General features: G+C 73.1%; 47 protein-coding genes and 1 rRNA gene (1 of these 48 only partly in view). 24 read left to right on the top strand and 24 right to left on the bottom strand.

What is annotated here, in order from left to right:
• Positions 1-123: 123 nt before the first annotated feature.
• Both rrf and ABZ719_RS06150 read left to right on the top strand, forming a co-directional pair.
• Positions 124-240, top strand: a 5S ribosomal RNA gene (gene rrf / locus ABZ719_RS06155).
• A gap of 69 nt (positions 241-309) precedes the next feature.
• On the top strand, positions 310-888 hold the full coding sequence (locus tag ABZ719_RS06150; RefSeq protein ID WP_366724012.1) for a GNAT family N-acetyltransferase: 579 nt from the start codon (positions 310-312) through the stop codon (positions 886-888).
• Positions 889-897: 9 nt separating this feature from the next.
• Here ABZ719_RS06150 and ABZ719_RS06145 read toward each other — a convergent pair whose 3' ends face one another.
• From ABZ719_RS06145 to ABZ719_RS06120, 6 genes are all read right to left on the bottom strand, one after another.
• Positions 898-2,526, bottom strand: a complete 1,629-nt coding sequence (locus ABZ719_RS06145; RefSeq protein ID WP_366724011.1) for a type VI secretion protein — start codon at positions 2,524-2,526, stop codon at positions 898-900.
• Between the two features lie 14 nt (positions 2,527-2,540).
• Complete coding sequence (locus ABZ719_RS06140) at positions 2,541-3,968, bottom strand: ATP-binding protein (protein ID WP_366724010.1); 1,428 nt, start codon at positions 3,966-3,968, stop codon at positions 2,541-2,543.
• Between the two features lie 14 nt (positions 3,969-3,982).
• Positions 3,983-5,542 carry an SCO6880 family protein gene (locus ABZ719_RS06135; RefSeq protein ID WP_366724009.1) on the bottom strand — a complete coding sequence of 520 codons (1,560 nt, stop codon included), beginning with the start codon at positions 5,540-5,542 and terminating at the stop codon, positions 3,983-3,985.
• Positions 5,539-6,891 (bottom strand): hypothetical protein, encoded by a 1,353-nt coding sequence (locus tag ABZ719_RS06130; protein WP_366724008.1) that lies wholly within the window; start codon positions 6,889-6,891, stop codon positions 5,539-5,541. The genes ABZ719_RS06135 and ABZ719_RS06130 overlap by 4 nt, the downstream gene beginning before the upstream one ends.
• Positions 6,881-7,726, bottom strand: a complete 846-nt coding sequence (locus tag ABZ719_RS06125; RefSeq protein ID WP_366724007.1) for a hypothetical protein — start codon at positions 7,724-7,726, stop codon at positions 6,881-6,883. Before ABZ719_RS06125 ends, ABZ719_RS06130 begins: the two co-directional genes overlap by 11 nt.
• A gap of 255 nt (positions 7,727-7,981) precedes the next feature.
• The gene (locus tag ABZ719_RS06120; RefSeq protein ID WP_014673544.1) at positions 7,982-8,290 is read right to left on the bottom strand and encodes a hypothetical protein; all 309 of its coding nucleotides are present in this window, start codon (positions 8,288-8,290) and stop codon (positions 7,982-7,984) included.
• Positions 8,291-8,824: 534 nt separating this feature from the next.
• Between ABZ719_RS06120 and ABZ719_RS06115 the strand changes: the two genes are divergently transcribed.
• The 3 genes from ABZ719_RS06115 (at position 8,825) to ABZ719_RS06105 (ending at position 11,729) form a co-directional block, all read left to right on the top strand.
• Positions 8,825-9,553, top strand: a complete 729-nt coding sequence (locus ABZ719_RS06115; protein ID WP_366724032.1) for a trypsin-like peptidase domain-containing protein — start codon at positions 8,825-8,827, stop codon at positions 9,551-9,553.
• Between the two features lie 211 nt (positions 9,554-9,764).
• Complete coding sequence (locus tag ABZ719_RS06110) at positions 9,765-10,772, top strand: bifunctional lytic transglycosylase/C40 family peptidase (protein WP_366724006.1); 1,008 nt, start codon at positions 9,765-9,767, stop codon at positions 10,770-10,772.
• A 252-nt stretch (positions 10,773-11,024) separates the two neighbouring features.
• Positions 11,025-11,729, top strand: coding sequence for a phosphatase PAP2 family protein (locus ABZ719_RS06105; protein WP_366724005.1), 705 nt, complete (start codon positions 11,025-11,027; stop codon positions 11,727-11,729).
• A 168-nt stretch (positions 11,730-11,897) separates the two neighbouring features.
• Here ABZ719_RS06105 and ABZ719_RS06100 read toward each other — a convergent pair whose 3' ends face one another.
• Positions 11,898-13,487, bottom strand: a complete 1,590-nt coding sequence (locus tag ABZ719_RS06100) for an FAD-dependent oxidoreductase (protein ID WP_366724004.1) — start codon at positions 13,485-13,487, stop codon at positions 11,898-11,900.
• Between the two features lie 579 nt (positions 13,488-14,066).
• Here ABZ719_RS06100 and pstS point away from each other — a divergent pair.
• The 4 genes from pstS to pstB all read left to right on the top strand — a co-directional run bounded on the left by pstS (position 14,067) and on the right by pstB (position 18,228).
• Positions 14,067-15,194: a phosphate ABC transporter substrate-binding protein PstS gene (pstS, locus tag ABZ719_RS06095; RefSeq protein ID WP_366724003.1), complete on the top strand. Its 1,128-nt coding sequence runs from the start codon at positions 14,067-14,069 to the stop codon at positions 15,192-15,194.
• Between the two features lie 103 nt (positions 15,195-15,297).
• Positions 15,298-16,311, top strand: coding sequence for a phosphate ABC transporter permease subunit PstC (gene pstC / locus ABZ719_RS06090; protein WP_366724002.1), 1,014 nt, complete (start codon positions 15,298-15,300; stop codon positions 16,309-16,311).
• Complete coding sequence (gene pstA, locus ABZ719_RS06085; protein ID WP_366724001.1) at positions 16,308-17,360, top strand: phosphate ABC transporter permease PstA; 1,053 nt, start codon at positions 16,308-16,310, stop codon at positions 17,358-17,360. The genes pstC and pstA overlap by 4 nt, the downstream gene beginning before the upstream one ends.
• Positions 17,361-17,451: 91 nt before the next feature.
• Positions 17,452-18,228, top strand: a complete 777-nt coding sequence (pstB, locus tag ABZ719_RS06080) for a phosphate ABC transporter ATP-binding protein PstB (RefSeq protein WP_366724000.1) — start codon at positions 17,452-17,454, stop codon at positions 18,226-18,228.
• A gap of 112 nt (positions 18,229-18,340) precedes the next feature.
• On the opposite strand, the gene ABZ719_RS06075 is transcribed toward pstB, so the two are convergent.
• Together ABZ719_RS06075 and ABZ719_RS06070 are read right to left on the bottom strand one after the other, a co-directional pair.
• On the bottom strand, positions 18,341-19,339 hold the full coding sequence (locus ABZ719_RS06075; protein WP_037857212.1) for an inorganic phosphate transporter: 999 nt from the start codon (positions 19,337-19,339) through the stop codon (positions 18,341-18,343).
• Positions 19,340-19,346: 7 nt separating this feature from the next.
• Positions 19,347-19,967: a DUF47 family protein gene (locus ABZ719_RS06070; protein WP_026252685.1), complete on the bottom strand. Its 621-nt coding sequence runs from the start codon at positions 19,965-19,967 to the stop codon at positions 19,347-19,349.
• Positions 19,968-20,196: 229 nt separating this feature from the next.
• Here ABZ719_RS06070 and ABZ719_RS06065 point away from each other — a divergent pair, with 229 nt between their 5' ends.
• The gene (locus ABZ719_RS06065) at positions 20,197-20,571 is read left to right on the top strand and encodes a metal-sensitive transcriptional regulator (RefSeq protein ID WP_366723999.1); all 375 of its coding nucleotides are present in this window, start codon (positions 20,197-20,199) and stop codon (positions 20,569-20,571) included.
• Positions 20,572-20,598: 27 nt separating this feature from the next.
• Here the strand turns inward: ABZ719_RS06065 and ABZ719_RS06060 are convergent, their stop codons facing one another.
• Together ABZ719_RS06060 and ABZ719_RS06055 are read right to left on the bottom strand one after the other, a co-directional pair.
• On the bottom strand, positions 20,599-20,769 hold the full coding sequence (locus ABZ719_RS06060; RefSeq protein ID WP_366724033.1) for a hypothetical protein: 171 nt from the start codon (positions 20,767-20,769) through the stop codon (positions 20,599-20,601).
• A gap of 136 nt (positions 20,770-20,905) precedes the next feature.
• Positions 20,906-21,739: a hypothetical protein gene (locus tag ABZ719_RS06055; RefSeq protein WP_366723998.1), complete on the bottom strand. Its 834-nt coding sequence runs from the start codon at positions 21,737-21,739 to the stop codon at positions 20,906-20,908.
• A gap of 141 nt (positions 21,740-21,880) precedes the next feature.
• Here ABZ719_RS06055 and ABZ719_RS06050 point away from each other — a divergent pair, with 141 nt between their 5' ends.
• On the top strand, positions 21,881-22,039 hold the full coding sequence (locus tag ABZ719_RS06050) for a hypothetical protein (RefSeq protein ID WP_199811612.1): 159 nt from the start codon (positions 21,881-21,883) through the stop codon (positions 22,037-22,039).
• Positions 22,040-22,411: 372 nt separating this feature from the next.
• Here the strand turns inward: ABZ719_RS06050 and ABZ719_RS06045 are convergent, their stop codons facing one another.
• From ABZ719_RS06045 to ABZ719_RS06020, 6 genes are all read right to left on the bottom strand, one after another.
• Positions 22,412-23,560, bottom strand: a complete 1,149-nt coding sequence (locus ABZ719_RS06045; protein ID WP_366723997.1) for a CHAD domain-containing protein — start codon at positions 23,558-23,560, stop codon at positions 22,412-22,414.
• Positions 23,541-25,784 carry an RNA degradosome polyphosphate kinase gene (locus ABZ719_RS06040; protein WP_366723996.1) on the bottom strand — a complete coding sequence of 748 codons (2,244 nt, stop codon included), beginning with the start codon at positions 25,782-25,784 and terminating at the stop codon, positions 23,541-23,543. Before ABZ719_RS06040 ends, ABZ719_RS06045 begins: the two co-directional genes overlap by 20 nt.
• Positions 25,785-26,050: 266 nt before the next feature.
• Positions 26,051-26,878 carry a hypothetical protein gene (locus tag ABZ719_RS06035; protein ID WP_366723995.1) on the bottom strand — a complete coding sequence of 276 codons (828 nt, stop codon included), beginning with the start codon at positions 26,876-26,878 and terminating at the stop codon, positions 26,051-26,053.
• Positions 26,875-27,909, bottom strand: coding sequence for an ABC transporter permease (locus tag ABZ719_RS06030; protein ID WP_366723994.1), 1,035 nt, complete (start codon positions 27,907-27,909; stop codon positions 26,875-26,877). The genes ABZ719_RS06035 and ABZ719_RS06030 overlap by 4 nt, the downstream gene beginning before the upstream one ends.
• On the bottom strand, positions 27,906-28,835 hold the full coding sequence (locus ABZ719_RS06025) for an ABC transporter ATP-binding protein (RefSeq protein WP_366723993.1): 930 nt from the start codon (positions 28,833-28,835) through the stop codon (positions 27,906-27,908). The genes ABZ719_RS06030 and ABZ719_RS06025 overlap by 4 nt, the downstream gene beginning before the upstream one ends.
• Positions 28,832-29,242, bottom strand: a complete 411-nt coding sequence (locus ABZ719_RS06020) for a GntR family transcriptional regulator (protein ID WP_366723992.1) — start codon at positions 29,240-29,242, stop codon at positions 28,832-28,834. The genes ABZ719_RS06025 and ABZ719_RS06020 overlap by 4 nt, the downstream gene beginning before the upstream one ends.
• A gap of 154 nt (positions 29,243-29,396) precedes the next feature.
• Here ABZ719_RS06020 and ABZ719_RS06015 point away from each other — a divergent pair, with 154 nt between their 5' ends.
• From ABZ719_RS06015 to ABZ719_RS05995, 5 genes are all read left to right on the top strand, one after another.
• Positions 29,397-29,948, top strand: coding sequence for an RNA polymerase sigma factor (locus ABZ719_RS06015; RefSeq protein ID WP_366723991.1), 552 nt, complete (start codon positions 29,397-29,399; stop codon positions 29,946-29,948).
• The gene (locus ABZ719_RS06010) at positions 29,945-30,832 is read left to right on the top strand and encodes a zf-HC2 domain-containing protein (protein ID WP_366723990.1); all 888 of its coding nucleotides are present in this window, start codon (positions 29,945-29,947) and stop codon (positions 30,830-30,832) included. Before ABZ719_RS06015 ends, ABZ719_RS06010 begins: the two co-directional genes overlap by 4 nt.
• Positions 30,833-30,968: 136 nt before the next feature.
• The gene (locus tag ABZ719_RS06005) at positions 30,969-31,832 is read left to right on the top strand and encodes an ABC transporter ATP-binding protein (protein ID WP_366723989.1); all 864 of its coding nucleotides are present in this window, start codon (positions 30,969-30,971) and stop codon (positions 31,830-31,832) included.
• A complete protein-coding gene (locus ABZ719_RS06000) occupies positions 31,829-33,412 on the top strand; it encodes an ABC transporter permease (protein ID WP_366723988.1) in 1,584 nt (527 codons plus the stop codon). Before ABZ719_RS06005 ends, ABZ719_RS06000 begins: the two co-directional genes overlap by 4 nt.
• The gene (locus tag ABZ719_RS05995) at positions 33,409-34,167 is read left to right on the top strand and encodes an ABC transporter (RefSeq protein ID WP_366724031.1); all 759 of its coding nucleotides are present in this window, start codon (positions 33,409-33,411) and stop codon (positions 34,165-34,167) included. Before ABZ719_RS06000 ends, ABZ719_RS05995 begins: the two co-directional genes overlap by 4 nt.
• Here the strand turns inward: ABZ719_RS05995 and mshD are convergent.
• From mshD to ABZ719_RS05960, 7 genes are all read right to left on the bottom strand, one after another.
• Positions 34,145-35,065 carry a mycothiol synthase gene (gene mshD, locus ABZ719_RS05990; protein WP_366723987.1) on the bottom strand — a complete coding sequence of 307 codons (921 nt, stop codon included), beginning with the start codon at positions 35,063-35,065 and terminating at the stop codon, positions 34,145-34,147. The two genes, ABZ719_RS05995 and mshD, sit on opposite strands and share 23 nt — an antisense overlap.
• Positions 35,066-35,204: 139 nt before the next feature.
• Entirely contained in the window at positions 35,205-36,659 is a 1,455-nt protein-coding gene (locus ABZ719_RS05985; RefSeq protein WP_366723986.1) for a HAMP domain-containing sensor histidine kinase, read from the bottom strand.
• The gene (locus tag ABZ719_RS05980; RefSeq protein WP_366723985.1) at positions 36,656-37,411 is read right to left on the bottom strand and encodes a response regulator transcription factor; all 756 of its coding nucleotides are present in this window, start codon (positions 37,409-37,411) and stop codon (positions 36,656-36,658) included. Before ABZ719_RS05980 ends, ABZ719_RS05985 begins: the two co-directional genes overlap by 4 nt.
• A 130-nt stretch (positions 37,412-37,541) precedes the next feature.
• Positions 37,542-37,742, bottom strand: a complete 201-nt coding sequence (locus ABZ719_RS05975) for a hypothetical protein (protein WP_366723984.1) — start codon at positions 37,740-37,742, stop codon at positions 37,542-37,544.
• A gap of 150 nt (positions 37,743-37,892) precedes the next feature.
• Positions 37,893-39,074, bottom strand: a complete 1,182-nt coding sequence (locus ABZ719_RS05970; protein WP_366723983.1) for a trypsin-like peptidase domain-containing protein — start codon at positions 39,072-39,074, stop codon at positions 37,893-37,895.
• Positions 39,075-39,286: 212 nt separating this feature from the next.
• The gene (locus tag ABZ719_RS05965; protein WP_078884063.1) at positions 39,287-40,309 is read right to left on the bottom strand and encodes a LacI family DNA-binding transcriptional regulator; all 1,023 of its coding nucleotides are present in this window, start codon (positions 40,307-40,309) and stop codon (positions 39,287-39,289) included.
• A 326-nt stretch (positions 40,310-40,635) separates the two neighbouring features.
• A complete protein-coding gene (locus ABZ719_RS05960; RefSeq protein WP_366723982.1) occupies positions 40,636-41,436 on the bottom strand; it encodes a response regulator transcription factor in 801 nt (266 codons plus the stop codon).
• A 300-nt stretch (positions 41,437-41,736) separates the two neighbouring features.
• On the opposite strand from ABZ719_RS05960, the gene ABZ719_RS05955 reads away from it, so the two are divergent.
• The 8 genes from ABZ719_RS05955 to ABZ719_RS05920 form a co-directional block, all read left to right on the top strand.
• The gene (locus tag ABZ719_RS05955) at positions 41,737-42,738 is read left to right on the top strand and encodes an alpha/beta hydrolase (RefSeq protein WP_366723981.1); all 1,002 of its coding nucleotides are present in this window, start codon (positions 41,737-41,739) and stop codon (positions 42,736-42,738) included.
• A 33-nt stretch (positions 42,739-42,771) separates the two neighbouring features.
• Positions 42,772-43,026, top strand: coding sequence for a MoaD/ThiS family protein (locus ABZ719_RS05950; protein WP_366723980.1), 255 nt, complete (start codon positions 42,772-42,774; stop codon positions 43,024-43,026).
• Between the two features lie 2 nt (positions 43,027-43,028).
• A complete protein-coding gene (locus ABZ719_RS05945; RefSeq protein WP_366723979.1) occupies positions 43,029-44,387 on the top strand; it encodes a hypothetical protein in 1,359 nt (452 codons plus the stop codon).
• A 117-nt stretch (positions 44,388-44,504) separates the two neighbouring features.
• Positions 44,505-45,224, top strand: a complete 720-nt coding sequence (locus tag ABZ719_RS05940) for a DUF2993 domain-containing protein (RefSeq protein ID WP_366723978.1) — start codon at positions 44,505-44,507, stop codon at positions 45,222-45,224.
• Between the two features lie 240 nt (positions 45,225-45,464).
• Positions 45,465-45,545 (top strand): Ms5788A family Cys-rich leader peptide, encoded by an 81-nt coding sequence (locus ABZ719_RS05935; protein ID WP_351055874.1) that lies wholly within the window; start codon positions 45,465-45,467, stop codon positions 45,543-45,545.
• A 130-nt stretch (positions 45,546-45,675) separates the two neighbouring features.
• Entirely contained in the window at positions 45,676-46,521 is an 846-nt protein-coding gene (locus ABZ719_RS05930; RefSeq protein WP_366723977.1) for a sulfurtransferase, read from the top strand.
• A gap of 50 nt (positions 46,522-46,571) precedes the next feature.
• Positions 46,572-46,859 (top strand): DUF1416 domain-containing protein, encoded by a 288-nt coding sequence (locus ABZ719_RS05925; RefSeq protein ID WP_366723976.1) that lies wholly within the window; start codon positions 46,572-46,574, stop codon positions 46,857-46,859.
• Positions 46,860-46,969: 110 nt separating this feature from the next.
• Positions 46,970-47,154, top strand: partial view of a DUF3099 domain-containing protein gene (locus tag ABZ719_RS05920; RefSeq protein WP_360967486.1) — the 5' portion only. It continues 73 nt past the right edge of the window; 185 of the gene's 258 nt are visible here — the first part of the coding sequence; its start codon is at positions 46,970-46,972; its stop codon lies beyond the right edge, outside the window.

The raw sequence follows: 47,154 nt of genomic DNA, 5'->3' as shown, positions 1-47,154 counted from the left end.
GGTGACCGGTACTAATAGGCCGAGGGCTTGTCCTCAGTTGCTCGCGTCCACTGTGTTGGTTCTGAAACCACGAACAACCCCATGCCTGGTCACGGCGTGGTGCGGTTGACAGTTTCATAGTGTTTCGGTGGTCATAGCGTGAGGGAAACGCCCGGTTACATTCCGAACCCGGAAGCTAAGCCTTACAGCGCCGATGGTACTGCAGGGGGGACCCTGTGGGAGAGTAGGACACCGCCGAACAATCATTCAGAAAAGGCCCACACCGAAATGGTGTGGGCCTTTTCTTTTGTCTGCATTACCGTAGCCCTCATGAGCAGCCCCGACAGCGTCGCGAAGCACGACGAGAAGTACCTGGTCCGCGCCATACGCGCCGACGAGTGGCCGGCCGTGAAGGCGTTGCGGCTGGAGGCCCTCCAGGACCCGGTCGCCCACCTGGCCTTCCTCGAGACGTATGCGGACGCCGCCGCCCGGCCCGACTCCTTCTGGCAGGACCGGGCCGCCGGGGCCGCCGAAGGGTCCACCGAAGTACGGCAGTTCATCGCCGAGGGCCCGGACGGGGAGTGGGTCGGGACCGTCACCCTGCTCATGGAGGAAGCCGGTACGACCGACTGGGCCGGATTCCCCATCGAGCAGCGGCAGGGGCATGTCGTCGGCGTGTACGTGCGACCCGAGCACCGGGGGTGCGGGCTGACGGAGGTGCTGTTCGACGAGGCCCTGCGATGGGCTTGGGAGGCCGGCGCGGAGCGGGTGCGGCTCATCGTCCACGAGGACAACGGCCGGGCTCAGCGTTTCTACCGCCGGGTCGGCTTCCTGCCGAGCGGCCGGACCGTGCCCCTGGCCTCCGCCCCCGGGTCGGACGAACTGGAGTATGTCCTCGCACGCCCGTGACGGCGACGGTCAGGCCGGGAGGTCGTCGTGCGGCCAGCGGGCGCGGGCCTGTTCCCGGGACCGGAGCAGCGCCAGCGTCGGCAGGCCCCGGTCCGCTCCCCCGGCCAGCAGCTCGGGGAGCTGGGGCAGCGGGGCCACGGCCGCCACGTCCTCGAGGACGAGGGTGAGTGGTGGGTCGAGCCGACCGGAGGATGACCGTTCGGCCATGCGCCGGCCGCGCTCGACCACGCTTGCGGCGAGTGCCGTCAGGAGGGGCATAGCGCCCGGGTGGGTGCGGGGATCCTCGATGGATTCCCCGACCACGTAAAGCGTTCCCCCTTCATCCACGAAGGAATCCAAGGCGACCGCATCATTTCGGTGAGGAGTGCAGGCCTCCCGGATGTTCACCGTGAAGAGGGAGGCCAGCGCGCGGGCCGTCAGTTCCTGTGCGATGTCCCGGCGTTCGGGGTGCGCGGTGAGCGCGGCCTCCAGTTCGCCCGCGGAGCCCGGCGCCGCCTTGGGGTTGGTCCGCAGGGTCCGTACGGCCTCCTGGAGCTGGGTGCCCTGCGACCAGCGGTGGACGTGCCGGATCGTGCGGCCGTCGATCGCCGCGGCGTGCAGGTAGCTGCGCAGGAGCGTCTGCGCGGTGTCGTTCACCGCCTGGTCGATCTTGGCGGCGGGGCGGACGGGAGCGAGCAGGGCGGCGGCTCGTGCCACCGCCGTGTCCTTGTCCGCGCAGCCCGCGACGGGGGACCAGTGCAGCCGGGCCGGTGTGTCGCACAGGTGCCCGGGATCGTAGAGGTGGACGGGGCCCAGCTTCGACCGGGCGTCCTTGGTGTCCTGCCAGAGGGCGGGCTCGGAGGTGACGACGAGCACGGGACCGGCGGCGTCGAGGACCGCCTGGGCGGCGGTCGTGCGGCGGCTCTCCCTCGGGGCGACGACGAGCGTGGGCCGTGGGCTGCCCGCGCCCGGCAGCGGCTCCTGGGGGCCCGCCAGGGCCGTGACGGGACCTGGGGGGGCCGCCAGGGCGGCCGGGGAGTCCGCCTCGGGCACGTGCTGCGGTGCCTGGGACGGTGGCGTGGCGGCGGGCTGCTGCCACGCCGTCCCGGAGGGCGTGCGCTGGCCGGGTACCTCGTGAGAGCCCGGTACTTCCTGGGGCATGGGGACTGCCGACCCGGCCGGGGTCCCGGGGGCGGCGGGGAGCTGGGGAGAGACGGGCACGTCGTGGTGGGGCGCTGCGGGTGCGGCCTGCGGGTGCGCGGCGCGGGCCGCCGCGGCCGCCTCCCGCCGCCTGGCCCGGCCCGCGCGCCACCTCGCCGTCGTCCCCATGACGAACACGGTCAGTACGAACAGCACCATCAGCTGGCCGATGAACAGGCCCCAGAACAGCCCGTAACCGGAGAGGCCGGCCGGCTCGGTGCCGGGCCAGGCGCCCGGCATGTCGTGCGGTTCGGTGATGAGATGACGCATCGCCACGGGCGTACGGGTGAAGGTGACGCCGGACGGCCAGGAACCGTGCGCGAACAGACCGGCCAGACCGGTCGCCGTCCACACCAGCACGGTCATGCCGAGGAGGAAGGCGAGCAGGCCGATCAGCAGGCCGTCCGGGATGCCGCCCTGCCCCCGGGCCCTTCCCCGGTCGCGGTCGTCGGGTCGCACCGTGCCCGCCTCCCCTAGGCCACCGTCGACTCGGAGGAACCGCCCAGGTCCGGGACGTGCTGTTCGGCGAAGGCGGCCGCCCGCTGTTCGGCCTCGAGTTCGGCGGCGCGCAGGGCGTCGTCGGTGGCGAGGTGGTCGTGGGAGGACTCGGTCATCGCGCGGTCGGTGAAGACCAGGGGGCGTTCGGTCTCGGTGATGAGGTGTTTGACGACCTGGACGTTGCCGTTGACGTCCCACACGGCGATGCCCGGGGTGAGGGTGGGGATGATCTCCACCGCCCACCGGGGCAGGCCGAGGACACGTCCCGTCGCCCTCGCTTCGTCGGCCTTCTGGGCGTAGATCGTCCTGGTGGAGGCCATCTTCAGGATCGCGGCGGCCTCCTTCGCCGCCGCGCCGTCGACCACGTCCGACAGGTGGTGCACGACGGCGACGAAGGAGAGGCCGAGCCGGCGCCCGAACTTCAGCAGGCGCTGGAACAGCTGTGCGACGAACGGGCTGTTGATGATGTGCCAGGCCTCTTCGACCAGGAAGATGCGCTTCTTGCGGTCGGGGCGGATCCAGGTGTGCTCCAGCCACACGCCGACGATCGCCATGAGGATGGGCATGGCGATGGAGTTGCGGTCGATGTGGGACAGGTCGAAGACGATCAGGGGAGCGTCCAGGTCGATGCCCACGGTCGTCGGCCCGTCGAACATGCCGCGCAGGTCGCCGTCGACCAGGCGGTCCAGGACCAGGGCGACGTCCAGGCCCCAGGCGCGGACGTCGTCTATGGCGACGTTCATCGCCTCGGCCGACTCCGGCTCGGGGTGGCGCAGCTGTTCGACGATGTCGGACAGGACCGGCTGGCGCTGGACGATCGTCTCGTTGACGTAGGCGTGCGCGACCTTGAGCGCGAAGCCGGAGCGCTCGTCCAGGCCGTGGCCCATGGCGACCTCGATGATGGTGCGCAACAGGGCGAGCTGGCCGGTCGTCGTGATCGACGGGTCCAGGGGGTTGAGGCGGATGCCGTGGTTGAGGGCGGCCGTCGGGTCGAGGCGGATGGGAGTTATCCCCAGCTCCTCGGCGATCAGGTTCCATTCGCCGACGCCGTCCTCGCCCTGGGCGTCCAGGACGACGACCTGGCGGTCGCGGAAGCGGAGCTGGCGCAGGACGTACGTCTTCTCCAGGGCCGACTTGCCGTTGCCCGACTCGCCGAGGACCAGCCAGTGCGGGGCGGGGAGCTGCTGGCCGTACAGCTGGAAGGGGTCGTAGATGTAGCCCTTCCCGGAGTACACCTCGCGGCCGATGATGACGCCCGAGTCGCCGAGGCCGGGCGCGGCCGTGGGCAGGTAGACCGCCTGGGCCTGGCCCGTGGAGGTGCGCACCGGGAGCCGGGTCGTCTCGACCTTCCCGAACAGGAAGGACGTGAAGGCGTCCGTGAGTGCGGTCAGCGGGTCCCGCATCAGAGCATCAGCCCCTACCGTCGGATTCCGGTGGCGAACGGGAGCGTGTTCACGAAGGCGCGGTGGTGCTCGCGGTCGCACCACTCCAGTTTCAGGTACGACTTTCCGGCCGAGGCGCGGATGGTGCGCTTGTCGCGGGCCAGGGCCTCGGGGGTGCGGGAGGAGACGGTGATGTAGCCGACGAGGTTGACGCCGGCGGCGCCGCTGGCGAGGTCCTCGCCACGCTGGTCGAGGCGGTGGTGGGCCTGGACGTCGCGGGGGTCCACGGTGCGGTTCATCTTGGCGGCGCGGCTGGCCTCGGCGACGTCGTTGGTCTTCTCGGTCAGCATGCGTTCGATGGCGACCTCGGTGGGTTCGAGGTCCATGGTGACGGCGACGGTGCGGATGACGTCCGGGGTGTGGACGAGGAGCGGGGCCAGGAAGTTGACGCCGACCGGGGTCATCGGCCACTCCTTGACCCAGGCGGTGGCGTGGCACCACGGTTCGCGGGTGGCGGACTCGCGGGTCTTGGCCTGGAGGAACGTCGGCTCCATGGCGTCCAGCTCGGCCGGCCAGGCGTTGCGCTGGGTCATCGCCTGGATGTGGTCGATCGGGTGGTCCGGGTCGTACATGGAGTGGATCAGCGAGGCGAGCCGGCCCTGGCCGAGCGGCTGCCGTACGCGGATGTCGGCCTCCTGGAGTCGGGAGCAGATGTCGGTCAGCTCGCGGGCCATGACGACGGCGAGCCCGGCGTCCCGGTCGAGCTTGCGGCCGGACCGGGGGCGGGCGGCGCGGGCCATCGCGTGCGCCTCGGCGGCCAGTTCGCGGGTGAAGTGCATGCAGGCGACGAGGTAGGCGCGGTGCTGCTCGCTGCTGGTGGACACCATGGACTGGAGCTGGTCGTAGGACTGCTGGAGCCACTGCGGTGCGCGGGTGTCCCCGCGCTGGGCGACGTCCTTGGCGTGGGCGTCGGGGTCCGCGGGCAGCGTGCGGGCGAGCATCTGCAGGCGGGTGACGAAGCCGTCGCCGTTGGCCACGTGTTTGAGCAGGGTGCCGAACCGGTCGACCAGGGCCTCCTGGTCCTCGGAGTCGCGCAGGCCGACGCCGGGTCCCTCGATCTCGATGGCGGCGGTGACGGTCTTGCGGTCGGCGTGCAGCAGGACGGCGATCTCGTCCGGCCCGAACGGCGCGGCCAGCCAGGTGATCCGGCCGATGCCGGGCGGCGGGCCGATCTCGATCTCGCGGCCGTCGGCGCGGGTGCCGGCCTCCATGACGCCGGAACGGTAGACGGCGCCGCGCTTGACGGTGCGCTTGAAGCTGCGGTTGATCTCGAACCACTTGTAGAACGTCCGGTGCCGGTAGGGCACGTAGACGGCGGCCAGGGCCAGCAGCGGGAAGCCGGCCAGCAGGACGATGCGCAGGGACAGCACGGGGACGAGGAGGCCGCACATCATGCCGATGGCGGCGCCGGCGATGATCAGCGCGATCTCGCCGGTCTCGCGGTTGCGGCCGACGATGGCGTTCGGCCGGGCCCGGCCGATGAGATATGTACGGCGGGGCGTGACCGTGGGGGACACGTGGGACTCGGTCGTCAACGCCCTTCACCTCCCGTGCGGTTGGTACTGCTGTTGCGGGTGCTGCTGGCGTGGGGGGTGTTCACCGGGCTGGGTGCCCGGGGAGCGGGGGCGGCGGAGGGGACGGATCCGCCGCTGTCCGCGGCGCGCGCGCTGTGCGCGGCGACGCCGCCGGAGGCGGGGTTGGCGGGGCGGGGGGCGGAGGTGCCGCCGCCTGCCCCGCCGTTGCTGTCGGCCCGGGTGCTGTGGGTCTTGATGCCCTGGGCGACCAGGGTCGCCGGGGAGCTGATGACGGCCGCGGCCTTGCCCTCGGCGCCCTGCATGATGCGGTTGTTGCGGCCGGCGGCGATCTCGTCGCCGAAGCCGGGCACGAAGCGGTAGATCATGGCGCTGGCGAAGATCGCGAGCAGGATGATGGCGAGGCCGGAGACGACGGCGGCGAGCGCGTCGGGGCCGTCGTCCGAGGAGAGCGCGCTGGCGAGGCCGAGCACGATCACGATCACCGGCTTGACCAGGATCACGGAGATCATGATGCCCGCCCAGCGGCGGACGTGGCCCCACAGGTTCTTGTCGACCAGCCCGGAGTAGACGACGACGCCGAGCAGGGCTCCGACGTAGAGCAGGATCGCCCGGAGGAAGAGCTCCAGGTAGAGCACGCCGGCGGCGAGGATCGAGACGAGCGACACCAGGATCAGCATGATCGGGCCGCCGCCGATGTCCGTGCCCTTGTCCAGCGCGCCGGCGAACGTCCCGAAGAACGTGCCGGTCTGGTCGCCGGTGGCCTTGGCGAGGACGTCGCTGACGCTGTCGGTCGCGGAGACGACCGTGTAGAGGATCAGCGGGGTGAAGGCGGAGGCGAGCACCGTCAGCCAGAGGAAGCCGACGGCCTCCGAGAGCGCGGTGGACAGCGGCACGCCGCGCACGGCCCGCTTGGCGACCGCCAGCAGCCACAGCAGGAGGGTGAGGATCGCCGAGGCGGCGAAGACGATGGCGTACTGCTGGAGGAACTTCTGGTTGGTGAAGTCGACCGTGGCGGTCTCCTGCACCGCCTTGCTGAGCTGCTTGACGGTCCAGGAGGCGGCGTCGGCACAGCCCTTGGCGAGGGAGGAGAGGGGGTCGAGGGTGGAGGTGGGGTCGGTGGAGATCCCATTGGACTTCGATGAACCGTTGCCCTGCTCGCAGTGTTCCCTGGCAGGTCCGGCGCTGATCAGGCCGCAGACGGTGTTGCCCGATGAGGGAGATGTCGACGGCGACGCGGGTGCGCCGGGTGACGGCGGAGCGGCGAAGACGTTCGTGGCCAGCAGCACCAGGCCGGTCTGTACGGCGGTGACGGCCGCCGCCACCTTCAGGAAGCGGTGGTTAGCGCGCATACGTGAAGCCTCCGTACTCCTCGACGGCCTTGGTCATGTCGTCGGCGGTGGAGGCCCGCTGGTCGCGCCCGACCGGGACGGGGCCGTCCTTCTGCTGGAAGTCGGTGATCTTCCAGTCGTTGTCGACCCAGGTGAGCTGGTAGGTGGTGGTGTACCAGCTCTCGCTCACGGGATTGGTCGACGCCTGTCCGGACAGGCCGAAGAGCGAGGTGTACCAGACCTCGACACTCGCTCTGTCGCCGCTCAACGAGGTGATCTTGGTGCCCACCGGGACGACCCGGGAGACGAAGGTCTGGCCGGCGGGCGCGGCGCCGTTCTTGTCGAGGCCGATGCTGCTGAGGAACTTCGCGTTCGTGTATGCCTCGTCCAGGTCGGCCTGGCGGCGGGCCGCGGCGTCGGGGGCGTAGACCGTGTTCACGATCCGGTGCCGGGTCTCGGTGGTGAACATCTCCGCGGAGCCGAGGGCCACCGAGTAGTTCGCCGCCGCGCTCTGTGCCCCCTGTTGGTCGTGGGCGAAGCCGGAGGGGAGGCCCGCGGTTCTGGTGGTCACGGGCTGTTTGCCGGTCGGGGCGGTGGCCGCCGCCTTCGCTCCGCCGCTCTTGCCGGGGGAGTCCGCGGCGGAGGAACCGCCGCCGCCGCGGTTGGCGAAGGCGATGGCGGCGATCAGGAGGACGACCACGGCGACCACCGTGACCAGGCCCCGTGAGGACGAGCGGCCGCCGCGCCGGGCGCCGCCGTAGGGGTCGGGGAGCCGGGTGCGGGTCTGCCCGCCGCCGTACGCGTCGGTGCCGGAGCGCGCCGGGTCGCCGTGTCCGTGCTCGTCTCCCAGACTCATGCCCGGTACGCCCCCTCGACGTTGACCTCGGTCTCGTGGCGGAACGCGTGGAAGTACGACGGTAGCCGTGCTGGTTCCCGCGTGGGCGCGGTGTGGTGACTCGACATCAGGGAAACGCAACCTCGGCCGGTGGGCACGGTGGACGGGTGGGGGCAGCGGGGGCACCGGCCGCGCCTGTGGGGGCGGGCCGGCGGCGGGGAGGGGGCACCGTGCGCGGTGTGCGCGGGGGTGCGCCGGTCACATGGGTCGCACGGTCTACACCGCCATGCCGTACACGATGGTGAACAGCGTGCCGAGGGAGCCGATGATGAAGACTCCGGTGAGGCCGGCGATGATCAGGCCCTTGCCCTGTTCCGCGCTGAAGGTGTCGCGCAGGGCGGTCGCGCCGATCCGCTGCTTGGCCGCGCCCCACACGGCGATGCCGAGGCAGAGCAGGATGGCCACCGCCATCACGACCTCGATCATCACCTTCGCCTCGTTGCCCAGGCTGCCGAAGGGGCCCCAGTCCGGAGCGATCCCGCCGATGATGGTGTTGATGTCTCCCTTGTCGGCCGCAAAGAGCATGTAAGTCACCGCCCCTGGTGGGTAGTTCCACGACCCCCGCGGGCACGCGGAGGTCAGGCCTCATTGTCCCTGACAATGCCGCCCGCGGATGTCGACTTGGCGCCATTGGCTGGCGGGTTTCGTACGTTTGGTTACTCTGTGTATCACAGCAGGTCACGCCGGGCAATGAGGTCGGACCGGAACCTGTGGTGCGGTTCCGTCGTTGTCACTTTTCGGCCCCGGTACGGTTCCTGACGGCCAGTCGGGTGACTGGCCGGTTCGATGGTCTCACGCCGCGCGGGGATTCCTCCTCCGCGGACGCGCGCGTGCGCGGAGGGGCGGGCGATGGACCGGCGAGGGGATAAGCCGGGCGATGCGGGGCACAGTGTGCGGTGAACGGGGGTTTCACAGGAAAATCTCAGTGAAGTCGGGATCCCTTTCTCACCTTCTTGGGACACAGTGGCCTTGATGATGCGCATCCCAGGTACCCCGAGCCCCGCACGTCACGGACGCCCGCGTGCCCGCGCCCGGCACCAGGCGTTGTTCGTCGGCCTGATGCTGATCGCCGTGACCTCTGCCTCCGTGGCGGCCGCCGACGACGGCCCCGGACCACTGGGGGTGACCGCTGTCGCCTCCGTGACCCCGCTGAGCGCGCGGGTCGGCGCGCTGTTCGGCGCCGACAAGGCGGACCGGCTCAGCGGCAATCACTTCTGCTCCGCGTCGGTGGTGCACAGCGCCCGGCGCAATCTCATCCTCACCGCGGCCCACTGCCTGGCCGACGACACGGACGTCGTCTTCGTGCCGGGGTACCGGGACGGCAAGGCCCCGTACGGGACGTGGACGGTCAAGAAGCGCTTCCTGCCCGACGGATGGTCCAGGAGCGAGGACGAGGACAGCGACCTGGCCTTCGCCGTGGTCGTCCCGCGGGACGGCACGGACGGCGGCGACGGGAAGGACATCGAGGACGTCGTCGGCGGCAACCGCTTCGTGGCGGGGGCGGCGACCGGGGCGACCGCCGTGACGGTCACCGGGTACCCCGACTCCCGGGAACAGCCCATCAGCTGCACCAACAGACCCAGCCCGCACAGCCGTACCCAGCAGCGCATCGACTGCCCGGAGTTCACCAGCGGCACCAGCGGCAGCCCGTGGATCAACGGGGACCGGGAGGTCGTCGGGGTGCTCGGCGGCCACGAGATGGGCGGATCCACGCCGGACACGTCGTACAGCGTCGCCTTCCGGGCCGAGGCTGCCGAGTTGTACAAGGACGCCGCCGCGGAGCCGTGAAGGGCGCGCCGCGGCCCGTGGCCGCTGGGGCGGCCCAGGTAGCGGGCGGGGGCCGCGGCCGCGAAGAGCGGTGGTCCGACGGGGAGGCCGCGGTCCGAGAAGGATGGTCCGTGGTCTGTTTTCGGCCTGATTCCGGCGCGTGTGATCACCCCGGAGGCGCGGGGTGCGACCCTAAACTGTCCGAGGTGGACTGCCGGGCGGCGAGGGGTGGTTGACGGTGCGCAGGGCATGGGTCGTGGGGATCGCCGCCATCGGTTCCGGGCTCGCCTTCGTGCTGCTGCTCGTCGTCGGCGTGTACCTGGTCGCCGGGAACCTGGCGGGCGGCGTCGGCAGGGGCGCCGTCGGGCTCGCCAAGGGCGCCGTGCCGGCCGCCTACAGCACGCTCGTGCAGAAGTGGGGCAACCTCTGCCCGGCGATCGACCCGGCGCTGCTGGCCGCCCAGTTGTACCAGGAGAGCGGCTTCAACCCGAACGCGCGGAGCGCGGCGGCGGCCGAGGGGATAGCGCAGTTCATCCCGGGCACCTGGGCCACCCACGGCGTCGACGGCAACGGCGACGGCAAGCGGGACGTCTGGGACCCGAACGACGCGATCCCGTCGGCCGCGTCCTACGACTGCGAACTCGCCGAGTACGTCCGCAGCGTGCCCGGTGACGCCACGCACAACATGCTCGCCGCCTACAACGCGGGCGCGGACGCCGTGATCAGGTACGGGGGCGTACCGCCGTACGCCGAGACGCAGAACTACGTGAAGACGATCACGACGCTGGCGCAGAGCTTCGCCGCGCCCGTCACCCGGCTCGATCCGTCCAAGCAGGCGGCCGGGGCCATCTCCTACGCGCAGAGCAAGCTCGGCACGCCCTATCTGTGGGGTGGCGAGGGCACCGCTGAGCAGGGCGGGCGGTTCGACTGCTCGGGCCTGACGCAGGCCGCGTACCGCAGTGTGGGGATCACCCTGCCGCGCGTCGCCAACGACCAGTACAACGCCGGGCCGCACCCGCAGCGGGACGAACTGCTCCCGGGCGACCTGGTGTTCTTCTCGCACGACCCCAACGATTCGCGGGCCATCCACCACGTGGGCATCTACGTCGGCGGCGGCTACATGATCGACGCGCCGTACACCGGGGCCGTGATCCGGTTCGACCCGATCGACGGGTCGGACTACTTCGGCGCGACCCGGGTCACCGAAGATGGCGCGAAAGCGCTCCCCGCCCGGGCCTGAACTGAGCGTGAACCTGCCCCCTGAGCTGCGGTGATGAGTCTCTCTTCGGTAACGTCTGCGTGATCTTTCGGTGGAGTGTGGAACGTATGAAACGGGGCCGTGCGTTCCTGTTGACGTAGCCAAGCGGACGTCGGACGGAGCGCGCGTCGTGCACGCGTGCCGGCAGCGGAAGCGGACCTACGACCACGGGGGTGGCAGGAGCGGCGCACGCAGGGTGCGTCCGGAACGACACGACGAAGGGGCCGCAGCACGATGGCTGGACTCGCCGAATCCGGGTCGAACCCCGACGTCGACCTGCTCTACGACATCAACGGCCTGGCCAAGGACGCGCCGCACTGGTTCGACCGGCTCATGGAGTTCGTCGGTGAGTACGGGCTGCTGCTCGCCATGGTGCTGCTGGTGGTGTGGTGCTGGTGGTCCGTGCGGCGGCGCGGCGGGGAGGACGCCGCCTCGTCCGTGGCCGCGCTGGTCTGGGCGCCGCTGGCGGCCGGCGTCGCGGTCCTGGTGAACGTGCCGATCCGGGGGTTCGTGGAGCGGCGCAGGCCCTTCCTGGACCACCAGGGCCTGGACGTCCTGGTGCCCGGGAAGACCGACTTCTCCTTCGTGAGCGACCATGCGACGCTCACCATGGCGGTGGCGGCCGCGCTGTTCGTGGCCGACCGGCGGTTCGGGCTCGCGGGGATCGGGCTGGCGCTGCTGGAGGGCTTCAGCCGGGTGTACATGGGGGTGCACTACCCGACCGACGTGGTCGGCGGGTTCGCGCTGGGCACGGCGGTCGCGCTGCTGCTGTCGCCGGTGGCGACGGCGCTGCTCACGCCCGTGCTCCGGGCGGTCGAGGGGACACGCTGGGGCGGCTGGCTGGTCCGTGACCGGCGGGCCGCCGGGGTGAGCCGGGTGCTGTCGGGCGCGCGGGGCGAGGAGCGGGCCTCGGCCGAGGAGCGCGACCTGGCGGCCTGAGCGCGCCGCGGCCGCGGGACCGCCGGTCCGGGACGGGAGTCCGGGCGCCGGCGGCCGCGGGCAGGCCCGGAGCCGGAAGCCGGGCGCCGGTGTCGGAGGGCCCGGAGCCGAGGTCCGGGCGCCGGTGGTCGCCGGCAGGGGACAGAGCGGCCGGCGGGTGTCCGTGGGCTACACGCCCTGGGGGTAGGAGAAGAACCGCTCCGGGTCGTACTGCTGCTTCACCTTCGCCAGGCGGCCGGCCGCGTCGCCGTAGTAGGCCGTGCGCCAGTCCGTCAGGGTGGCGTCCGTGTAGTTCTGGTACGCCGCTCCGGACGCGTACGGGCGCAGGGCGGCGTGGGCCGTGCCGAGCCAGGACCGGGCCGCCGTGCCCGTCGTGCCGGGGGTCCAGGAGGCGATGTACTGGGCGAGCATGCGTGAGCGGCGGTGGACGAAGGCGGTCGCGGTGGGGGAGACCCGGTTGACGGCGCCGCCGAGCGCGGTGAACGCGATGCTGCCGGCGCCGCCGCGCACCGCCCGCAGCTGGGCCAGCAGCGTCTGGACGCCGTCCGGGGAGAGCGAGCGGTCGAAGAAGTCCGAGCGGGCCGCGTAGGTCTCGCGGCCGAGCGCGCCCTGCGGGGAGCGGCCCGGCGTGGCACCGGGCAGGTGGCACTGGGGTTCCGCCGGGAACGACGAGCAGCCCGCGTAGGCCTCCATCGCCCCTTCGTAGGAGTGGCGTTTGAGGGAGACACTCGACGCGCGGGCGCCGGTCCGTGCGGCCAGCCGGTCCACCGCGTTCTGCAACTCGCCGTAGGTGCCCAGGGAGAAGGCGGCCACGGAGACCCTGGGGGTGCCGCCGGGGGAGTTCTCCAGGTGCAGGGAGGACCAGATCTCGTCGGGCTGGTCCGGGCCCCACTCCTGCCAGGCGGCCACCACCGCCGCCGCCCGCGCCCACGGCCAGGTCAGGTAGGCCGAGACCGCCTGGGGCGCGGGGCGGGTGCGGAAGCGCAGCTCGGTGACGACGCCGAAGTTGCCGTTGCCGGCGCCGCGCAGCGCCCAGAACAGGTCCGCGTTCTCGGTGGCGTTCGCCGTGAGCAGGCGGCCGTCGGCGGTGACGAGGGTGGCCTGGGTCAGACTGTCGCAGGTGAGGCCGTAGGCGCGGGAGACGACGCCGTGACCGCCGCCGAGGACCAGGCCGGAGACGCCGACGGTCGGGCAGGAACCCGCGGGTATGGTCACGCCCTTCGCGGCGAGCGCGCGGTAGACGTCGATGAGTTTGGCGCCCGCGCCGACCACCGCGGAGGTGTCGCTCGCCCGGACCGCGGCGAGAGCCGACACGTCGACGATCAGGCGGCCGTCGCCGGAGGACCAGCCGGCGTAGGAGTGGCCGCCGTTGCGGACGGCCACGCGCAGGCGGTGGGCGCGGGCGTAGGAGAGGGCCGTACGGATGTCGTCGGCGTGCGCCACGTAGGCGACGGCGGCGGGCCGCAGGCCGTCGAAGCGGGTGTTGTACAGCCGGCGGGCGGTGCTCCAGTGGGCGTCGCCGGGGCGGAGCAGGGTGCCGTCGAGGGAGCGGGCGAGCGCGGTCCAGTCGGCGGGGGCGGCGCTCCGGGAGCCGGTGGCGGGCGCCGCCGTGCTCCGTCCGGTGCCGCCGGTGCCGGGCGTCCGCGTCGCCGTCCCGGGACCGCCGCCACTGCCACTGCCGCCGCCGTTGCCGCCGCAGGCCGTGGCGAGGGCCGCGACCGCGACCGCGCCGCCCGCCATGAACGCACGCCGTTCCATCTTCCGCGCCTCCTGTCGCCCCCTTGGACCGAGACGACGACGGGGCCCGGGGGGTTCCCGCCAGGAAGACGGAACGCCTTCAGGCGCCCGCCGCCCTGCCGCCTGCGCCCTGCGGGCCGCCGGGGTGCGCCGCCCTCACCGGTCTGCCGCCCCGAGGTCCCGCCGTCTGCGCGACGCCGGCGGTGAACAGGAGCGATGGTCGCGGGTGGTGAACGGCGGGCGCGGGCGGTGGTCCGGGGCGTGAAGGGGGCGGGGCGCGCGTGCCGCTCGGGCCGGGACTCCGGCGGTGACCGGGTCCGAGCGTGGCCGGAGGTCGGGCGGAGGACGGGTGCCGACGCGTGGCGGTGCCGCGGAGCGCGGGATTCCGGGATCTCGGCGTGTTCTCCCCGTGAGCATTCCGTGATCTCACCGCACCGACGGCAGGGGTTCACCCCTCGTTCACTTCCGGCCATCGGCGGCTTCACCTGTTCTGCCTAATTTCGGCCTTACCGGTGCTGACGCGTATCTCGGCGCGTCGGTGCCAGTCACTCTTCGCACGCCGCCGATCAGGACGGCGGCTCCTGGAAGGAACTCCCTCAAGTGAAGCTTCAGCGCAAGAACCGGCGGGCACTCGCTCTCGGCGTCCTCGCCGTCTCCGGCGCCCTGGCCCTCACGGCGTGCGGTTCGGACGACACCGGCGGCAAGGGCGACGCCGGCGGGGGAAGCAGCACGGCGGCCTCGAACAGCTCCGTCAAGTGTGACGGTGCCAAGGGCCAACTGCTGGCGGACGGCTCTTCCGCGCAGAAGAACGCGATCGACGCCTGGGTCAAGCAGTTCAGCCAGGCCTGCGGCACGCAGATCAACTACAAGGGCGGCGGCTCCGGCGCCGGTGTCACGGCGTTCAGCCAGGGCCAGGTCGCCTTCGCCGGTTCCGACTCCGCGCTGAAGCCCGAAGAGGTCGAGGCCTCGAAGAAGGTCTGCACCGGCGGTCAGGGCATCGACCTGCCGATGGTGGGCGGCCCGATCGCGGTCGGCTACAACGTCCCGGGCGTGGAGGACCTCGTCCTGGACGCCCCGACCCTCGCCAAGATCTTCGACAACAAGGTCAAGACCTGGGACGCCCCGGAGATCAAGAAGCTGAACCCCAAGGCGAAGCTGCCCAGCCTGAAGATCCAGGCGTTCCACCGCTCGGACGAGTCCGGCACCACCGACAACTTCACCAAGTACCTGAAGGCCGCCGCGCCCGCCGACTGGAAGTACTCAGGCGGCAAGGCCTGGCAGGCGCAGGGCGGCCAGGCCGCTCCGCAGTCCTCCGGTGTGGCCCAGCAGGTCAAGCAGACCAGCGGCGCGATCGGCTACTTCGAGCTGTCGTTCGCCAAGGACGTGCACACCGTCGCCATCGACACGGGCGCCTCCGCCCCGGTCAAGGCCAGCGTCGAGAACGCCAGCAAGGCCATCGCGGACGCCAAGGTCGTCGGCACCGGCAAGGACCTGTCGCTGCAGCTGAACTACAACACCAAGGCCGAGGGCGCCTACCCGATGGTCCTGGTCACCTACGAGATCGTCTGCGACAAGGGCAACAAGGCCGACACCCTGCCGGCCACCAAGGCGTTCCTGCGCTACATCGCCAGCGAGGACGGCCAGAACGTCCTCACCCAGAAGGACTACGCGCCTATCCCCGACGCGATCATCAGCAAGGTCCGCACCACCATCGAGGGCCTGAGCTGACCCGCGTGCGGTCCGGTCCCCGCCCCGGGACCGGGCCGCACCGTCCGGTGCACCGCCGCCACGAGCCCTCCACCGCGCAGGGCTCCGCAGACCGGAGAACCCGATGGACATATCCACACAGCAGACAGACGCAGACGCCCCGCCCCTTCCCCCCCAGCCCGTCCCGGCCGAGCACAGAAGTGCCGGCCGCGGCGCCACCCGACCCGGAGACCGGATCTTCCTCGGACTCTCCCGCGGATCGGGCATCCTGCTCCTCGCGATCATGGCCGCGATCGCGGTCTTCCTCACCTACCGCGCGTCCCTGGCCATCAGCAAGGACCACGGCAACTTCCTGACCGCCTTCGAGTGGAACACCGGCGTGCAGCCGCCGGTCTTCGGCATCGCCGTGCTGGCCTTCGGCACGGTGGTCTCCTCGGTGATCGCGATGGTCGTCGCGGTCCCGGTCGCGGTCGCCATCGCGCTCTTCCTCACGCACTACGCCCCGCGCAGGCTGAGCGGCCCCATCTCGTACGTGATCGACCTGCTCGCCGCCGTGCCGTCCATCGTCTACGGCCTGTGGGGCGCCCTGGTCCTCGTGCCGAACCTGGACGGCCTGTTCAGCTGGCTGAACGACTACCTGGGCTGGACCGGCATCTTCTCCTGGGAGGGCGGCGCCCCCCGTTCGATGCTCACCGTGGGCATCCTGCTCGCCATCATGATCCTGCCGATCGTGACCAACGTCAGCCGTGAGGTCTTCCGGCAGGCCCCCCGGATGCACGAGGAGGCCGCGCTCGCCCTGGGTGCCACCCGCTGGGAGGTCATCCGCATGGCGGTGCTGCCCTTCGGCCGCTCCGGGGTGATCTCCGCCTCGATGCTCGGCCTCGGACGCGCGCTCGGCGAGACGATCGCCGTCGCCACCGTGCTCTCGCCGACCTTCGACATCAAGGCCAGCCTGCTCGACCCGGGCGGCGGCACCTTCGCCCAGAACATCGCCAGCAAGTTCAGCGAGGCGACCGAGTTCGGCCGTGACGCGCTGATCGCCTCCGGCCTGGTCCTGTTCGTCATCACCCTGCTGGTCAACGGCGCGGCCCGGCTGATCATCGCCCGCCGCAAGGAGTACTCGGGGGCCAACGCATGAGCACCGCAGCCATCGCCGACCAGCGTTCCAGCAGCCTGCGCGGCGCCAGCCTGCCGCGGTGGGCCCCGTGGGCCGTCGCGGCCGGCTCGATCGCCGTCGCCGTCGTCATCGGTCTGGCCTGCGGCCTGCACAGCCGGGTCCAGTGGGGTCTGATCGCCGCGCTCCTCTTCGTGCTGGGCACGTACGGCGTCACCGCCCGGGTGGAGGGCCGCCGCCAGGCCAAGGACCGGGTGGTGACCAGCTTCGTCTGGGTCGCCTTCCTGCTCGCCCTGGTGCCGCTGGTCTCCCTGGTCTGGACGACCGCGCGGCGCGGTGTGAAGGTCCTGGACTTCTACTTCCTGTCCCACTCCATGGGGGTCGTCGCCGACACCGAGCCGGGCGGCGGCATCTACCACGCCATCGTCGGCAGCCTGGAGCAGGTCGGTCTCGCCACCGTGATCGGCGCGCCGATCGGTGTGCTCACCGCGATCTACCTGGTCGAGTACGGGCGCGGCAACCTCGCCCGCGCGGTGACCTTCTTCGTCGACGTGATGACCGGCATCCCCTCGATCGTCGCGGGCCTGTTCATCCTCAGCCTGATGCTGATCTTCAAGATGCAGCCGTTCGGTTTCGCCGGCTCGCTGGCGCTGGCCATCCTGATGATGCCGGTCGTGGTCCGCTCCACCGAGGAGATGCTCAAGCTCGTACCGAACGAGCTGCGGGAGGCGTCGCTCGCCCTCGGGGTGCCGAAGTGGCGCACGATCCTGAAGGTGGTCCTGCCGACCGCGGTCGGCGGCATCACCACCGGCGTCGTGCTGGCCGTCGCCCGGATCGCCGGTGAGACCGCCCCCGTGCTGCTGCTGGTGTTCGGCAACCCGTTCATCAACACCGACCCCTTCGAGGGGGCGCAGTCCTCGCTGCCGCTGTACATCTACCAGCAGTACACGAACAGCGCGGGCTCCGGCGCGGCCTACGACCGTGCGTGGGCGGCCTCGCTCACCCTGATCGCCGCGGTGATGATCCTCAACCTGGCGGCCCGCGGGATCGCCCGCTGGAAGGCCCCTCGTTGACCGGGCCCCTCGTTGCAAACTGCGGCTCCCGCCGCGTGGCCGGTCGCTGGGCGACCCCTCAGCCGACTGAGACGGAAGTGAAGAAGTAGTCATGGCCAAGCGAATCGACGTGAGCGGACTCACCGCCTACTACGGCTCCCACAAGGCGATCGAGGACATCTCGATGACGGTCGAGCCGCGTTCAGTGACGGCCTTCATCGGCCCCTCCGGCTGCGGCAAGTCGACGTTCCTGCGGACCCTGAACCGGATGCACGAGGTCACCCCCGGCGGCCGGGTCGAGGGCAAGGTGATGCTGGACACCGAGGACCTGTACGGCGCCGGGATCGACCCGGTCTCCGTCCGCCGCGAGGTGGGCATGGTCTTCCAGCGGCCCAACCCCTTCCCCACCATGTCGATCTTCGACAACGTGGCGGCGGGCCTGCGGCTGAACGGCAACCACAAGAAGAGCGAGCTGAACGACGTCGTCGAGAAGTCGCTCAAGGGCGCCAACCTCTGGAACGAGGTCAAGGACCGCCTGAACAAGCCGGGCGCGGGGCTGTCCGGCGGTCAGCAGCAGCGGCTGTGCATCGCCCGCGCCATCGCGGTGGAGCCGAAGGTGCTGCTGATGGACGAGCCCTGCTCCGCGCTGGACCCGATCTCCACCCTCGCCATCGAGGACCTGATCGGCGAGCTGAAGGAACGCTTCACGATCGTCATCGTGACGCACAACATGCAGCAGGCGGCGCGCGTCTCGGACCGTACGGCGTTCTTCAACCTGGCGGGCGTGGGCCAGCCGGGCCGGCTGATCGAGATCGACGACACCGAGCGGATCTTCTCCAACCCGTCGGTGCAGGCCACGGAGGACTACATCTCCGGCCGCTTCGGCTGATCCCTCAAGACCCCTCGCGGTGCTGCATGGCGGTGCCACCGCGAGGACGCAGAAGGGCCCGCCCCCGGGTCACGGGGGCGGGCCCTGTGCGTGCCGGAGCACGCCGGGGTTCCTACAGGAACGCGAGGTCGATCAGCCAGAACGCGACGGCCGAGACGATCGCGGCGGCCGGCATGGTGATGAACCAGCCGAGGACGATGTTCTTGGCCACGCCCCAGCGCACCGCGTTGACCCGCTTGGTCGCGCCCACGCCCATGATCGCGGAGGTGATCACGTGGGTGGTGGAGATGGGGGCCTTGAAGAGGAAGGCGGTGCCGAACATGATCGAGGCGCCGGTCGCCTCGGCGGCAAAGCCCTGCGGCGGGTCCAGCTCGATGATCTTGCGGCCCAGGGTGCGCATGATGCGCCAGCCACCCGCGTAGGTGCCCAGGGACAGCATCAGCGCGGAGACCAGCTTCACCCACACCGGGATCGGGTCGCCGTAGGTCTCGACGCCGCCGATGACCAGCGCCATGACGACGACGCCCATGGTCTTCTGCGCGTCCTGCAGACCGTGTCCCAGGGCCATGCCCGCCGCCGAGACCGTCTGCGCTATGCGGAAGCCGCGCTTGGCCTTGTGCGGGTTGGTCCGGCGGAAGATCCACATGATGGCCGTCATGACCAGGTAGCCGACGATCAGGCCGACCACCGGGGACAGGAACATCGGAGTGACGATCTTGTCCAGCACCCCGGACCAGTACACCGTCGTGCCGCCCGCGAGCGCCGCGCCGACCAGCCCGCCGAACAGGGCGTGCGAGGAGGACGAGGGCAGGCCGAAGTACCAGGTGACCAGGTTCCAGACGATGGCGCCCAGCAGCGCCGAGAAGAGGATCCCCATCCCCTTGCTGCCGGTGGGGGTGTCGATCAGTCCCTCGCTGACCGTCTTGGCGATGCCGCTGCCCAGGAAGGCGCCGGCGAGGTTCATCACCGCGGCCATCGCCAGCGCGGCGCGCGGGGTGAGCGCGCGGGTGGAGACGGAGGTGGCGATGGCGTTGGCGGAGTCGTGGAAGCCGTTGGTGTAGGCGAAGCCGAGCGCGACCAGGATGGTCAGAACCAGAGCGAAGGTGTCCATGGACGCCTCAGGACTCCTTGACCGCGATGGTCTCCACCGTGTTCGCCACGTGCTCGAAGGCGTCGGCCGCCTCCTCCAGTACGTCCACGATCTGCTTGAGCTTCAGCACCTCGATCGCGTCGTACTTGCCGTTGAACAGGTGGGCGAGCAGCTTGCGGTGGATCTGGTCCGCCTGGTTCTCCAGGCGGTTCACCTCGATCCAGTATTCGGTGAGGTTGTCCATGGTCCGCAGGTGCGGCATGGCCTCGGCGGTCAGCTCGGCGGCCCGCGCCAGGACCTCGATCTGCTGCTCGACGCCCTTGGGCAGTTCCTCGACGTTGTAGAGGACGACCAGGTCGACGGCCTCCTCCATGAAGTCCATGATGTCGTCCAGGGACGACGCGAGGGAGTAGATGTCCTCGCGGTCGAAGGGCGTGATGAACGAGGAGTTCAGCTGATGGAAGATCGCATGCGTGGCGTCGTCACCTGCGTGTTCCGCGGCCCGCATACGCTCTGCGATCTCGGCCCGGGCGGATGCGTCCGCCCCGAGCAGTTCCATCAGGAGTTTCGAGCCCGTGACGATGTTGTCCGCGGACGCGGCGAACATGTCGTAGAAGCTCGTCTCCCTGGGGGTCAGACGAAAGCGCACAAGGGGTCCTCGGGGTGCATCGGTTTCGGACAGGGTGATGCTAAGCGCATCATCCGGCCACGGCTAAGGGGCCGTCCCCCAGTGTCGCCCATCAGGAACAGTGGTCGGCACGGGGGCGGTCCCGGGCGGTCCAAGGGCCCTTGTACCCGGGGAAATTCGGTAGGATATACCCGGCAGGGGTATGTCTCCTGGGTTTCCGTTTGTTTTCCGTTCCGAGCGGGAGGACGCGATGACGACCACCGAGGCCGGCGCGACGGCGCCCTCCACGAGCGCCGGGGCGCAGGACACCGCACCGCCCGGGAACGCCGGTGACGGGCACGCCACCTACGGCTACCACCACCAGAAGGACGAGCACCTCAAGCGGCTGCGCCGCATCGAGGGGCAGATCCGCGGGCTGCAGCGCATGGTCGACGAGGACACGTACTGCATCGACATACTCACCCAGGTGTCCGCCTCCACCAAGGCGCTGCAGTCCTTCGCCCTGCAACTGCTGGAGGAGCACCTGCGGCACTGCGTCGCCGACGCCGCCGTCAAGGGCGGCGCGGAGATCGACGCGAAGGTCGAGGAGGCCACCAAGGCCATCGGGCGGCTGCTGCGCACGTGAGACGGCGCGCCGGGGATGTGACGGGGATCACCTGCTCGGGGTGGTCCGTCGCTCCTCGGTCACCCTCAGCACCTCGTCGATGTACTCCAGGCTGAGCCGCTCCCGGGCGGCCGAGGCGGCGATGATCAGCTCGCCGCACAGTTCGATCTCGGCGAGGGCCACGTGGTCCTGAACCGCCGTACCGCCGACCCGAGCCACGTGCATCACCTCGTCTCTGCGTCACCGGCTTCGGCGACAACAGACCTAGAGTAGGGAGCCGCCCACGGCCCGCGCATGGCACGGAAGGGCTAGTTCCCCGGTCATTTCGGGCCCCCGCTCCGTCCGTGCCACCGGGTCACCTCTCGGCCACCCGGCCCGTGTAGATGTCCCGCGCGCGCGGGAGGGTCACGGTCACCGGCGTCCCGAAGGCGTACAGCAGCGTGGTGGAGAACACCTCCACCGTGCCCTTCTGCCGGGCGTTGACGAAGGCGAAGCTCTGCCGGAGCTTGCGGATGCGGCCCTGGTCGTCGAGGTAGGCGTCGAACGGGACGGCGGGCGTGGCGAACCCTTTCGCCGCCGCCCGCAGCGCGCCCCCGCCGGCCGCCGACGCCCCGCCGGCCGCCACGGCGAGGTCGGCGGTGCCCCGGTAGTGCCGCACCGCCACGCCCGCCACCTGCGTACGGCCCACGTACGTCGCCGTCCGTGTCCCGCGCAGCACCTCGGCGGCGGCGAACGGGTCGGTGGCCCCGCCGGTGACCAGGTTCCCGTCGGACAGCGTCGCCGTCTCCACCCGCACCCACTTGTCGGCGGGTACGCCCGCGCCCCGGTTCTTCATGAACAGCGCGCCCGGCGCGAGGAGTTCCACGATCGGCGGGTGCCCGAAGTTCCCGGCCGGGTCCTGCGGCAGGATCACGGTCAGCTGTCCGCGCTGCGCCCGGAAGTCGTAGGCGCCCTCGCCGCGGATGGTCACCCGGGTCCCGCCGGCGGCCATCTCCATCGACGTGCGGGTCTGGGAGGTGCCGGCCCGCAGCAGGGCGTCGGGGGCCTGCCGCAGGGTGCGCACCGGGTCGTCGGCGGCGCGCGCGTCCTCGGCGGCCACCCCCCTGGCGGAGCACCCCGTGGCGCCCGCGCAGAGCAGGAGCCCCACCGCGAGCACCGCCGCCCCGCCCGTCTGCCGCCGCTTGGTCATCGCCTGCCTACCCCCAGCTGCCGCGTCCGTACCGGGCCCCTGTCGTCCGGTTAACGACGGGTAGGGGACCCCGTCACGCGCCGGGCCGCCCGGTGGCAAGGCGCCACCGGCCGTTCACCCGGGATGGGTAGCGTGGGCGCCGTGGCGCAGGACGAACCCGGGCAGCGGGAACATCGCACGACGACCGTCGAACAGGGCCGCTTCTGTCTGGCCCGCTGCACCTGCGGGTGGCGCGGTCCGGCCCGCAGGGCACGCAGTCTGGCCCGTACGGACGCGGAGGCGCACGCGCGGGACGCGTGAACGGTGCGCGGGTCCTCCTGCCGCCCTCCTGCCGCGGCGCTGGAAGCAGTCCGCCGGCGGACCGCCGCGGCGCGCGGCGGTCCGCAGGCCGGTCCGTGCCCGGCCTCCTCCGCGACGGCGCGCGGCGCGGCGGTGAGCGGGGCCGCCGCGCGGGCCTGGCCGCGGGTCAGGGGCGGCCGCCGTGGCCCGGCCGGCGGGTCGGGCGGGGACCGGACGGGCCGTCGTGCGGCGGGCGGCTCCGCCGGGCGCGGCCGTCCGTCCGGGCGGCGGTGCCCGCGGCGGAGGTCACCGCGCTCCACCCCCGCTCGCGCCCGCCGCCGGTCTCGCCGTCCTCGCCGCTCTCGTCCTTCGCCGGTGTCCGTCCGGTCCTTGTCACCCTTCCCGGCCGGCGCCCACGGTCTGCTTCAGCCAGGTCTGCTGGAAGGCGAACCTGGCCGCCTCCACCTCGTGCCGCTGGTCGGCGTGGAGCACACCGAGCGCGTACGCCGTCGCCGGGGCGATGCGGGGGGTGCGGGCCGCCGAGGACGCGGCCGCCGCCGCCTCCGAGGCGTCGCGGTGCCGGTCCAGGGCCCGCCCGGCCGCCGGCAGCCGGCCGTCGGCGGCCGTCCGCGCGGCCTCCGGTGCGCCGTGCAGGGCCTCCTGGGCGTAGCGGTGCAAGCGCAGCAGCAGGCGGACCTGGTGCCAGGGGGCGTCCTGCGGGTGCGGGGCCGGGTCCGCGGACAGGCCGTGGATGAGGGCCTCCGCGTTGTAGGGGCTGCCCGCGGTGACGAGCGGCAGGGCGGCGACCGCGTCCGCGAGGCGTTCCTCGGCCGCGGCGGCGAGGGCGCGCAGGTCCGTGGCGTGCGCGGCGGGGGTGAGCGGGACGTCGCTGGCGAGGACGGCGACCTTGTCGGCGACGGCGTGGAAGCGGCTCGACCCCAGGGCCTGCAGGGCGGTGGAGTGGGCGCGGGTGCGGGCCAGGGTGAGCTGGCGGTCCAGCAGGGCGCCCGCCTTGGCGGCGCCCACGGTGAGGTTGCCGCGGTCGGTCGCGGGCGGCCGCGGCAGGTGGCCCGCGGCCCGGCCGCCCGCGACCGCGTGCGCCGGAGCGGGAGAGGCCGCGGGAGCGGTCGCGGGCGCGGGGAGGCCGGCCGTTCCCGAGAGTCTGTTCAGGGCCGCGAGGAGCCGGTCCAGCCGGGCCTGGCAGGCGTGTTCGCGGGCCAGGGTGCCCGAGAGCCAGGCGAGTTCGGGCCGCAGTTCCTCGGCCCAGGCCTCGTCGAGGACGCCCCGGAAGGTGTGCAGGCTGCCGCTGATGCGGCGGGCCGAGCGGCGCAGGGCGCGCGCCGCGTCGGCGGCCTCCTCGCCGGCGCCCGCCGCGGGGCCGGTCTCGCGGTGCAGGCGCAGCGCCCGGAGGAACTCCGTGGCCTGCGCCCGCAGATAGGCCGCGAGGCCGTCCGCGGTGGGCGTGCCGCCCGGTGGGCGGGGCGCGGCGGGCGGCCCGGCGGTGGTGCGGTTCTGCGTCGGGTCAAGGTGTTGCTGTGCCACGCCGGCGCCTCCGGGCGTCTATGAGCGTCTCCTGGATGTTGCGCAGCGGCTGGCCGTCCGCGTCGGTCGCGTGCCGGGTCCACTCGCCGTCCGGGCCGAGGTGCCAGGAGGCGGTGGTGTCGGCCATGCCGGTTTCGAGCAGCCGGTTGAGGGCGGCCCGGTGGGCGGTGTCGGTGACCCGGACCAGGGCCTCGATACGGCGGTCGAGGTTGCGGTGCATCATGTCGGCGCTGCCGATCCACACCTCGGGCTCGCCGCCCCCGCCGAAGGCGAAGACGCGCGAGTGCTCCAGGAAGCGGCCGAGGACGGAGCGGACGCGGATGTTCTCCGACAGGCCCGGTACTCCGGGGCGCAGGGCGCAGATGCCGCGCACCCAGACGTCGACGGGGACGCCCGCCTGGGAGGCGCTGTACAGCGCGTCGACGACGGCCTCGTCCACCATGGAGTTGACCTTGATCCGGATGAACGCGGGCCGTCCGGCGCGGTGGTGCTGGATCTCCTTGCGGATGCGGGAGACCAGGCCGTCGCGCAGGGACTTGGGCGCGACGAGCAGCCGCCGGTAGGTCTCGCGGCGGGAGTAGCCGGAGAGCCGGTTGAACAGGTCGGAGAGGTCCGCGCCGACCTGCGGGTCGGCGGTGAGCAGTCCGAGGTCCTCGTACAGCCGGGCGGTCTTGGGGTGGTAGTTGCCGGTGCCGACGTGGCTGTAGCGGCGCAGGGTGTCGTCGCCCTCCTGACGGACCACCAGCGACAGCTTGCAGTGGGTCTTCAGGCCGACGAGCCCGTAGACGACGTGGCAGCCGGCCTCTTCGAGCTTGCGGGCCCACTTGATGTTGGCGTGCTCGTCGAAGCGGGCCTTGATCTCGACCAGGACGAGGACCTGTTTGCCGGACTCGGCGGCGTCGATGAGGGCGTCGACTATGGGGGAGTCGCCCGAGGTCCGGTACAGGGTCTGCTTGATGGCGAGGACGTCGGGGTCGGCGGCGGCCTGCTCCAGGAAGGCCTGCACGGAGGTGGAGAACGAGTCGTAGGGGTGGTGCAGGAGCACGTCCCGGCTGCGCAGCGCGGCGAAGATGTCCGGCGGGGAGGCCGACTCGACCTCGGCGAGGTCGCGGTGGGTGCCGGCGACGAACTTGGGGTACTTCAGCTCGGGCCGGTCCAGGCTGTGGATGCGGAAGAGGCCGGTGAGGTCGAGCGGGCCGGGCAGCGGGTAGACCTCGGCCTCGCTGATCTTCAGCTCGCGCACCAGCAGGTCGAGCACCTCGCGGTCGATGGACTCCTCGACCTCCAGGCGCACCGGCGGCCCGAAGCGGCGCCGCATCAGTTCCTTCTCCAGGGCCTGGAGGAGGTTCTCGGTGTCGTCCTCCTCGACCTCCAGGTCCTCGTTGCGGGTGAGCCGGAAGGCGTGGTGCTCCAGGACCTCCATGCCCGGGAACAGCTCCTCCAGGTGGGCGGCGATGACGTCCTCCAGGGGGACGTAGCGGCCCGGGGAGCTCTCCAGGAAGCGGTTGAGCAGCGGCGGCACCTTGACGCGGGCGAAGTGGCGGTGGCCGGTGACCGGGTTGCGCACGACGACGGCCAGGTTGAGGGAGAGGCCGGAGATGTACGGGAAGGGGTGCGCGGGGTCGACGGCCAGCGGGGTCAGCACGGGGAAGATGCGCTGCCGGAAGAGGGTGAACAGGCGGGCCTGCTCCTTCTCGGTCAGCTCGCTCCAGCGGACCAGTTCGATGCCCTCCTCCGCGAGGGCGGGAGCGATGTCCTCCTGGTAGCAGGCGGCGTGCCGGGCCATGAGTTCGCGCGAGCGGGCCCAGATCATCTCCAGCACCTCGCGGGGCTGGAGGCCGGAGGCGGAGCGGGTGGCGACGCCGGTGGCGATGCGGCGCTTGAGCCCGGCGACGCGGACCATGAAGAACTCGTCCAGGTTGCTGGCGAAGATCGCGAGGAAGTTGGCGCGCTCCAGCAGGGGCGTGTCCGGGTCCTCGGCCAGTTCCAGGACGCGTTCGTTGAAGGCGAGCCAGCTGCGTTCGCGGTCGAGGAAGCGGCCCTGCGGCAGCTGGTCCTCGCCGTCCCTCGCCTCCTCGTACCCGTCGAGGTCGGCGTCGAGGTCGGGGTCCAGATCGGAGACGGGCGCGGCCACGGTGTGCGGGCGGTGGGCCGCGAGGGAGCCCACGGAGGGCTGGTGGTGCGGGACCTGCTGCGCTGCTGCCTGGGTGTCTGGCTGGCTCATGAATCCATTCTTCCGCGCGGCGGGGAAGGCAGGCGCGTCGGAAGGCGCGAGCGGGAGCGCGGCTGCGGACCCCTCGGGGGGCGGCGAAGGCTCGGGCACGGCGGGTCTCATTGAGCGAGCGTCGCAAGCCTGTCTGAATCACCGGTTACGGAGACATGACGTGCGGGATAGCGGGGGGCGGCTCGCGGGGGGTGCGGGGCGCTCCGCGGCGGGCCCGGGCGGCCGGGGCGGGCGGGGGTCCGCCCCCGCCCGCCCCGCCGTGGTGTTCAGGCCGTGCGGCGGCGCAGGACCGTGAACGCGGTGACGGTGACCGCGGTGGTGACGGCGAGGACGATGCCGGTCTCCAGCAGGTGCAGCGGCCAGAAGTGGGAGCGCGGGTGGTACGTCGCGACGTACCGTTCGCCGTTCCCGCCCTCCCGCAGCAGGTAGGCGTCGCGCGGCAGCACGACCGGGTCCGCCGAGGTCCGGGTGACGGCGGGCCACAGGTGCGGCCGGAGGGCCTCCAGGAGGAAGTGGAGCAGCCACATCGCGGCGAAGGAGAGGCCGAGCGCGGGCAGGGTGCGGCCGACGAGCAGCGCGGTGAGCGCGCCGACGGCCAGGGCGCACAGGGCGTAGGCCACGGTGGCGGGACCGCGGGCCACGAAGACGTCGGCGTAGGACCAGTTGTCGTGCATCAGGTCGCGGTGGGCCGCCCAGCCCCAGCGGTAGGCCAGGACGAGGGCGCCGGCGCCGAGGGTGAGGGCCGCGGCGGGCACGGCGAGCTTGGCCGTCAGCCAGCGGGCGGGGCTCACGCCCTGGGTCCAGGCGAGGCGGGCGGTGCCCGACTCCAGTTCACGGCCGACGAGGGAGGCGCCCGCGAACGCGGCCACCGCGAGGAAGCTGTAGCAGACGAACGTGGCGATCCAGCCGGTCGGATCGCTGTAGTCGAGGGCGGCGAACGGCGAGGCGGAGGCGTGCGCCCGCTCGGCGGTGACCTCGTTCAGCCACACCAGCCAGCCGATCGTGCCGGCCACGAACGCCCCCCACACCAGCAGCGCGGCGCGGTGCACGGTGAGGACCGCGCGGGGCAGTCCCCGGACGAGTGCGGTGCTCACGCGCCCGCCCCCTTGCGGACGGGCGCCCCCAGGCGCGTGCCGCGCCGCAGCACGGTGAACGCGGCCCAGGCGAGCAGGCCGGCGAGGACCAGGACGAGGGCGCTGGTGGTGAGGTGCAGCGGCCAGAAGTGGGAGAACGGCTGGCTCTGCGTGTAGAAGCCGGTGGCGTGCAGCTTCGCGTACGCCGAGGCGCACGCGCCCGGGTCCGGGGAGGCGCAGCCGGGGTCGGGGACGTGCGCGCCGGTGGCGGTGACCAGGCCGTGGCCGAGCTGGATCCCGCCGCCGGCGTAGCCCTGCTCCAGGGTGGTGACGCGGGTGACGGCGGGCCACATGTGGGGCAGGGCCAGGCCGGCGACGCCGCGCAGGGCGGCGGCCGCGCACAGGCCGGTGACCAGCGCGGGCAGGGTGCGCCGCCACAGCAGGGCGGCCAGCGCGCCCGCGGCGAGGGCGGCCAGGGCGACGGCGACGGTGGTGGGCCCGTTGGCGTGCAGGGTCCAGGTGTCGGTCCAGCTCTTGGCGGTGTCGACCCGGCCGCGCGCCGCCGACCAGGCCCGGTTGTGCAGCAGCACCAGCAGGCCGGTGCCCACGGCGACCAGCGCGGCCGGGACCGCCAGGCGGGTCGCCAGCCAGCGGGCGGGGGTGACGCCCTGGGCCCAGGCGAGCCGCGCGGTGCCGCTCTCCAGCTCCCGCCCGAACAGCGAGCCGCCGGCCCAGGCGCCGACCAGGAGCGGAAGGGCGTTGAGGGCGAGGGTGGTGTAGTTGTAGACGTCCTTGTAACGCAGGATCGCGTCCTGGTCGTACGAGCAGCGCGGGGACATGCCACAGGCGCCGTACTGCCGCCAGGCGCTCGCCGAGGCGTCGGTGAGCGGGCCCCACAGCCACAGCAGTCCGGCCGCGAGGACGAGGACGAGCCCGGTCCACACGTACAGCGCGGGGCGGTGCAGGCGCAGCAGCCAGCGCACCAGGTGCGGCCGGCCGGCGCGGGGCGCGGCGGCGGGGGCCGGGCCGGCCGGGGTGGTCAGGGCGGTCATGCGCGGTTCTCCTGGATCGTGCGGTTCTCCTGGGGCGCGTGGCTCTCGCCGGACCCGTCCAGGGCGGGGGCCGAGGGGTTGCGCAGGTGGGCGAGGACGAGTTCCTCCAGGCTGGGCGCGGCGGTGCGCCAGTCCTCGGGGAGGGCGCCCGAGGGCCGGATCAGCGCGGTGACCTGGCGGCCGGTGGTGCGGGACTCGACGACGGTGTGCCGGGTCAGTGCGGCGGTGCCGGCGGGCGCGGTCACGCGGGTGTGGGCGGCGAGCAGGTCGTCGATCTCGCCGGCCAGCCGGATCCGGCCGGCGCCGACGAGCAGCAGGTGGTCGCAGGAGTCCTCCAGTTCGGCCACCACGTGCGAGGACAGCATGATCGTCGTGCCGTGCTGGGCGGCCTCGCCCATCAGGACGCCCATGAGGTCGTGCCGGGCCAGCGGGTCCAGGTCGGCCATCGGCTCGTCGAGCAGCAGTAGTCCGGGCCGCTTGCCCAGGGCGAGGGCGAGCGCGACCCGGGTGCGCTGGCCGCCGGACAGGGCGCGGACGCGGGCCTTCGGGTCGAGGTCGCCGGCGGCCACGATCCGTTCGGCGCCGGCCGCGTCCCAGCGCCCCGGGTTGAGGTCGGCGCCCATGCGCAGCGTTTCGGCGACGGTGAGCTGCGGGTAGAGGGGCTTGTCCTGGGCGACGTAGCCGACACGGGTGCGGGCGCTCGCCGGGTCGGTGCCGAGGACGGTGACCCGGCCCTCGGTGGGGGCGACCAGACCGGCGGCGAGGGTGAGCAGGGTGGATTTGCCCGCCCCGTTGGGGCCGACCAGGGCGCAGACGCGGCCGGCGGGCAGCCGGAAGGTGCACTCGCGCAGCGCCCAGCCCTTGGCGCGCCGGGCGTACCGCTTGCCCAGCGCGGCCGCCTCGAGTGCCGTGCCGGTGTCGGTCATGAGGGATCTCCCTGGAGGTGCTCTTCGCGCGGGGCGAAGTGTCGGTCGAGTACGGCGGTGAAGAGTGCGGCCACGTCGTCGCGGTCCAGGCCGGCCGCGCGAGCCCGCGCGGCCCAGCCGTCCAGCTCCGCGCGCAGCGGGGAGTCGTCGGCGGGCGCGGTGCCCAGGGAGCGGCGTACGAAGGTGCCGAGGCCGCGGCGGGCCTCCACCAGTCCTTCGCGTTCCAGCTCGCGGTAGGCCTTGAGCACGGTGTTGGGATTGATGGCGGTGGCCTCCACGACCTCGCGGGCCGTGGGCAGCCGGTCGCCGGGCCGCAGGGCGCCCAGGCGCAGGGCCTGCTTGGTCTGCTGGACGATCTGCATGTAGGTGGCCACCCCGCTGTGCCGGTCGATGCGGTATTCGAGCACCCCCGCGCACCACCCTTTCACTAATTGAGTAGTGAAAGGGTGGTGCAAGATGGCCGGGAAAGTCAAACGCCCCGGCCCGCGGCCCGGCCCGCCCGTGCCGGAGTCCCGTGAGCCGGGCGTGAACCGGACCGCGGGGTCCGTGCGAAGAGGAGACGTGAGCGGAACGAGAAGCGACGGGGAGCTGCTGCGGGCGATCGCGGCGGACCGGGACCGGCGCGCCTTCGAAGAGCTGTACCGGCGGTACGCGCCGTGGCTGACCGCGCGGCTGCGCGGCCGCTGCGCCGACCCCGCCACGGTCGACGACGTCGTCCAGGAGACCTTCCTCGCCGTCTGGCACGGCAAGGCCCGCTACCGCGAGGAGGCGGCCGCCCAGGACGCGGCCGGATGGCTGTGGCGGATCGGCTCGCGCCGCCTGATCGACGCCCTGCGCGGCGACGGCGCGCGCGGCCGGCTGCGCCAGGCCCTGGCCCGGCTGCGCCACCGCGACGAGGCGTCCGCCGAGGAACGCGTGCTCGCGGGGGTCGAGCACGGGGACCTCGCCGGCGCCCTCACCCGGCTCTCACCGGAACTGCGGGCCGTCCTGCAGGCCACCGTCGTCGACGGACTCACCACCCGGGAGGCGGCCGTCCTGCTCGGCATCCCGCCCGGCACGGTCAAGACGCGGGCCCTGCGCGCCCGCAAGCAACTGCGGGAGGCGCTGGCATGAGCGGCGGAACGACACCCCGGAAGACCTGGCACGTCACCGACGAACACCTGCGCGCCTACGACCGCGGCGAACTCGCCCCGCCGCTGCTGTGGTCCGCCGACACCCACCTCGCCAGCTGCGCCCGGTGCCGGGCCCGGCTCGCCGCGCTCGCCGACCCGCTGGCGCTGGAGGAGGGCTGGGCCCGGCTGGACGCCGAACTGGACGCGCCCCGCCCCGGACCGCTGGAGGCGCTGCTGCTGCGCTGCGGCGTTGCCGACCACACCGCGCGGCTGCTGGCCGCCACTCCGGTGCTGCGCCGCTCGTGGCTGATCGCGGTCGCCGCGGTGCTGGTGATGACCGCGGCGCTGTCCGACACGGTGCGCGCACCCGACTCGCCGACCCTGTTCCTCGCGCTCGCGCCGCTGCTGCCGCTCGCGGGCGTGGCGCTCGCCTACGGACCCGCGCTCGACCCGGCGTACGAGACGGCCGTGGTGGCCCCGCTGCACGGGTTCCGGCTGGTGATGGTGCGCACCGTCGCCGTCCTGGCCACCGGCCTCGTCGTCAACGGCCTCGCCACCCTCGCCCTGCCCGGTTACGGGCTGCGCGCCCTGGGCTGGCTGCTGCCCGCGCTCGCCCTCACCTCGACCGGCCTCGCCCTCACCCCCCGGCTCGGTCCGGTCCTCGCCCCCGCCCTGACCGGCGGCGTCTGGACCGCCCTTGTGCTGGTGGCGCAGGCGACCCGGCACGGGGAGGCGCCCCTGCCGCCGTTCACGGCGGCCGGACAGGGCACGGCCGCCGCGGTCGCCGTCCTCGCCGCCGTCCTCCTCTACCGCCTGCGGGACCGCTTCGACCTGTCCCCGGCACGCGCCCCGCACGGCGGCCTGCCGTACGGGGACCCGTCGTGACCTCCGGTCGGGGTCCCGTCGTGACCTCCGGTCGGGGTCCCGTCGTGACCTCCGTACGGGAGGCCGGCGCCGCCCCCGCCGTGTCCGGCCGGCCCGCCCACGTGAACCGCACCGATCCTTCGCACGGGAGTGCTTCGTGACCGTCACCGTCTCCGCCTCCGGGCTCACCCTCCGCTACGGCGGCACCGCCGTCCTCGACGACGTGTCGCTGCGCCTGGAGGAGGGCATCACCGGGCTGCTCGGCCCCAACGGGGCCGGGAAGACCACGCTGCTGCGGGTGCTCGCCACCGCCGCGACCGCCGACCGGGGCGCCTTCACCGTGCTCGGCCACGACCCCGGCACCACCGACGGCCGCCTCGCGGTGCGCCGCCTGCTCGGCTACCTGCCGCAGGACCCCGGCTTCCATCCGGACTTCACCGCGTTCGCGTTCGTCGACTACGTCGCGATCCTGAAGGAGATCACCGACCGCGGCGCCCGCCACCAGGAGGTGCGGCGCGTCCTGGAGGAGGCCGGCCTCGGTGACGTCCGCGGACGGCGCATCAAGAAGCTCTCCGGCGGCATGCGACAGCGCGTCGCCCTCGCCGCCGCGCTCGTCGGCGGCCCCCGCTTCCTCGTCCTGGACGAACCCACCGTCGGCCTCGACCCCGAGCAGCGGATGCGCTTCAGGGACCTGGTCACCCGCACCGCCGAGGGCCGCACCGTGCTGCTGTCCACCCACCAGACCGAGGACGTCGGGATGCTCTGCAACCGGGTGATCGTCCTGGCCGGCGGCCGGATCCGCTTCGAGGGCACCCCCGCCGAACTGACCGCACGGGCCGCGGGCCGGGTGTGGAGCAGCACCGAACGCGATCCGGCCGCCCGCGCCGGATGGCGCACCGGCACCGGCGACTTCCGCAACGTCGGCGACCCGCCCGAGGGAGCCCGCCTGCTCGAACCCACCCTGGAGGACGGCTACTTGCTCACCCTCGACGACTCCGGCACGAAGGCGGCGGCCCGATGACCACCACCACGGCACCCCCACCCGCCGCCTCCGTGGCCGCCGCCGGCGGGGCACCCGGGGCCTCGCGCGCCCGTGCCGTCCTCGCCCTGGCCCGCGCCGAGACGCGCCTGCTGGCCCGCCGGCCCTTCGTGCTGCTCTTCTTCGCGGTGTACGCCGCCGCCACCGCCTGGCAGACGTACTCCGGCCACGCCGGCTGGCACGAGCTGACCGGCCGCGAGGGCATGGCCGACCACCCCGCCCTCCAGGACGCCGACCGGGCCACCCAGAGCGGTGCCCTGCTGCTGGGGCTCGCCCTGTTCGTCTGCGCCGACCGGGCCGTGCTGCGCTCACGGCACCGGGGCACGGACGAGCACTTCACCACCCTGGTCATGGAACCGTGGCGGCGCACCCTCGCCCACGCCCTGTCCGTCGTCCCGTTCGCGCTGTTCACCGGCCTCGTCGTCGCCGTCCGCTTCACCTGCGACGCGCTCGCGCCGGGCGCGGTCGGCCACGGCTCGGCCGCCGAACTCGCCGTGGCCCCGCTGGTCGTGCTGCTCGCCGGTGTCGCGGGCGTGCTCCTGGCCCGGCTGGTCCCCTCCCCGCTCGCCGCACCGCTCGTCGCCGTCGGCGGCTTCCTGGTCGCCACCCTTTTCACCACGGGCGCGGACGGAACCCACTGGCGGCGCTGGCTGTTCCCGGTCGTCACCGAGGAGGGCGCCGACCCGTTCCCGTCCGCCCTGGTGGGCCGCCCGGCCGCCTGGCACGCCCTCTACCTGGCCGGTCTGGCCGGCCTCCTGCTGGGTGCCGCGCTGCTGCGCTCGGGCGGCCGCTCGCCGCGCGTCAAGGCGTTCGCCGTCCTCGCGCTCGCGGCCACCGCCGCCGGGATCGCCGGACAGTCGCCGGGCCCGTCCGCCGCGCTCCTGGCGGCCCGCGCCCAGGTGACCGAGCACCCGGAGACGGCGGAGACCTGTGTGACGCACGGGGCGACGACGTACTGTGCGCTGCCCGAGTGGGCCGGCCGCACCGGCGACTGGGCGAAGGCCGTCGACCGCGTCCGCTCCCTCGCCGGCCCCGGCGCCGCGACCCGGCCGCTGACGGTGCGCCAGCGCGTCGAGGCACGCTACGGCCTGGAGGGCAGCAGCGCCTACGACCCGCTCACCGCACCCGGCACGGCCACGGTCCGCACCCGCTGGGGCGGCAACCGCGTCCCGGAGTTCTCCGTGGGCCTGGCCTCCGTCCTGGTCGCCGGTGACGAACGGGCGGGCGCCGAGGTGTGCGACGGCCGCGTCGTCACCGTCATGTGGCTCGCGCTGGGCGCCTCCACCGACCCCCTCGAAGCCCTGCGCGACGTCCGGCTCGACGACAGCACCGAGGGCAGCGCCTCCGTGCTGACGCCCACGGGCGGCCTGCGGATGAGCGCCGCCCAGACCACGGTCGTACGGACCTTGCTGGAGCGCCCGCGCGCGAAGGCCGCCTCGGCCGTGAAGGCGCACTGGGCCGAACTGACCGCGCCCGGCACGTCGACGGCCCGCGTCGCCGGCCTGCTGGGCGTGCCCGGCGTGGGCCGCGGGAAGGGAGCGGGGAACTCGTGCGAGGAATGAGGCACGGCGGCGGCACGCCCCGGCCGGCCGGCGCCCCGCCGGCCCCCGGCGGCACCATCTCGGTGGCCGGCGCCCTGCTGGGGCCGGTGTGGCGGTCCCTGCCCCGGCGGGTGCTCGCCGCGGCGGCCGCGCTGGGACTGCTGAGCGCCGGGAGCCTTCGGCTGCCGTCCGGCGCGGGACAGGGGCCGTCCGAGGGGACGGCGGTGCTGCGCCTGGTCGCCCTGGTCGGCGGACTCGGGCTGGCGTTCCTGCTCGACGACCCCGCCCGGGACACCACCTCGGCGGTCCCGGTACGGCGGCCCGTACGCACCGGACTGCGCCTGGCGCTCATCGCCCCGCTCGCCGCGCTGTGGTGGGGCGCCGCACTGCTCCTCGTGCCGGGCCCCGTGCGCCCGCCGGCCGGCGCCCTCACCCTGGAGGCGGCGGCCGTCGCGGCGGCGGCGCTCGCTCTCGCGGCGCTCTCGGTGCGCTGGTGCGCGGAGCCGGGACCGGGGGCCACGACCGCGCTCGCCCTGCTCGTCCTCGCGGTCGCCGCGCTGCTGGCACCGCACCGGTGGAGCCTGCTGCCCGACCCGGCCGACCCCAACTGGGCGGTGGCGCACCACTGGTGGGCGGGTGTCCTGGGCGCGGCGGCGGCGACCTGGGCGGCGTGCCAGCCGGAACCCCTGGCGCGCCGCCGCCGGCGCCGTGACCGGCCAGGTCCACCGGCCCCCGGCGCCCGGCACGGCGTCCTCAGATCTCCGTCCGGTACATGAGGTCCGTCTCGTACGTGGTGAAGCCCAGCCGCTCGTAGACCGCGACCGCCGCCTTGTTGTCGGCGTCGACGTACAGCATGGCGGTCGGCAGGCCCGACGCGGCCAGGTGGCGCAGGCCGGTCACGGTGAGCGCCTTGCCGAGGCCGCCGCCCTGCGCGCCGGGCCGCACGCCGAGGACGTACACCTCGCCCAGCCCCTCCTCGGCGTGCACCTTGGTCCAGTGGAAACCGACCAGCCGGCCCGCCCGCTCCGCCAGGAAGAACCCGCTCGGGTCGAACCACGGTTCGGCCTTGCGGGCGTCCAGGTCCCGCTGGGTGAGGGAACCCTGCTCGGGGTGGTGGGCGAACGCCTCCGCGTTCACGGCGAGCCACGCGGCGTCGTCCTGGCCGGGGACGAACGCCCGCACGGTGACGCCCTCCGGGAGCACCGGCTCGGGCAGCTCGAAATGGGCGAGCGGCCTGCGCATCTGCCGCAGTTCGCGGAAGAGGGTCAGCCCGAGGACCTGCGCCAGGTGCCGGGCGGCGGAGTGCCCGCCGTGCGCCCACACCCGCAGCCGCTTGCCGGAGGCGGCGAGCAGCGCCGAGCCGAGCGCCCGGCCGTGCCCGTGCCCGCGGTGCGCCGGGTGCACGACCAGCTCGGCCGCGGGCGCCTCCACCGGGTCGGTGTCCTCCAGCTGGGCGTAGCCGACCAGGTCGCCGTCGACCCGCAGCAGCAGGTGCGACACGCCCTCGCGGGCACCGCCGCGCAGGTGCAGCCTCCCCTGTTCGGACACCGCCTGCTGACCGTCGTCGTGGGCCGCCGCGGCCAGCAGGGCGAGCACGGCGTCGGCCTGGTCCGGGGCGAGGGCGGAGAGCGTCTCCAGTGAGCGGGCGATCGGTGCGGTCTCGTCGCTGGTCATGCCTTCGAGAGTACAGAGCGGGCGCCCGGACACGGCGGTGTCGCCCCGGTCCGCTCCCCGTGATCAGACACGTCCTCGAACGGGCCGGCCGTCGGGAGCGGCCGGGCTGCCGGAGGCCGCGAGCCGGACGCCGCGGCCGTCAGGGCAGTTCGGGGGGCGGGGTGGGCGCACCCGGGAGGCGGACCGTCACCAAGGTGCCGCCGTTCTCGGCCCGGGTGAGGGTCACCTCGCCGCCGGACTGGCGGACCGTGCGGGCGACGATGGACAGGCCGAGACCCGAGCCGGGCAGGGCGCGGGCGCTCGGGGAGCGCCAGAAGCGGTCGAAGACGTGCGGGAGTTCGTCGGCGGGGATGCCGGGGCCGTGGTCGCGGACCGTGAGGACGCCGTCGGTGAGCCGCACCTCCACGGTGCCGCCCTCGGGGCTGAACTTCACCGCGTTGTCCAGGATGTTGACGATCGCGCGTTCCATGGCGGCCGGTTCGGCCCGGACGAACCAGGGCTCGAGATCCGCGGTGAGGGACAGCTCCGGGCCGCGCAGCCGGGCGCGGCGCAGCGCCGCCTCCACGGTGTCCTGGAGCGCGATCACCTGGATCCGCTCGCCGCGCTGCCCCTCCGAACGGGACAGCTCCTGGAGGTCGCCGATCAGCGCGGCCAACTCCGTCACCTGCGCCTTCACGGACGCCAGCAGCGCCTTGCGGTCCGCCTCGGGCAGCGGGCGGCCGGTCTCCTCGCTGCGGGTGAGCAGTTCGATGTTGGTGCGCAGGGAGGTGAGGGGCGTGCGCAGTTCGTGGCCCGCGTCGGCGATCAGCTGCTGCTGCAGGTCGTGGGAGGACGCCAGGGACGCGGTCATCGAGTTGAAGGAGCGTGAGAGCCGCGCGACCTCGTCCTCGCTGTCGTCCTCGACGGGGATGCGGATGGTCAGGTCCTCGGTGCGGGCCACGTGCTCGACGGCCTCGGTGAGCTTGTCGACCGGCCGCAGACCGGCGCGGGCCACCGCGAGCCCGGCGGCGCCCGCGCCGACGACTCCTATCCCGGAGACGAGCAGGAGCAGCAGCGCCAGGTCGTTGAGGGTCTTGTCGGTGTCCTTCAGCGGCGTGGCGATCAGCAGCGCGTGCCCGGGGTACAGCTGGGGGCCCGCGGGGGAGGCGATGAGCAGCGGGGAGGTCAGCACGCGTACGGGATTGCCGTCGGTGTCCGTGCCGTCGTGCAGCCGCTCGATGCCCTGCCCGGCGTTCCGGGCGATCCCGGCGTCCGCGCCGGTGACCCGGACGGTGCCGACGGAGTTGGTGAAGACGCAGGTCCCGCCGGTCGCGCTGATCACCTGGACGTAGTAGTCGGCGGAGCCGGGGCCGCGGTCGTCCGAGGGGCGGGGCGTGGTGGTGCAGTCGGCCAGCAGGTTCGCCACGCTCTGCGAGCTGACCGGCCTGCTGGTCGCCTTCAGGTCCTCGTCGATCTGCTGGATCAGCTTCCCCTGGACGATGAACCAGCACGTCACCGACACCGCGGCCACGCCGAACGCCACCGCCGCCGCCACCAGCAGGGCGAGCCGGGAGCGGATCGGCAGCGAACGGAACCGGCGCACCGCCTTGTTCACTCCGCGCCGCCCTGCCGCAGCACGTACCCGACCCCGCGCACGGTGTGCACCAGGCGCGGCTCGCCGCCCGCCTCGGTCTTGCGCCGCAGGTACATCACGTAGACGTCGAGGGAGTTCGACGACGGTTCGAAGTCGAAGCCCCACACCGCCTTGAGGATCTGCTCCCGGGTGAGCACCTGGCGCGGGTGCGCCATGAACATCTCCAGGAGCGTGAACTCGGTCCGGGTCAGCTCCACCTGGCGTCCGGCGCGCGTCACCTCACGGGTCGCGAGGTCCATGCGCAGGTCGGCGAAGGCCAGTACGTCCCCCTCGTCGACCGCGTCGTCCACGGCCGCCGCGTACGAGCTGCGGCGCAGCAGCGCGCGGATCCGGGCGAACAGCTCGTCCAGCTCGAACGGCTTGACGAGGTAGTCGTCCGCCCCGGCGTCCAGGCCGGTCACCCGGTCACCGACGGTGTCCCGCGCGGTCAGCATGAGGATCGGGGTGGTGTCGCCGGCGCCGCGGATCCGGCGGGCGGCGGTCAGGCCGTCCATGCGGGGCATCTGGATGTCGAGGACGACCAGGTCGGGCCGGTAGGCGCCCGCCTTCTCCAGGGCGTCCGCGCCGTCCACGGCGACCTCGGTGTCGTACCCCTCGAAGGCGAGGCTGCGCTGCAGGGCCTCGCGCACGGCGGGCTCGTCGTCGACGATCAGGATGCGCTGGGCGGCACGGTCGCGGTCGTCGCGGTCGCGGTCGCCGTCGGCGGGGCTCATCGGTCGTGGTTCCTCGGGTTCCTCGGGGCCGGCCGGGCCTGGCGGGACGACCGGTGGGTCGCTTGCCAGGCCCGTGAGGGGACGCTCCCAGACTCGCATGTCCGACACCCGCCGTGCGGCGCGCGGCCGCTCAGGCCGCCACGGCCGTCAGCCGTCCCAGGGGCACCTTGTGACGGTGCGGGCGCGTGGCGGGCATCCGCAGGCCCATCAGGTGGGGGACGGCCGCCGCGGCGGGGGCGGGGGCGGTCCGGGGGGCGCGGCTCACGGGGATGTCCGCGCGGGCGCTGTCGTCGGGGGTGCCGGTCGTCTGGTGCGTGAGCTGCTGGATCATGACGTGCTCCTTGTCGTGGGGGGTGCGCGTTCTCGTCCTGCGGGTCCTCTTTCGTCCTGCCGGTTGTCGGTTGTCAGTTGTCGGTTGCCGTTTGCCCGTTGTCGGTCGCCGGACGCCTCCGGGGTGCGGGGCCGGCCGGAACGGGGCGGGTCAGTTCTGTGCGCCGGAGCGCAGCTTGGCCAGGTCGGCCTTGACGGTGTTGACCGGGATGGCGAAGCCGAGGCCGACGCTGCCCGCGCTGGACGAGTCCGACGCGGCCGCCGCCGAGTACATCGCCGAGTTGATGCCGATGATGTTGCCGTTGGCGTCGATCAGCGCACCGCCGGAGTTGCCCGGGTTCAGGGACGCGTCCGTCTGGATCGCCTTGTAGGTGGTGGTCGAGGAGCCGGTGTCGCCGTTGAAGTGCCGGCCGCCGAACTCGAACGGCCACTGGCCGTCGCCCTGCTGCTGGCTCTGTCCCTCCTCGGTGGACACGGTCACGTCCCGGTTGAGCGAGGAGACGATCCCGCTGGTGACGGTCCCGGTCAGGCCCTCGGGGGACCCGATGGCGACGACCTGGTCGCCGACCGCCACCCCGTCGGAGTTGCCGAGGGCCGCGGGCTTCAGGCCGGAGGCGCCCTCCAGCTTGATCAGCGCGAGGTCCTTGGAGCTGTCGGTGCCGACCACCCGCGCGGTGTACGTGTCACCGTCGCTGGTCCGCGCCTTGACCGTCGAGGCACCCGCTATCACGTGGTTGTTGGTGACGACCTCGCCGCCGCTGCTGATGACCACACCGGAACCGGTGGAGGTGCCGTTGTCCAGCGTGGCCGTGATCTCGACGACGCTCGGACTGACCGCCTTGGCGATCGCCGCGATGCTGCCGCGCTGGCTGGAGGGCACCACGTTGGTGCTGGTGCTGCTGGAGGCGACGGTGTCCTTGCCGGTCAGCTGCTGGAAGGCGTAGGCGGTGCCGCCGCCGACGGCCGCCGCCGCGATGGCCACGGCGGCGAGCAGCGCGAGCGGTCCCCGGGCGCGCTTCCTGGGCCCGGGGGCGGAGCCGGCCGCGGCGGCGGGCAGGAGAGCGGTGCCGCCGTCGTTCCCACCACCGTGCGCGCCGTACGCGCCGTGCGTGCCGGGCGCACCGTGAGTTACGTACGCGTCGTACGCGCCATGCGCGCCGGGAGTGCCGTACGCGCCCGGACCGGCGGTGGGGGACTGCGCGGGAGCGTGCGCCGGGGGGTAGGCCGGCGGGGGCGGCCACTCCGGGTTCACGGGCGAGGCGGAGCCGGTCGGGGCCTGTCCGTCACCCTGGGGGTACTCGTACTCGCCGCTGCGGCGGATGCTCTCGGTCATGTCATTGAGAGTGACCCGCGTTCATGAGAGCTTCCTGAGTCCACGCTGAAAAGCCCGACAGAACCTCGTATGCCCGATATAAAGATGCGGGCCGTGAGGGGCGGGCAGCACCGGGTGGCGGCGGCGCGCGACGCGGCCGACGCGGGGCACGGCAGCATGGCGCGGGGCACGGCACCGCAGCGGGGCACGGCGGCGTGGCCCGCGGCCGGAGGTCAGCCGCAGCCGCAGGAACCGCGGACCACCAGCCGCGACGGGAAGACCTTCAGCCGCTCCCGCCGTGACCCGGCGACCCGCAGCCCGTCGTCCAGCACCAGGTCCACGGCCGCGCGGGCCATGGCGGACCGGTCGGAGGCGACCGTGGTGAGCGGCGGGTCCGCGAGCGGGGCCTCCTTGATGTCGTCGAACCCGGCCACCGCCAGCTCGCCCGGCACGTCGATGCGCAGCTCCCGCGCGGCCCGCAGCAGGCCGATCGCCTGGTCGTCGGTGGAGCAGAAGATCGCCGGCGGACGGTCGGGACCGGCGAGGATCTCCAGACCGACCCGGTAGGCGTCGTAGCGGTTGTAGGGCGCCTCGAACAGCCGTCCCTCGGTGGTGAGCCCGGCCTCCGCCATCGCGCGCCGCCAGCCCTCGACGTGGTCGGAGACGGGGTCGCCCACGGCGGGCGTGTCCGCGGTGCCGCCCATGCAGGCGACGTAGTCGTGACCGTGCTCCAGGAGGTGGCGCACGGCGAGCTGGGCGCCGCCCAGGTCGTCGGTGACCACGGCGACGTCGTCGATCGCCTCGGGCCGTTCGTGCAGCAGCACCACGCGGGCGTCCCAGGCGTCGATCTCGGCGGCGGCCAGGTCGTTCAGCGCGTGGGAGACGAGGATGAGGCCCGACACGCGCATCCCGAGGAAGGCGCGCAGGTAGTGGACCTCGCGCTCGGCGACGTAGTCGGAGTTGCCGACGAGGACCATTTTGCCGCGCTCGGCCGCCGCCCACTCGACCGCGTGCGCCATCTCCCCGAAGAAGGGCTGGCGGGCGTCCGGGACGATCAGGCCTATCAGGTCGGTGCGCCGCGAGGCCATGGCCTGGGCGACCCGGTCGGGGCGGTACCCCAGTTCCTTGATCGCGGCGAGGACGCGCTCGCGCGTGGCCGGGGCGACCGGCCGGGGTCCGTTGTTGATGACATAACTGACCACGGCGGTGGAAGTCCCCGCCAGTCTCGCCACGTCGTCCCGAGTCACCTTGGCCACGCGCGGAGTCTACGCGGATGGACACCCCCCGGGCAGGGAGTATCAGTGCGTGGATGTGCGACCCCGGCGCGAGGCCCGCACGGTGCGCCCGCCGGCCCCGTGACCTCCGGGGCCGCCGACACCTCCGGGCGCACCTCTCCCAGGCCTCGCCCGCACCCCGCAACGCCTCGCGCGCGAGCCCGCTGCGCTCACGCCTCCGCGCGGCTCTGCGACGCCCGCTCACGCATGCGACGCCCGCTCACGCCTCCGCACGCCCCACGCGCCCGCTCACGCCTCGCGCCCTCACGCCCGGCGCGCGAGCCTGCCGTGCCCGCGCACGCCTCCACTCACGCCTCCGCGCGGGCCGGGGCGTCGGTGGCGGCGCTGCCGCCGGCCTCGCCGGTCCCGCGCCCGGTGCGGCCGGCCGTCCTCGTCCCGCCCTTGTTCTCGTCCGCGGCGCGGTCCGCCTTCTCGGGCTTCTCCGGGGTGACGAACCGGTACCCCACGTTGCGCACGGTGCCGATCAGGGACTCGTGCTCGGGGCCGAGCTTGGCCCGCAGCCGCCGTACGTGCACGTCGACGGTCCGCGTGCCCCCGAAGTAGTCGTAGCCCCAGACCTCCTGGAGCAGCTGGGCACGGGTGAAGACGCGGCCCGGGTGCTGCGCGAGGTACTTGAGCAGCTCGAACTCCTTGAAGGTGAGGTCCAGCACCCGGCCCTTCAGCTTGGCGCTGTAGGTGGCCTCGTCCACGGACAGGTCGCCGTTGCGGATCTCCATGGGCGAGTCGTCGTCGACGAGCTGCCGGCGGCCCATCGCCAGCCGGATCCGGGCCTCCACCTCGGCGGGGCCCGCCGTGTCGAGCAGCACGTCGTCGACGCCCCAGTCCGCGGTGACGGCCGCCAGGCCGCCCTCGGTGACGACGAGGAGCAGCGGACAGCCCGGCCCGGTGGAGCGCAGCAGCTGGCACAGGCTGCGCACCTGCGGCAGGTCGCGCCGCCCGTCGATCAGGATGACGTCGGCGCCCGGGGTGTCGACGAGCGCGGGCCCCTCGGCCGGGGCCACCCGCACGTTGTGCAGCAGCAGGCCGAGGGCGGGGAGCACCTCCGCCGACGGCTGGAGTGCGTTGGTCAGGAGCAGCAGAGAACTCATCGCGACCCCCCTGTCCGGGTCGTCGTATGGTCGTGCACGGTTCGCTCGTCCATGGCGTCTGGTTCCTCCTCGGGTCCACTGCGAGGACGTGTGCGGCACTGTTCGTCGCTTCGTCTGTGGTGCGGATCCCGCGCCCTGGGACCCGCCGCGGATCCCGGGCCTTGCACGAACCCAAGAGCCACTGTGCCCCGAAGGCCCCGTACACCTGCGGTTTCCCGCGTCGTATACAAAGCCCGCCGAAAGCACAAAAGGACCCGGGGGCTTCACTGCCCGAGTCCTCTTCGCAGCACAATAGCCGACATGAGCTCGGATTCGGCAGGTCATGTGGCGCGTTCGACGATCGTCCCGGAGTCCGAGACGGCACCGTCCGCCCGGGTCAGGAGGTTTCTGCGCACGGCGGACGGGGTGGCGGTCGACGCGCTGTACGAGCCGGGGACGGTGACGGGGACGGCATCCGGGACACCGTCCGTCGTGTTCGTGATCGCGCACGGATTCACTGGCGACCTGGACCGGCCGCACGTGCGCCGGGTGGCGGAGGCGTTCGCGCGCCATGGCGCCGTGGTCACGTTCTCCTTCCGCGGCCACGGCGCCTCCACCGGGCGGTCGACGGTCGGTGACCGGGAGGTGCTCGACCTCGCGGTGGCGGTGGGGTGGGCGCGGAGCCTCGGGCACGCGCGCGTGGTGACCGTCGGCTTCTCCATGGGCGGCTCGGTGGTGCTGCGGCACGCGGCGCTGTACCGGCCGGAGACCGGCACCGGAGCCCGGACCGGTACCGCACCCCGCACCGGCATCGCAGCGCACACGGGCGCAGGTGCAGGTGCAGGTGCAGGCGCAGGCGCCGAGGGGCGCACGGCGGCGCGCGAGGTGGCGCATCCGGAGCGCTCCGAGCACTCTGAGCACTCCGAGCACCCGGACGCCGTGGTGTCCGTGAGCGCCCCGGCGCGCTGGTACTACCGGGGCACCGCCCCCATGCGCCGATTGCACTGGATGGTCATGCGCCCCGAGGGCCGCCTGGTCGGCCGGTACGCGTTCCGCACCCGGATCCACCACCGCGACTGGGACCCCGTCCCGCTCTCCCCGGTGGAGGCGGCGGCCCGCATCGCGCCCGCCCCGCTGCTGATCGTGAACGGCGACCGGGACGCCTACTTCCCCCTCGACCACCCCCGGATGCTGGCCGCGGCCGCCGGTGACCAGGGCGAACTCTGGCTGGAGACGGGCATGGGCCACGCCGAGAACGCCGCCCCCGAGGCCCTCCTGCACCGCATCGCACGCTGGGCCATCTCCCGGGAGGGCCTAACCTGACCATGTCCATTACCGAGTGACTCGAGGAACGGCATGGCAAAGGTCACGGTGCGCTACTGGGCGGCGGCGAAGTCCGCGGCCCAGGTCGCCGAGGAGCCGTACGAGGCGGAGACGCTCGCCGGAGCGCTCGCCGCGGTGCGCGAGCGGCACCCCGGCGAACTCGTCCGCGTCCTGCGGCGCTGCTCGTTCCTCATCGACGGTGACCCCGTGGGAACGCGCGATCACGAGACGGTACGGCTGACCGAGGGCGGCACGGTCGAGGTGCTCCCCCCGTTCGCAGGAGGGTGAGCATGACCGACCAGCCGTACGAGGGCTCCGGGTACGACGGCTCGGGGCAGGGCGCGTACGAGGGCTACGACCCCTACGCCGCCCAGCACCAGCAGCATCAGCAGCATCACCAGCACCACCCCGGGCAGCACCAGCAGCCCCACCAGCAGCAGTACGGGCAGCAGCCCGCCCACCCGCAGGCGCACGCCCAGCCGCAGCAGTACTCGTACGGCCAGCCCCAGCCCCAGCCCCAGCCCCAGGCGTGGCCCGGCCGGCAGCAGGAGGCGTACGACGATCCGTACGCCGGTCCCGCCCAGCAGTGGCAGGGCCAGACCTGGGACACCCAGACCCATGGCCAGCCGGTCGTCGCCACCCCGGAACCCGCGGCGCAGACGGCCTACCTGCCCCAGCTGGACCACCCCCAGCCGCAGCCGCAGGCCCACCCCGAGCCGCACGCCCGCCCGCAGCCGCACCCGGCGGCGGCCTACGCGGACGGCCCCGCCCCCACCGGCCCCGCCCCGGCGGCCCCCGCGGCCTCCACCGCCCCCGCGGCCCCTTCCGCCCCGCAGGACCCGGCCGCCGGCGAGCCCGCCTACGGTCCCGCCACCATCGGCGGCAACACCCGGGTCACCGACGCCCAGCGGGCCCGCGCCGAGGGCCGCTCGCCGATCATCGACCCGGGCATGCAGCCCGCCGCGCTGACGGCGCTGCTCGGGCTGCTGCTGGCCGGTGCGGCCGAGGCCGGCACGTACGCGCTGCTCGTACCGCTGGTGGTGCTCCAGGCGGTGACGGCGGCCGGCTGGTTCCGGCTCAACGGCATGTGGCCCGCCCGGCAGGGCATCGCCCTCGGTTTCGCGGGCGCGCTCGTCTGTGACGTGGCGGTGCTCGGCGCGGGCCGCGAGCACGCGCCCGCGGCGATCCTCGGCACGCTCGGCGTCTGGGTGCTGCTCTCCCTCGTCCTCCAGCTGCGCTCCCACGCCGACCCGGACGAGCGGATGTACGGCCTTATGGCGACCGTCGCCTCGGCGGCGCTGGCGGTCCTGGCGACCGGCTATCTGGCGGGCGGCGCGGACGCGGTCGCGGTGGGCGCGGCGGCGGTCGCCGTGGCCGTCCTGGCGCGTGCGCTGCCGCTGCCCGCCGCGGCCTCGGTGGTCGTCGCGCTGCTCGCGGCGGCGGGCGCGGGCATCGCCGTCGGCGGCATGACGGGCCTGGGCGCCAAGGGCGCGCTGCTCGGGGCGTGCGCCGCGGTGTGTGCCCTGATCGGGCACCGTGTGGCCGCCTACGACTACCCCTCCCGCTTCGTGCACTTCACGGCCGGGGTCGCCCTGCCGCTGTCGGCGGCGGCGCCGGTGGTGTGGGTGCTGGGGCGCGCGCTGGGCTGAGCCGTCCGGTGCTGTCACAGGTGATCGACAATCCCGCGGCCCCGCATCCGGGCGGGGTTACGCTCGCGAGGGACGGCTGCCCGGTCGTCGCGGACGGACGAGGTGGGGGAACACCCGATGCGCGCCCTGCGAGTACTGCTGATCGTCGTCGTGGTCCTGGGCGTGCTGTTCGTGGTGGTCGACCGCGTCGCGGTGCACTTCGCCGAGGGCCAGGTCGCCGACCGGCTGCGCAGCACGGAGCACCTGGCGAGCACTCCCGACGTGTCCATCGACGGCTTCCCGTTCCTCACCCAGCTGGCGGGCGGTGAGCTGGACGACGTCGAGGTCGGCATCAAGGACTACGAGGCGGCCACCGGCGAGGGCGACAAGATCCGTATCGACGACCTGAAGGCCGACATGAGGGGCGTGGAGTTCTCCGGCGACTACCGCTCGGCCACCGCCGCCCGCGCCACCGGCACCGCGACCATCGCCTACGACGAGCTGCTGAAGGCCGCCAAGTCGACGCCGACCGACATCGGCTTCGGCCTCAAGGCACAGGTGGTGGGTCTCTCGGACGGGGGTGACGGCAAGATCAGGCTGGCCGTGCGGATCGCGTCGTTCCCGGTGGTCCACGTGCTGGGTTCGATCGAGGTCAAGGGCGACAGGATGCGCGTCACGGCCGACGGGATGCCCAAGCTGGCCGGCCTCGCGTTCGCCGAGAGCCGGATGCGGGCCATCACCGACTTCCAGCAGGCACTCGACCAGCTGCCGGGAGGCATCAGGCTCGACTCGGTGCGGGCGGGGAAGGACGGAGTCCAGATCACGGTGAAGGGGTCGCACGTCAAGCTCACGCAGTGACGTCCGTGAGCTCACGCGACGATGTCCGTGAGCTCACGTATGGACGTCCGTTGGCTCACGCGATGACGTCCGAGGAGCGAGACACCCCGTCCGCGCCACAGCCGCGCCGCCGCGAACGGACGGTCCCCGACGGCCCCGGACTTACCCCGTTTCCTCCCGCGTCCCACATCACGGACGATCCCGTCTCATGATGCGACACGCCGGTGACATGGCCGCCTGTCCCTCCCTACGATCGACGGCATGAGGCGACAGGCGGATCTCACGAAGCGGCGGGCAGTGGACCTGTGCCGCGTTGCCGCCATGCTCTGTCGCCCCTTCTGAGCGGAAGCCCTCCCGAGGCTCCGCGTCTCCCAGCCGCCCTGCTCGAAGGGCATCCGTGCGCCGCTCGCACCCCGAGCGCGCAGCCACGCACCCACACGCCCCGCCGTAACTGCCCCGGAGGAGATTGAGCATGAGCCGCAGTGACGTCCTGGTCGACGCCGACTGGGTCCAGGAGCACCTGGACGACCCGAGCATCGCCATCGTCGAGGTGGACGAGGACACGTCCGCGTACGACAAGAACCACATCAAGAACGCCATCCGGATCGACTGGACCGACGACCTCCAGGACCCGGTCCGCCGTGACTTCGTCGACCAGGCCGGCTTCGAGAAGCTGCTGTCGGAGAAGGGCATCTCGAACGACCACACGGTGATCCTCTACGGCGGCAACAACAACTGGTTCGCCTCCTACGCCTACTGGTACTTCAAGCTCTACGGCCACGACAACGTCAAGCTCCTCGACGGCGGCCGCAAGAAGTGGGAGCTGGACGCCCGCGAGCTGGTCGACGGCACCGACGTGCCCGAGCGCCCGAGGACCGACTACAAGGCCAAGCCGCAGGACACCTCCATCCGCGCCTTCCGCGACGACGTGGTGAAGGCCATCGGCGCGCAGAACCTGGTCGACGTGCGCTCGCCCGACGAGTTCTCCGGCAAGCTGCTCGCCCCGGCCCACCTGCCGCAGGAGCAGTCGCAGCGTCCGGGCCACGTCCCCTCCGCGAAGAACATCCCGTGGTCGAAGAACGCCAACGACGACGGCACCTTCAAGTCGGACGAGGAGCTGAAGGCCCTCTACGCCGACGAGGACGTGGACCTCGCCAAGGACACCATCGCCTACTGCCGCATCGGTGAGCGCTCCGCCCTGACCTGGTTCGTCCTGCACGAGCTGCTGGGCGTGGAGAACGTCAAGAACTACGACGGCTCCTGGACCGAGTACGGCTCCCTGGTGGGCGTGCCGATCGAGCTGGGCTCCGGCAAGTAAGACGGACCCGACCGTACCGACCTCTCAAGACCTCTCTTCAGGAGTACGCCATGTGTGGAGCGAAGGCCGGCGGCCCCGACGCCTCGACGATCAAGCCCGGTGAGACGACGATCCAGGGGCAGGTGACGCGTGACGGCGAGCCGGTGACGGGCTACGTCCGCCTGCTGGACTCGACCGGCGAGTTCACCGCGGAGGTCCCGACCTCCGCCACCGGCCAGTTCCGCTTCTACGCCGCGGAGGGCACCTGGACCGTGCGCGCGCTGGTCCCCGGCGCCAGCGCGGACCGTACGGTGGTCGCCCGGCAGGGCGGGCTCGCGGAGGTCGCGATCGCGGTCTGAGACCGCCGAGCACGCGGAGGGCCGTACCCCGGGGTTGGACGCCGGGGGTGCGGCCCTCCGGCCTGTCCGCGCATCCGCCGCCCAGGGGGGCGCGGAACTACCCTGGAGGTATGTACGCACGGCGCCGCCACGCCTACTTCGCCATGATGGGCACCTGCATCACGCTGTTCGTCCTGGCGTGGGGGGTCGTGCGCATCTGGTCGGTGCCGGCCGCCGTCGGCATGTGCCTGTTCGCCATGGTCATCCCGCCGGTCGCCGCCATGGTGGCCAACCGGCGCGGCCCGGACGACCGCTG

This window comes from Streptomyces sp. NPDC006743 (assembly GCF_040703815.1).
GTDB lineage: Bacteria > Actinomycetota > Actinomycetes > Streptomycetales > Streptomycetaceae > Streptomyces.
Note: the sequence above shows the minus strand (reverse complement) of the source record. Positions and strands in the feature narration are given on the sequence as shown.

Excerpts from the sequence above, each read along its gene's own strand:
- ABZ719_RS06150 (WP_366724012.1), top strand. The coding sequence starts at position 310 with ATGAGCAGCCCCGACAGCGTCGCGAAGCACGACGAGAAGTACCTGGTC.
- ABZ719_RS06140 (WP_366724010.1), bottom strand. The coding sequence starts at position 3,968 with ATGCGGGACCCGCTGACCGCACTCACGGACGCCTTCACGTCCTTCCTG.
- ABZ719_RS06130 (WP_366724008.1), bottom strand. The coding sequence starts at position 6,891 with ATGCGCGCTAACCACCGCTTCCTGAAGGTGGCGGCGGCCGTCACCGCC.
- ABZ719_RS06125 (WP_366724007.1), bottom strand. The coding sequence starts at position 7,726 with ATGAGTCTGGGAGACGAGCACGGACACGGCGACCCGGCGCGCTCCGGC.
- ABZ719_RS06120 (WP_014673544.1), bottom strand. The coding sequence starts at position 8,290 with ATGCTCTTTGCGGCCGACAAGGGAGACATCAACACCATCATCGGCGGG.
- ABZ719_RS06115 (WP_366724032.1), top strand. The coding sequence starts at position 8,825 with ATGCTGATCGCCGTGACCTCTGCCTCCGTGGCGGCCGCCGACGACGGC.
- ABZ719_RS06105 (WP_366724005.1), top strand. The coding sequence starts at position 11,025 with ATGGCTGGACTCGCCGAATCCGGGTCGAACCCCGACGTCGACCTGCTC.
- ABZ719_RS06100 (WP_366724004.1), bottom strand. The coding sequence starts at position 13,487 with ATGGAACGGCGTGCGTTCATGGCGGGCGGCGCGGTCGCGGTCGCGGCC.
- pstC (WP_366724002.1), top strand. The coding sequence starts at position 15,298 with ATGGACATATCCACACAGCAGACAGACGCAGACGCCCCGCCCCTTCCC.
- pstA (WP_366724001.1), top strand. The coding sequence starts at position 16,308 with ATGAGCACCGCAGCCATCGCCGACCAGCGTTCCAGCAGCCTGCGCGGC.
- pstB (WP_366724000.1), top strand. The coding sequence starts at position 17,452 with ATGGCCAAGCGAATCGACGTGAGCGGACTCACCGCCTACTACGGCTCC.
- ABZ719_RS06075 (WP_037857212.1), bottom strand. The coding sequence starts at position 19,339 with ATGGACACCTTCGCTCTGGTTCTGACCATCCTGGTCGCGCTCGGCTTC.
- ABZ719_RS06065 (WP_366723999.1), top strand. The coding sequence starts at position 20,197 with ATGACGACCACCGAGGCCGGCGCGACGGCGCCCTCCACGAGCGCCGGG.
- ABZ719_RS06055 (WP_366723998.1), bottom strand. The coding sequence starts at position 21,739 with ATGACCAAGCGGCGGCAGACGGGCGGGGCGGCGGTGCTCGCGGTGGGG.
- ABZ719_RS06040 (WP_366723996.1), bottom strand. The coding sequence starts at position 25,784 with ATGAGCCAGCCAGACACCCAGGCAGCAGCGCAGCAGGTCCCGCACCAC.
- ABZ719_RS06030 (WP_366723994.1), bottom strand. The coding sequence starts at position 27,909 with ATGACCGCCCTGACCACCCCGGCCGGCCCGGCCCCCGCCGCCGCGCCC.
- ABZ719_RS06025 (WP_366723993.1), bottom strand. The coding sequence starts at position 28,835 with ATGACCGACACCGGCACGGCACTCGAGGCGGCCGCGCTGGGCAAGCGG.
- ABZ719_RS06010 (WP_366723990.1), top strand. The coding sequence starts at position 29,945 with ATGAGCGGCGGAACGACACCCCGGAAGACCTGGCACGTCACCGACGAA.
- ABZ719_RS06000 (WP_366723988.1), top strand. The coding sequence starts at position 31,829 with ATGACCACCACCACGGCACCCCCACCCGCCGCCTCCGTGGCCGCCGCC.
- ABZ719_RS05995 (WP_366724031.1), top strand. The coding sequence starts at position 33,409 with ATGAGGCACGGCGGCGGCACGCCCCGGCCGGCCGGCGCCCCGCCGGCC.
- mshD (WP_366723987.1), bottom strand. The coding sequence starts at position 35,065 with ATGACCAGCGACGAGACCGCACCGATCGCCCGCTCACTGGAGACGCTC.
- ABZ719_RS05980 (WP_366723985.1), bottom strand. The coding sequence starts at position 37,411 with ATGAGCCCCGCCGACGGCGACCGCGACCGCGACGACCGCGACCGTGCC.
- ABZ719_RS05975 (WP_366723984.1), bottom strand. The coding sequence starts at position 37,742 with ATGATCCAGCAGCTCACGCACCAGACGACCGGCACCCCCGACGACAGC.
- ABZ719_RS05970 (WP_366723983.1), bottom strand. The coding sequence starts at position 39,074 with ATGACCGAGAGCATCCGCCGCAGCGGCGAGTACGAGTACCCCCAGGGT.
- ABZ719_RS05960 (WP_366723982.1), bottom strand. The coding sequence starts at position 41,436 with ATGAGTTCTCTGCTGCTCCTGACCAACGCACTCCAGCCGTCGGCGGAG.
- ABZ719_RS05955 (WP_366723981.1), top strand. The coding sequence starts at position 41,737 with ATGAGCTCGGATTCGGCAGGTCATGTGGCGCGTTCGACGATCGTCCCG.
- ABZ719_RS05950 (WP_366723980.1), top strand. The coding sequence starts at position 42,772 with ATGGCAAAGGTCACGGTGCGCTACTGGGCGGCGGCGAAGTCCGCGGCC.
- ABZ719_RS05945 (WP_366723979.1), top strand. The coding sequence starts at position 43,029 with ATGACCGACCAGCCGTACGAGGGCTCCGGGTACGACGGCTCGGGGCAG.
- ABZ719_RS05940 (WP_366723978.1), top strand. The coding sequence starts at position 44,505 with ATGCGCGCCCTGCGAGTACTGCTGATCGTCGTCGTGGTCCTGGGCGTG.
- ABZ719_RS05935 (WP_351055874.1), top strand. The coding sequence starts at position 45,465 with ATGAGGCGACAGGCGGATCTCACGAAGCGGCGGGCAGTGGACCTGTGC.
- ABZ719_RS05930 (WP_366723977.1), top strand. The coding sequence starts at position 45,676 with ATGAGCCGCAGTGACGTCCTGGTCGACGCCGACTGGGTCCAGGAGCAC.
- ABZ719_RS05925 (WP_366723976.1), top strand. The coding sequence starts at position 46,572 with ATGTGTGGAGCGAAGGCCGGCGGCCCCGACGCCTCGACGATCAAGCCC.